The sequence below is a fragment of the Deinococcus sp. KSM4-11 genome (genome assembly GCF_004801415.1).
Taxonomy (GTDB): Bacteria; Deinococcota; Deinococci; order Deinococcales; family Deinococcaceae; genus Deinococcus.
Map to the genome: position 1 here is coordinate 674,210 of NZ_SSNX01000001.1, position 56,315 is coordinate 730,524.

General features: G+C 67.7%; 55 protein-coding genes (2 of these 55 running past the window's edge). 28 read left to right on the plus strand and 27 right to left on the minus strand.

Annotated elements, in window-relative coordinates; genetic code table 11:
• Positions 1-994, minus strand: the 5' portion of a protein-coding gene (locus E7T09_RS03305; protein WP_136387689.1) for an MFS transporter. 254 nt of this gene lie to the left of the window's left edge; only the first 994 of its 1,248 coding nucleotides appear in the window; it begins with the start codon at positions 992-994; its stop codon lies beyond the left edge, outside the window.
• Between the two features lie 286 nt (positions 995-1,280).
• Between E7T09_RS03305 and E7T09_RS03310 the strand changes: the two genes are divergently transcribed.
• The 3 genes from E7T09_RS03310 (at position 1,281) to E7T09_RS03320 (ending at position 5,472) form a co-directional block, all read left to right on the plus strand.
• Positions 1,281-2,462: a maltose ABC transporter substrate-binding protein gene (locus E7T09_RS03310; protein WP_136387690.1), complete on the plus strand. Its 1,182-nt coding sequence runs from the start codon at positions 1,281-1,283 to the stop codon at positions 2,460-2,462.
• A gap of 215 nt (positions 2,463-2,677) precedes the next feature.
• Complete coding sequence (locus tag E7T09_RS03315) at positions 2,678-4,093, plus strand: ABC transporter permease subunit (RefSeq protein WP_370293665.1); 1,416 nt, start codon at positions 2,678-2,680, stop codon at positions 4,091-4,093.
• Positions 4,090-5,472, plus strand: coding sequence for a sugar ABC transporter permease (locus tag E7T09_RS03320; protein ID WP_136387691.1), 1,383 nt, complete (start codon positions 4,090-4,092; stop codon positions 5,470-5,472). The genes E7T09_RS03315 and E7T09_RS03320 overlap by 4 nt, the downstream gene beginning before the upstream one ends.
• 9 nt (positions 5,473-5,481) lie before the next feature.
• On the opposite strand, the gene E7T09_RS03325 is transcribed toward E7T09_RS03320, so the two are convergent.
• The 3 genes from E7T09_RS03325 to E7T09_RS03335 form a co-directional block, all read right to left on the minus strand.
• Positions 5,482-5,733: a hypothetical protein gene (locus tag E7T09_RS03325; protein ID WP_136387692.1), complete on the minus strand. Its 252-nt coding sequence runs from the start codon at positions 5,731-5,733 to the stop codon at positions 5,482-5,484.
• Between the two features lie 140 nt (positions 5,734-5,873).
• On the minus strand, positions 5,874-7,460 hold the full coding sequence (pckA, locus tag E7T09_RS03330) for a phosphoenolpyruvate carboxykinase (ATP) (RefSeq protein ID WP_136387693.1): 1,587 nt from the start codon (positions 7,458-7,460) through the stop codon (positions 5,874-5,876).
• A 375-nt stretch (positions 7,461-7,835) separates the two neighbouring features.
• Complete coding sequence (locus E7T09_RS03335; protein WP_136387694.1) at positions 7,836-8,921, minus strand: hypothetical protein; 1,086 nt, start codon at positions 8,919-8,921, stop codon at positions 7,836-7,838.
• A gap of 214 nt (positions 8,922-9,135) precedes the next feature.
• On the opposite strand from E7T09_RS03335, the gene E7T09_RS03340 reads away from it, so the two are divergent.
• Both E7T09_RS03340 and E7T09_RS03345 read left to right on the plus strand, forming a co-directional pair.
• Positions 9,136-10,806: a DNA repair protein RecN gene (locus tag E7T09_RS03340; RefSeq protein WP_240741592.1), complete on the plus strand. Its 1,671-nt coding sequence runs from the start codon at positions 9,136-9,138 to the stop codon at positions 10,804-10,806.
• A 40-nt stretch (positions 10,807-10,846) separates the two neighbouring features.
• Positions 10,847-11,920: a protease complex subunit PrcB family protein gene (locus E7T09_RS03345; protein ID WP_136387696.1), complete on the plus strand. Its 1,074-nt coding sequence runs from the start codon at positions 10,847-10,849 to the stop codon at positions 11,918-11,920.
• A gap of 14 nt (positions 11,921-11,934) precedes the next feature.
• Here the strand turns inward: E7T09_RS03345 and E7T09_RS03350 are convergent, their stop codons facing one another.
• Together E7T09_RS03350 and E7T09_RS03355 are read right to left on the minus strand one after the other, a co-directional pair.
• A complete protein-coding gene (locus E7T09_RS03350) occupies positions 11,935-12,363 on the minus strand; it encodes a DoxX family membrane protein (RefSeq protein ID WP_136387697.1) in 429 nt (142 codons plus the stop codon).
• Between the two features lie 80 nt (positions 12,364-12,443).
• Positions 12,444-13,541 (minus strand): BMP family protein, encoded by a 1,098-nt coding sequence (locus E7T09_RS03355; RefSeq protein WP_136387698.1) that lies wholly within the window; start codon positions 13,539-13,541, stop codon positions 12,444-12,446.
• 180 nt (positions 13,542-13,721) lie between these two features.
• Between E7T09_RS03355 and ligA the strand changes: the two genes are divergently transcribed.
• Genes ligA through E7T09_RS03380 form a run of 5 tightly spaced genes read left to right on the plus strand, consistent with a single transcriptional unit; the run spans position 13,722 to position 18,016 of the window.
• Positions 13,722-15,797, plus strand: coding sequence for an NAD-dependent DNA ligase LigA (gene ligA, locus E7T09_RS03360; RefSeq protein WP_136387699.1), 2,076 nt, complete (start codon positions 13,722-13,724; stop codon positions 15,795-15,797).
• A gap of 51 nt (positions 15,798-15,848) precedes the next feature.
• The gene (locus E7T09_RS03365; RefSeq protein WP_136387700.1) at positions 15,849-16,199 is read left to right on the plus strand and encodes an Asp23/Gls24 family envelope stress response protein; all 351 of its coding nucleotides are present in this window, start codon (positions 15,849-15,851) and stop codon (positions 16,197-16,199) included.
• A complete protein-coding gene (gene nusB / locus E7T09_RS03370) occupies positions 16,196-16,690 on the plus strand; it encodes a transcription antitermination factor NusB (protein WP_136387701.1) in 495 nt (164 codons plus the stop codon). The genes E7T09_RS03365 and nusB overlap by 4 nt, the downstream gene beginning before the upstream one ends.
• Positions 16,687-17,571 carry a bifunctional methylenetetrahydrofolate dehydrogenase/methenyltetrahydrofolate cyclohydrolase FolD gene (folD, locus tag E7T09_RS03375; protein WP_136387702.1) on the plus strand — a complete coding sequence of 295 codons (885 nt, stop codon included), beginning with the start codon at positions 16,687-16,689 and terminating at the stop codon, positions 17,569-17,571. The genes nusB and folD overlap by 4 nt, the downstream gene beginning before the upstream one ends.
• A 4-nt stretch (positions 17,572-17,575) precedes the next feature.
• Entirely contained in the window at positions 17,576-18,016 is a 441-nt protein-coding gene (locus E7T09_RS03380) for a divergent PAP2 family protein (RefSeq protein ID WP_168734736.1), read from the plus strand.
• Between the two features lie 78 nt (positions 18,017-18,094).
• Here the strand turns inward: E7T09_RS03380 and E7T09_RS03385 are convergent, their stop codons facing one another.
• The 4 genes from E7T09_RS03385 to E7T09_RS03400 form a co-directional block, all read right to left on the minus strand.
• Complete coding sequence (locus tag E7T09_RS03385; protein WP_136387704.1) at positions 18,095-18,475, minus strand: NADH-quinone oxidoreductase subunit 15; 381 nt, start codon at positions 18,473-18,475, stop codon at positions 18,095-18,097.
• A gap of 27 nt (positions 18,476-18,502) precedes the next feature.
• Positions 18,503-20,332, minus strand: a complete 1,830-nt coding sequence (locus E7T09_RS03390; protein WP_136387705.1) for an alpha-amylase family glycosyl hydrolase — start codon at positions 20,330-20,332, stop codon at positions 18,503-18,505.
• A gap of 250 nt (positions 20,333-20,582) precedes the next feature.
• The gene (locus E7T09_RS03395) at positions 20,583-21,323 is read right to left on the minus strand and encodes an MBL fold metallo-hydrolase (RefSeq protein WP_136387706.1); all 741 of its coding nucleotides are present in this window, start codon (positions 21,321-21,323) and stop codon (positions 20,583-20,585) included.
• Positions 21,320-21,664 carry a YrdB family protein gene (locus E7T09_RS03400; protein ID WP_136387707.1) on the minus strand — a complete coding sequence of 115 codons (345 nt, stop codon included), beginning with the start codon at positions 21,662-21,664 and terminating at the stop codon, positions 21,320-21,322. Before E7T09_RS03400 ends, E7T09_RS03395 begins: the two co-directional genes overlap by 4 nt.
• 53 nt (positions 21,665-21,717) lie before the next feature.
• On the opposite strand from E7T09_RS03400, the gene E7T09_RS03405 reads away from it, so the two are divergent.
• From E7T09_RS03405 to E7T09_RS03415, 3 genes are all read left to right on the plus strand, one after another.
• Entirely contained in the window at positions 21,718-22,305 is a 588-nt protein-coding gene (locus E7T09_RS03405; protein ID WP_168734673.1) for a TetR/AcrR family transcriptional regulator, read from the plus strand.
• A gap of 31 nt (positions 22,306-22,336) precedes the next feature.
• The gene (gene ispG / locus E7T09_RS03410; protein ID WP_136387708.1) at positions 22,337-23,566 is read left to right on the plus strand and encodes a flavodoxin-dependent (E)-4-hydroxy-3-methylbut-2-enyl-diphosphate synthase; all 1,230 of its coding nucleotides are present in this window, start codon (positions 22,337-22,339) and stop codon (positions 23,564-23,566) included.
• Between the two features lie 70 nt (positions 23,567-23,636).
• On the plus strand, positions 23,637-24,038 hold the full coding sequence (locus E7T09_RS03415) for a DUF4259 domain-containing protein (RefSeq protein WP_136387709.1): 402 nt from the start codon (positions 23,637-23,639) through the stop codon (positions 24,036-24,038).
• Between the two features lie 344 nt (positions 24,039-24,382).
• Here E7T09_RS03415 and E7T09_RS03420 read toward each other — a convergent pair whose 3' ends face one another.
• From E7T09_RS03420 to E7T09_RS03430, 3 genes are read right to left on the minus strand one after another with little or no spacing between them, the layout of a single operon-like run.
• Positions 24,383-24,643 (minus strand): hypothetical protein, encoded by a 261-nt coding sequence (locus E7T09_RS03420; RefSeq protein ID WP_136387710.1) that lies wholly within the window; start codon positions 24,641-24,643, stop codon positions 24,383-24,385.
• Positions 24,644-24,687: 44 nt separating this feature from the next.
• A complete protein-coding gene (locus E7T09_RS03425) occupies positions 24,688-25,104 on the minus strand; it encodes a hypothetical protein (protein ID WP_136387711.1) in 417 nt (138 codons plus the stop codon).
• A 28-nt stretch (positions 25,105-25,132) separates the two neighbouring features.
• Positions 25,133-25,984 carry a M55 family metallopeptidase gene (locus tag E7T09_RS03430; protein WP_136387712.1) on the minus strand — a complete coding sequence of 284 codons (852 nt, stop codon included), beginning with the start codon at positions 25,982-25,984 and terminating at the stop codon, positions 25,133-25,135.
• Positions 25,985-26,063: 79 nt separating this feature from the next.
• On the opposite strand from E7T09_RS03430, the gene map reads away from it, so the two are divergent.
• The gene (gene map, locus E7T09_RS03435) at positions 26,064-26,825 is read left to right on the plus strand and encodes a type I methionyl aminopeptidase (RefSeq protein ID WP_168734674.1); all 762 of its coding nucleotides are present in this window, start codon (positions 26,064-26,066) and stop codon (positions 26,823-26,825) included.
• A 10-nt stretch (positions 26,826-26,835) separates the two neighbouring features.
• On the plus strand, positions 26,836-27,504 hold the full coding sequence (locus E7T09_RS03440) for a pentapeptide repeat-containing protein (RefSeq protein WP_136387714.1): 669 nt from the start codon (positions 26,836-26,838) through the stop codon (positions 27,502-27,504).
• Here the strand turns inward: E7T09_RS03440 and E7T09_RS03445 are convergent.
• The gene (locus E7T09_RS03445) at positions 27,495-28,037 is read right to left on the minus strand and encodes a hypothetical protein (RefSeq protein WP_136387715.1); all 543 of its coding nucleotides are present in this window, start codon (positions 28,035-28,037) and stop codon (positions 27,495-27,497) included. The genes E7T09_RS03440 and E7T09_RS03445 overlap by 10 nt on opposite strands.
• A gap of 221 nt (positions 28,038-28,258) precedes the next feature.
• On the opposite strand from E7T09_RS03445, the gene E7T09_RS03450 reads away from it, so the two are divergent.
• The 6 genes from E7T09_RS03450 (at position 28,259) to E7T09_RS03475 (ending at position 33,372) form a co-directional block, all read left to right on the plus strand.
• Positions 28,259-29,323, plus strand: coding sequence for an ABC transporter ATP-binding protein (locus E7T09_RS03450; RefSeq protein ID WP_240741593.1), 1,065 nt, complete (start codon positions 28,259-28,261; stop codon positions 29,321-29,323).
• Between the two features lie 34 nt (positions 29,324-29,357).
• Positions 29,358-30,185 (plus strand): ABC transporter permease, encoded by an 828-nt coding sequence (locus E7T09_RS03455; RefSeq protein WP_136387716.1) that lies wholly within the window; start codon positions 29,358-29,360, stop codon positions 30,183-30,185.
• Positions 30,182-30,991, plus strand: coding sequence for an ABC transporter permease (locus tag E7T09_RS03460; protein WP_168734675.1), 810 nt, complete (start codon positions 30,182-30,184; stop codon positions 30,989-30,991). Before E7T09_RS03455 ends, E7T09_RS03460 begins: the two co-directional genes overlap by 4 nt.
• Positions 30,988-32,082, plus strand: coding sequence for a spermidine/putrescine ABC transporter substrate-binding protein (locus E7T09_RS03465; protein ID WP_136387718.1), 1,095 nt, complete (start codon positions 30,988-30,990; stop codon positions 32,080-32,082). Before E7T09_RS03460 ends, E7T09_RS03465 begins: the two co-directional genes overlap by 4 nt.
• 99 nt (positions 32,083-32,181) lie before the next feature.
• Positions 32,182-32,478 (plus strand): stage V sporulation protein S, encoded by a 297-nt coding sequence (locus tag E7T09_RS03470; protein WP_136387719.1) that lies wholly within the window; start codon positions 32,182-32,184, stop codon positions 32,476-32,478.
• Between the two features lie 210 nt (positions 32,479-32,688).
• Positions 32,689-33,372 (plus strand): zinc metallopeptidase, encoded by a 684-nt coding sequence (locus E7T09_RS03475; protein ID WP_136387720.1) that lies wholly within the window; start codon positions 32,689-32,691, stop codon positions 33,370-33,372.
• Positions 33,373-33,427: 55 nt separating this feature from the next.
• On the opposite strand, the gene E7T09_RS03480 is transcribed toward E7T09_RS03475, so the two are convergent.
• A complete protein-coding gene (locus E7T09_RS03480) occupies positions 33,428-33,784 on the minus strand; it encodes a metal-sulfur cluster assembly factor (protein ID WP_168734676.1) in 357 nt (118 codons plus the stop codon).
• On the minus strand, positions 33,784-34,098 hold the full coding sequence (locus E7T09_RS03485; protein WP_168734677.1) for a rhodanese-like domain-containing protein: 315 nt from the start codon (positions 34,096-34,098) through the stop codon (positions 33,784-33,786). The genes E7T09_RS03480 and E7T09_RS03485 overlap by 1 nt, the downstream gene beginning before the upstream one ends.
• 60 nt (positions 34,099-34,158) lie before the next feature.
• Here E7T09_RS03485 and E7T09_RS03490 point away from each other — a divergent pair, with 60 nt between their 5' ends.
• Positions 34,159-34,440, plus strand: a complete 282-nt coding sequence (locus tag E7T09_RS03490; RefSeq protein WP_136387722.1) for a rhodanese-like domain-containing protein — start codon at positions 34,159-34,161, stop codon at positions 34,438-34,440.
• 26 nt (positions 34,441-34,466) lie between these two features.
• On the plus strand, positions 34,467-35,927 hold the full coding sequence (locus tag E7T09_RS03495) for an aspartate aminotransferase family protein (protein ID WP_136387723.1): 1,461 nt from the start codon (positions 34,467-34,469) through the stop codon (positions 35,925-35,927).
• 60 nt (positions 35,928-35,987) lie between these two features.
• Here E7T09_RS03495 and E7T09_RS03500 read toward each other — a convergent pair whose 3' ends face one another.
• Positions 35,988-36,503 carry a hypothetical protein gene (locus E7T09_RS03500; RefSeq protein WP_136387724.1) on the minus strand — a complete coding sequence of 172 codons (516 nt, stop codon included), beginning with the start codon at positions 36,501-36,503 and terminating at the stop codon, positions 35,988-35,990.
• A 90-nt stretch (positions 36,504-36,593) separates the two neighbouring features.
• Here E7T09_RS03500 and E7T09_RS03505 point away from each other — a divergent pair, with 90 nt between their 5' ends.
• On the plus strand, positions 36,594-37,385 hold the full coding sequence (locus E7T09_RS03505) for an alpha/beta hydrolase (protein ID WP_136387725.1): 792 nt from the start codon (positions 36,594-36,596) through the stop codon (positions 37,383-37,385).
• Between the two features lie 135 nt (positions 37,386-37,520).
• Here the strand turns inward: E7T09_RS03505 and E7T09_RS03510 are convergent, their stop codons facing one another.
• The 4 genes from E7T09_RS03510 to E7T09_RS03525 all read right to left on the minus strand — a co-directional run bounded on the left by E7T09_RS03510 (position 37,521) and on the right by E7T09_RS03525 (position 42,922).
• Positions 37,521-38,282 carry a formate dehydrogenase accessory sulfurtransferase FdhD gene (locus E7T09_RS03510; RefSeq protein ID WP_136387726.1) on the minus strand — a complete coding sequence of 254 codons (762 nt, stop codon included), beginning with the start codon at positions 38,280-38,282 and terminating at the stop codon, positions 37,521-37,523.
• Positions 38,283-38,335: 53 nt separating this feature from the next.
• Complete coding sequence (locus E7T09_RS03515; protein WP_136387727.1) at positions 38,336-38,839, minus strand: DUF1641 domain-containing protein; 504 nt, start codon at positions 38,837-38,839, stop codon at positions 38,336-38,338.
• 14 nt (positions 38,840-38,853) lie between these two features.
• On the minus strand, positions 38,854-41,916 hold the full coding sequence (gene fdhF / locus E7T09_RS03520) for a formate dehydrogenase subunit alpha (RefSeq protein ID WP_136387728.1): 3,063 nt from the start codon (positions 41,914-41,916) through the stop codon (positions 38,854-38,856).
• 106 nt (positions 41,917-42,022) lie between these two features.
• A complete protein-coding gene (locus E7T09_RS03525; protein ID WP_168734678.1) occupies positions 42,023-42,922 on the minus strand; it encodes a cation diffusion facilitator family transporter in 900 nt (299 codons plus the stop codon).
• A gap of 100 nt (positions 42,923-43,022) precedes the next feature.
• Here E7T09_RS03525 and E7T09_RS03530 point away from each other — a divergent pair, with 100 nt between their 5' ends.
• Positions 43,023-45,245 carry an ATP-dependent helicase gene (locus tag E7T09_RS03530; protein WP_136387729.1) on the plus strand — a complete coding sequence of 741 codons (2,223 nt, stop codon included), beginning with the start codon at positions 43,023-43,025 and terminating at the stop codon, positions 45,243-45,245.
• Between the two features lie 82 nt (positions 45,246-45,327).
• On the opposite strand, the gene E7T09_RS03535 is transcribed toward E7T09_RS03530, so the two are convergent.
• Genes E7T09_RS03535 through E7T09_RS03555 form a run of 5 tightly spaced genes read right to left on the minus strand, consistent with a single transcriptional unit; the run spans position 45,328 to position 50,174 of the window.
• On the minus strand, positions 45,328-45,789 hold the full coding sequence (locus tag E7T09_RS03535; RefSeq protein ID WP_136387730.1) for an NUDIX domain-containing protein: 462 nt from the start codon (positions 45,787-45,789) through the stop codon (positions 45,328-45,330).
• On the minus strand, positions 45,786-47,183 hold the full coding sequence (locus E7T09_RS03540; protein ID WP_136387731.1) for a hypothetical protein: 1,398 nt from the start codon (positions 47,181-47,183) through the stop codon (positions 45,786-45,788). Before E7T09_RS03540 ends, E7T09_RS03535 begins: the two co-directional genes overlap by 4 nt.
• Positions 47,180-48,019, minus strand: a complete 840-nt coding sequence (gene nudC, locus E7T09_RS03545) for an NAD(+) diphosphatase (RefSeq protein ID WP_205746939.1) — start codon at positions 48,017-48,019, stop codon at positions 47,180-47,182. The genes E7T09_RS03540 and nudC overlap by 4 nt, the downstream gene beginning before the upstream one ends.
• Positions 48,016-49,149, minus strand: a complete 1,134-nt coding sequence (locus tag E7T09_RS03550) for a VWA-like domain-containing protein (RefSeq protein WP_136387732.1) — start codon at positions 49,147-49,149, stop codon at positions 48,016-48,018. Before E7T09_RS03550 ends, nudC begins: the two co-directional genes overlap by 4 nt.
• 2 nt (positions 49,150-49,151) lie before the next feature.
• Entirely contained in the window at positions 49,152-50,174 is a 1,023-nt protein-coding gene (locus E7T09_RS03555) for an AAA family ATPase (RefSeq protein ID WP_136387733.1), read from the minus strand.
• A 251-nt stretch (positions 50,175-50,425) separates the two neighbouring features.
• Here E7T09_RS03555 and E7T09_RS03560 point away from each other — a divergent pair, with 251 nt between their 5' ends.
• The 3 genes from E7T09_RS03560 to E7T09_RS03570 all read left to right on the plus strand — a co-directional run bounded on the left by E7T09_RS03560 (position 50,426) and on the right by E7T09_RS03570 (position 55,725).
• Entirely contained in the window at positions 50,426-53,662 is a 3,237-nt protein-coding gene (locus E7T09_RS03560) for a heterodisulfide reductase-related iron-sulfur binding cluster (RefSeq protein ID WP_136387734.1), read from the plus strand.
• A gap of 52 nt (positions 53,663-53,714) precedes the next feature.
• Positions 53,715-54,560 (plus strand): DegV family protein, encoded by an 846-nt coding sequence (locus E7T09_RS03565; RefSeq protein WP_136387735.1) that lies wholly within the window; start codon positions 53,715-53,717, stop codon positions 54,558-54,560.
• 268 nt (positions 54,561-54,828) lie between these two features.
• The gene (locus E7T09_RS03570) at positions 54,829-55,725 is read left to right on the plus strand and encodes a serine hydrolase (RefSeq protein WP_370293673.1); all 897 of its coding nucleotides are present in this window, start codon (positions 54,829-54,831) and stop codon (positions 55,723-55,725) included.
• A 158-nt stretch (positions 55,726-55,883) separates the two neighbouring features.
• Here the strand turns inward: E7T09_RS03570 and E7T09_RS03575 are convergent, their stop codons facing one another.
• A protein-coding gene (locus E7T09_RS03575; RefSeq protein ID WP_136387736.1) for a bifunctional oligoribonuclease/PAP phosphatase NrnA crosses the window boundary here: on the minus strand, positions 55,884-56,315 show its end. Its footprint extends 579 nt past the window's final position; only the last 432 of its 1,011 coding nucleotides appear in the window; the start codon falls outside the window, past its right edge; it ends in the stop codon at positions 55,884-55,886.

Sequence of the window (56,315 nt, forward strand, 5' to 3'; positions counted from 1 at the left end):
TGGCGCTGCCCACCCCGATCACGGCCAGGGCCAGGGTGATCGGCCAGAACGCGCCCATACCGGCCAGCAGCAGCATGCCGGTTCCCATGACCAGCAGCCCCAGGGCGAGGAGCGGCGTGGGCGGCACCTTCTTCGCCAGGGGCCGGATCGCGCCGCCCTGCACCAGAGCCGCCACCACACCGAACACAGCAAGCATGCCGCCCACCGCCCGCGCCGCTCCCGCCGGAGTGAGGTGCAGGGTGTCCTGGACGAAGAATCCGATGGTCTGCTCCATGCCCACCGAGGCCAGGGTCGTGACGGCGCTCAGTGCGAGGAACAGTCCGATACCGGGGCGGGCGAGCAGGGTGCGGCGGTCGGCACCGACACTTCTGTCCTGCTCGGCCAGCCTCGTCTCGGGCAGCACGCGGGCGGCCACCAGGGCCGTGAGCAGCCCCAGTCCGGCGCTGAAGTACACAGGGGCGGTCAGGCCGAGTCCGCTCAGCAGGGCGCCCAGACCCGGCCCGAAGACCACGCCCAGCCCAAAGGCGGCCCCGATCAGGCCCATGCCGGCGGCACGATCCCCGGCGGCGCTCAGATCGGCCATCATGGCCTGTGCCGTGGGCAGGGTGGCGCTAGACAGCATGCCGCCCAGCACGCGGGCGGCCACGAGCAGGACGAATAGGGGGACGCCGGTCAGGACGCCGTGCAGGCCGAGGTCGGCGAGCATGCCGAACAGTCCGAACGACAGGGCAAAGCCTGTCAGGCCCATCAGCAGCACCGGTTTGCGCCCCAGGCGTTCACTGCGCGTTCCCCAGATCGGGGAGAACACGAACTGCATCAGGCTGTATCCGGTCGAGAACCACGCGGTCTGGGTCTCACTCAGGCCGAGTTCACGGCCGAGCGGCCCGATGATCGGAAAGAGGATGCTCAGGCCGAGCATGGCGCTGAAGATGGTGAGGAAGAGGATGAGTTTGGCGCGGCCCTGGGCGCTGGCACGTGGGGTGGAGCCGGACATGCGCGAACTATACGCCCGCCTGACCGTGCGGTCAGGCGGGCGTATGTCCCGGGACAGTGATTGGTCACGAGTCCACCGGTTCACAATTGCATGTGATGTGACAGAACGGCGACTATAGCGGTAAAATCCGGTTCCCGGATCATTGTCAAGTCAGGAAGGCTTGCCTATAATGGGCCCCGAGCATCCCTCATCGAGCCGCAGTCGCTCAGTTCCGTGCAGCGTCGTCCGCTGTGCTGCGGTCGCTTCCCACTGTGGAAGCGGTTCAACCAGAGTCTCAAGGAGTCCCATGAAAAAAGCCCTGACCATCCTGTCCCTGGCCCTGATCAGCAGCGCCAACGCCGCCACCCTGACCGTCTGGTCCCACTTTGGCGGGCCGGAGCTCACGTGGCTCAAGGATCAGGCCGCCGCCTTCCAGAAAAAGACTGGCAACACGATCAATATCGTCACCGTGCCGCTCGACCAGATGAAGGACAAGTTCATCCAGAGCGCTCCCAAGGGCCAGGGCCCGGATCTGCTGCTGACCCTGCCGCACGACCAGCTGGGCGCCCTTGCGGCCGCCGGCGTGATTGAGCCGATGGACAAATACATCACCAGCAAGACCGACCTGGACAAGACGGCCGTGAACGCCATGACCTACCAGGGCAAGCTGTTCGGCCTCCCCATGTACGCCGAATCCGTCGCGGTCGTCTACAACAAGAAGCTCGTCCCGACGGCCCCCGGCAGCTGGGCGGACTTCCTGAAGGCCGCGCAGGCGAACACCGGCAACGGCAAGTTCGGTTACCTCGCGGATCTGAGCAACGCCTACGCGCAGTACGGCATCATCAGTGCCTACGGCGGGTACGTGTTCAAGAACAACGGTGGCACCCTGAATACCAAGGACGTCGGCCTGGCGAACCCCGGCGCCGATAAGGCCAGCGCCTTCCTGAATGACCTGCGATACAAGTACAACCTGGTGCCCGAAGGGGTGGACGGCGGCGCCGCCAAGAGCGCCTTCGTGGATGGCAAGCTCGCCATGCTGCTCACCGGTCCCTGGGACATGGGCGACATCAAGAAGGCGGGCATCGACTACGGCATCACCACCTTCCCGACACCTCCCGGCGCGACCGGCAAGTGGAGCCCCTTCGTGGGCGTACAGGGCACCATGATCAACGCCTACAGCAAGAACAAGGCCCTGGCTGCGCAGTTCGCCAAGGCCGTCGCCACCACCGATGCGCAGGTCTCGTTCAACACTGCCGGGGGCCGCATTCCGGTCAGCCTCAGCGCCCGCACCAAGCTGAAGGCCGATCCGGTCGTCGTGGGCTTCGGGAAGGCCATCTCGGCCGGCACCCCCATGCCCAACGTGCCCGCCATGGGCGCGGTGTGGGGCCCCTGGAGCGCCGCGATCGCGCAGAGCGTGCAGAAGCCCAACCAGGATTACGGCTCGATCCTGAACAAGGCCGTGACCGAGATCAACAGCAACATCAAGTAAACGCGTTCAATTCGTGACGTTCTGGAGTATTTCTGGGACGACGGACGGAATCCATGCCGAGTGCTGTGCAGGCATGTGATTCCGTCCTCTTGCATGAGCACCGCCGAAAATGTGCCCAGCATGAAGATGGTATTCAACCACCCGCTGCGCTGGTATTGCGGAACAGTCCATTTCAATTCATGATGAAAGAACCAAGTTCATTGGGGAGGAAATCCATGATCGAGACCATGACACCGCCCGTCGCTGCGGCGCACCGGCCGATGGTGCCGCCGCCGGGCACCCGTGGCGTGCTGATCGCCATCGGCATTCTGATGGTCATGCTGGGCATCGCGGCGCTGGCCGGCTGGCTGATCTCCAGCCTCACCAGTCAGGTGTGGGCCTCGGCGCCGCCCTACCTGATCCTCGTCTGGGTGGTGCTGGCGCTGGTCGTGCTGATGCCCGTGGCCTACCGCCTCTTCCCATGGATCACGAATTGGTACTACCTGTTCCCGGCCCTAGTCTTCATCCTGGCGTTCACGGTGCTCCCGGTCGTGCTGACGGTGAATTACGCCTTTACGAACTACAGCGGCGAGAACAGCGGCAATCCGGACAGCGGCGTGCGCACCGCCGCCACCCTCAGCGCCGACCGGCGCGTCGTGACCCTGGCCGATGTGCCCGAAGGACAGGCGCTGGCCACCTATCTCAAATGCCGCACGGCCACCTGTGCAGGCGACACCGTGATCCTCTACGACGCCGACGCCGCCGTCCCCTACCGCTACAAGGTCGCGAGCGTGGCCGGGAAGGCCGTTACCCTGCAGGCCCCGGTTCCGGACACCTTGAAAGTCGCGAACGCCACGCGTCTGAACCGATATGAGCGGGTGGGCCTGAAGAACTTCCAGGACATCTTCGCCCGTGCGTCCCGCGCCCTGTGGCCCGTGTTCGTCTGGACCGTGGTGTTTGCCCTGGGCACGGTCATCCTGAACACGCTCGCCGGGTTGATCCTGGGCATACTGCTGTTCAACAAACGCCTCAAGGGCCGGAACGTCTACCGCACGCTGCTGTTCCTGCCGTGGGCGATTCCGGCGGTCATCAGCGTGCAGATGTGGGTGGCGCTACTGAACCAGCAGTTCGGCATCGTGAACAAGTCGTTGGGGCTGCTCGGCTTCGCGGCCGTGCCGTGGCTCGGCGACCCGCTGTGGGCCAAGGTCAGCATCCTGCTCGTGAACCTGTGGCTGGGCTTTCCCTACATGATGACGGCGACCATCTCGGCCCTGTCGACCATCAACGAGGATCTGTATGAGGCCGCGAGCATCGACGGCGCGAGCCGCTGGCAGCAGATCACCAACATCACGCTGCCCCTGCTGAGGACGTCGTTCACGCCGATCATGCTGTCGGCCTTCGCGTTCAACTTCAACAACTTCGGGATCATCTACCTGCTCACCCAGGGCGGCCCCGCCCAGGAGGGCCGCGAGAGCACCGCGCAGAGCACGGACATCCTGCTGTCGTGGGGATACAACACGGCCTTCGCCAGCAGCGGCGGTCAGAATTACGCCCTGGCCAGCGCCATTGCCCTGATCATCTTCTTCCTGACCCTGGCCATCAGCCTCGTGAACTTCAAGGCGGCGGGCGTGTTTGAGGAGGCCCGCAAGTGACCAGCGTTCCGCAGAAAACCGCGCCGTCCCTGCCGCCCGGCGGGTACGTGCACCACGAGCCCACCGCCCTGCGCCGCGCCCTGCCGTGGATCGTCCTGGCCGCCCTGGTCATCGGCTTCACCGTGCTCGGCCTGGCCCTGTCGCACAACATGCAGGGCCGTCCCAAGAGTTTCACCATCTACTTCATCGACCACGGCTGGGTGCGCTTCCTGCTGTTCCTGCTGGTCGCCAGTGGCGTCCTCGCCCTCACCAGCCTGGCCGGTCAGCGGATCGGGGAGGCGCGCACCGGGCGAAAGATCAGCTACGTCGCCGTGCTCGGCGACCAGCTCACGCACCTGTTCCTGATCCTGGTCGTGCTGGTGGCGGTGTACCCGCTGTTCTACGTGGTGCTCGCCGCCTTCGACCCGCGCAACTCGCTGTTCGCCTTCCCGGACTTCAGCAACCCGAACATCCTGTACCGCAGCGGCCTGCTCCCGAACCTGCAGGTACTCAGCCTGGAGAACTACGGCAAGCTTTTCGACGGCCTGACCATTCCCGGCTGGCAGGTGATGCTGGCCGTGATTGGCGGCGCCGCGCTCGCGGTCGTGCTGATCCTGGCCCTGATGAACCGCCTGGGTCGAGACACGGTCGGCCTGTCCCAGACGCGGACGTGGGCCCTGCGGGTGCTGGTGGCGGCTGTGGCATTGATCGTGCTGTTCATGACGCCCGCGCAGTTCACCGGGCAGGGCAACGAGAGCAAGTTCCTCCTCTCGGTACGCAACACCTTGTTCGTCTCCGGCCTCACCGGCCTGCTGGCCATCCTGCTCTCGACCACCGCCGGGTACGCCATGGCCCGGCTGCGCTTCCCCGGCCGCTTCCAGATGCTGCTGTTCTTCATCTTCATCCAGATGTTCCCGGTGTTCCTGGCGCTGGTGGCCGTGTATACCCTGATGGTCATCCTGGGCCTCACGAACACCTTCACCGGCCTGATTCTCGCGTACTCGGGCGGCGCGATCGCCTTCAACACCTGGATCTTCAAGGGGTACGTGGAGTCCCTGCCGGAATCGCTGGAGGAAGCGGCGATGGTGGACGGCGCGACCCGCTGGCAGACTTTCCTGCGCGTGGTGCTGCCGTTGTCGGGTGGCATCCTGGTGTTCATCTTCCTGAACCAGTTCATCGGCACCTACGCCGAGTTCATATTGGCGAACGTCCTGCTGACCGGCGTGGAGAAATGGACGGTGGGCGTAATGCTGCTGTCGTTCACCAGCGGGCAGTTCAGCACCAAGTGGGGCATTTTCGCGGCGGCGGCGACCCTGGGCGCGCTGCCGATCGTGGGGCTGTTCTACGGCTTCCAGCAGTTCTTCGTGGGCGGCACCGTCTCGGGTGGCGTCAAGGAATAGCCCGCGGATTCACGGCGGGGCGGATGGTCGGTTTGGGCCATCCGCCCCGATCCATGACGGCGGCTGCGATGCGAGCACGATTGTCACACAGGCCGCAACGAGCAGCAGCCCAGCGGCCACGGCCAGATGCCAGAACGCCAGCAGGGCAAGCACGGCGAGCAAGGACACCATGCAGGTAGGGAAACTGGGCGGTTCTCCATCGGCGGTGGTCGGCGGGTCGGTGGATGGGGTCGCGGGTTCCGGGCGGTTCAGGACGGTCATCGTTGCCTCCATGTCTGCTCGTACTTGGTCGTGCCCCAATGCTTTCGTATTGGCGTCAGCACCACGTCAGCCCGACCACAAAGGCAAGGAGCGGGAAGACGTGTCCCCCGCTCCTCGCGTGCCGTGCCCGTACCGCGTCTTCAGGCGTCTGCGGTTGGCATGGACGCGGTGACGGCCGGATCGACGCCGTCCTCGAACCGTCTGAAGTTCTCGCGGAACAGTCCCGCCAGTTTGTGCGCGGTGCGCGCGTAGGCTTGCGGGTCGGCCCAGGCGCGCTGGGGCCGCAGCACCTCGGCGGGTATCCCCGGCACCTCGGTGGGGATCGCGAGGTTGAAGTAAGGCTCGACCTCGAAGGGCACGTCGTCCAGCCGGCCGTTCAGGGCAGCGTCCAGCAGAGCCCGCGTGTGGCGGATGCTCATGCGGTGACCCACGCCGTACATGCCGCCAGTCCAGCCGGTGTTCACCAGCCACACCTGCGCGCCGCTGGCCCGGATTTTCTGCGCCAGGAGCCGGGCGTACTCGCCCGGATGACGGGGCATGAAGGGCGCGCCGAAGCAGGTGCTGAAGGTTGGACTGGGCTCCGTGACGCCCTCCTCGGTGCCGGGAATCTTCGCCGTGAACCCGCTGATGAACTGGTACATGGTCTGCTCCGGCGTCAACCGGCTGATGGGTGGAAGCACACCGAAAGCGTCGGCGGTCAGGAACACCACGTGTTTCGGGTGCCCGCCCCGGCCGCCGGGCTGGTGGTTGGCCACCTCCTCGATCGGGTACGCGGAGCGCGTGTTCTCGGTCAGCGAGCCGTCGGCCAGATCAGGTACGCAGTGTTCGTCCAGCACCACGTTCTCCAGCACGGTGCCGCGCGTGCGGGTGGTGCGGTAGATCACAGGCTCCGCCTCGGCGTTCAGGTTGATCACCTTCGCGTAGCAGCCACCCTCGAAGTTGAAGATGCCATCGTCCGTCCAGCCGTGCTCGTCGTCCCCGATCAGCCGCCGGGTCGGGTCGGCACTCAGGGTGGTCTTGCCGGTGCCACTCAGCCCGAAGAACAGCGCCACGTCACCGGCGGGGCCGATGTTCGCCGAGCAGTGCATGGGCATTACCCCCTGCTTCGGCAACAGGAAGTTCAGGACGCTGAAGATGCCCTTCTTGTTCTCGCCCGCGTACTGCGTGCCGCCGGCGATGATCATGCGGCGCGTGAAATTCACCAGAATGAACGTGTCGCTTCGCACCCCGTCGCGCGCCGGATCGGCCTTGAACGAGGGGATGTTCAGCACCGTCCAGTCCTCCTGGAAGGTTCGCAGCTCATCGGGCGTGGGGCGCACGAACATGTTGTGGACGAACAGGCTGTGGTACGCCATCTCGGTCACCATACGCACGGCGATCCGGTGCTCGGGATCCGTTCCGGCGTACACCTGCTGGACGAACAGCTCCCGGTCATCCGCGTAGGCGGTCATCCGGTTCAGCAGGCGGTCGAAGATGTCCGGCGTGGTGGGCGTGTTGAACCCGCCCCACCACACGGTGTCGCGCGTCAGGTCGTCCTTGACGATGAAGCGGTCTTTGGGACTCCGGCCGCCCTTGTTCGTCCGGACGGTCAGCGGCCCGGTGGCGGCCTCGACGCCCTCGCCGAGTCGGATGGCGTGGGCGTACAGCTCGTCCACGCTGGGATTGAGGTGAACGGTCGCGTGCTCGATACCCAGGTCGGTCAGAGGCGTGGTGGCAGTCAGGCTCATGGGTCTCCTCAGGATGCGTGGAACAGACAGAGCTGGGTGGGCGTGCGTGGACGCATTGTCCACACGGAACCGCTTCCAGCCAAACCATCGTTTGTCACGTCATTGGGAACAGAGCGCCCATTGGAACGGTGTACTTTGAACACAAAGTCCCGTGCTTGGAATGCCGCCATGGTCTGCTGAATACGTCCAGCAGCGAATTTTACTCTGCTAAGCCAGTTGATGAAGAACCTCTTGCCCACACACAAAGTCTGTCCGCCTTTGAGAGACAGTGCCTCCGGCCCGCCGTGCCGCCTCCCAGATTCCACCATTCCGCATACGCACGGCGAAAGAAATGGACGGGCCTCTCGACCCGTCCATCTCACAGGTGCTGGCTGCTCAGTTCTTGCTGGCGTCCGTCTTCGGCTCGCCGGCGGGCGCATCCTTATGGGTGGGCTGATCCGGCGCGGAACCGGCTGCCGTGCCCACTTGGCTGGCGGCGGCTGCGGCGGGCGGAGCCTTGGGTTCCTCCAGCCGCTCCATCCACACGGAGCCCACGATGTTCCGCACGTTCCGGCCCGCCTGGTGCAGGGCGTCGGCCGCTTCCGGGCTGACTCCACCCACTGCGTTCAGGATGCCCTGGCGAGCCACCGGCACGCGGGCCAGCACCACGGCACCGGTCCCCAGCAGCACGGCGGCGGTCAGGGCCGCACCGGGGCGGGCGCCGCGGTCGTCCTTGCGGGCGCGGCGGGCCTGCTTCTCCAGCACCGCCAGTTCACGGGTCAGGGTTTTCTGCACGCCGGCGACCCTGCGATCTACGGCCTTCTGCAGTTTCTTAGGCTTCCACTCCTTGCGGGCGGCACGCAGTTCCTTCTCGGCATCCCTGCGTGCACGGGCGACTGTTTTCTCGAGCTGGCGGCGCTTGCTGCTCACCGTATCCGTTCCCTCGCTGAGCGCGTCATGGACAAGCTCCTGCACCCCGGCGAACAGCCCGAGGCCCGTGTCCTGTGCCTGTGCCAGGGCGGGCTTCACGACATCGTCTAGGGTGCTCGCGGCCGACTTGCGAGCCGACTTCAGCGCTTTGCGGGCCTGTTTGGATCCCTGCTGGCTGGCGGTCTGGGCCGTATCCAGCAGGCTGGAGGCGCTGCCCTGGGCCGTCTGCGCGGCCGAATGCGCCAGGGCACTGGCAGTTTCCCGCGCCGTGTCCAGCAGAGAGTGGGCGCGGGCCGGCGCTTCCTCCCGGAGGGTATCCAGCCCGGCCGCGCTGCGCCGCGCCGCCTCGGCTGCCAGATCCTGGGCCTGGGAGGCCGCCTGGGCCAGGGCGGGCTTCACCTGTTCGTTCAGGGTCGACGTGGCGTCCTGCCACGCCTGGATGGTGTTGCCGACCAGGGCCCGGCGGGTGTCACGGTTGAGGGCCAGGGCCGCGAGGCCGCCCAGCAGAAGAAGGCTGCGCTTGCTGACGCCGCCGGTTGCATCGTTGGTCATGGAACACTCCTTGCCGCCATGGCGGGCCGGACGGCCCTGTGAGGCGGACTTTGCGGGCATTGTCGTCCGCTGACCTCCATGGAATGTGGGGGCAATGTAATGGAGAATTCATACTCCCGTCCGGCCCTGCTGACCATGCAACTCGGAGCACGCAAGCACCCCGATTGCAATGCGGTTCCCGGCGCCACCACCTGCAGGCATTACACTCGTGGGCGTGACCCGCAAGGCCCGCGCCGCACGTCCTGCCGAAGCTGCTCCTCCACCTGCCCCGGTGGCCGGGCCGCAGCTGAGCCGGTTGGAAGTGCGGCACCTAGCGACCATCCGGGATCTCACGCTGGACTTCACCGGCGGCTTCACGGTGTTTACCGGCGAGACCGGTGCGGGCAAGAGCATCATCGTGGACGCGCTGGGCCTGCTGCTCGGCGCGCGGTCGAACACCGACCTGATCCGCAGCGGCGAGGAGCACCTGCTCGTGACGGGTTTCTGGGATGAGGAGGCCGCGAGCCGCAAGGTGAACGCCCAGGGGCGCAGCACGGCCCGGCTGGACGGCGAGGTCGTGAGCGTGCGCGAGTTGCAGGACTGGGCGCAGCAGCGACTCACCATCCACTGGCAGCACAGCGCGGTCAGCCTGCTGAGTCCAGCAAACCAGCGGGCGCTCCTGGACAAGCAACTTCCCGGCGACCTGACCGCCTATGCCACGGCTTATCGGGCGTGGCAGGATGCCCGGACGCGCCTGGAGACCCTGCGGGCCTCGCAGCGTGAGCGGGCCCGGCAACTCGACCTGCTGCAGTTCCAGGCTGATGAGATCGCGGAGGTGAACCCTCAGGCGGGAGAGGAGGAACCCCTGCAGGCAGATCTGGGTCGCCTCGCGAACCTGGATACCATCGCCCAGGGCGCGGCCGGAGCCCTGAACCTGATCACCGATGGCGACGAGAACGCCGTGGGCTTTCTGGCCGAGGCGGTGCGCTCCCTCAACGCGGGAGCCCGCTACGATCCCACGACCGCCGCCCTCCAGAACGAGCTGCGGGCCGCCCTGGAGAGCATCCAGGCCGTCGCCGGTGAGCTGCGGGGTGTCGCCGACGACAACGCCCCCGATCCGGAGGAACTCGCCCGCGTCGAGGCGCGACTGGGTGCCCTCGGGAAGCTGCGGACGAAGTACGGGCCCACGCTGGAAGACGTGATCGACTTCCACGCGCAGGTCGAGCAGGAGCTCGCCGCCCTGACCCGCGACGAGCAGGATGCCGGCACCCTGGATCACGAGGTGGAACGCCTCCATGGTGACGTTCTTTCTGTCGGGCGCTCGCTCGACGCGGCCCGTATCGGGCAGGCCGGGCCCCTGGCCGCGCAGCTGGTGGCCATCATCCGCGAGCTGGGCATGCCGCACGCCCGGCTCGAATTCCGACTGCACCCGGCGCCGGAACCCACGGCGCACGGCCTGAGCGACGTGACCCTGCACTTCACCGCCAACCCCGGCGAAGACCTGGCGCCCCTGGCCGACGTCGCCTCGGGAGGGGAGCTGTCGCGTGTGATGCTCGCCATCAGTACCGTGCTCGGCGCAGACACGCCCGCTGTGGTGTTCGACGAGGTGGATGCCGGGATCGGCGGGTCGGCAGCCATCGCGGTGGCCGAGCAGTTGCGGCGGCTGGCCCGCACGCGGCAGGTCTTCGTCGTGACCCACCTCGCGCAGATCGCGGCCCGCGCCGATCACCATTACCTGGTCACCAAACGCATCGAGGACGGCCGGACCGTGAGTGCCGTGGAGCGCCTGGACGACGCCCAGCGGCTGGACGAGATTGCCCGCATGCTCAGCGGCAACACCTCCGACGCCGCCCGGAGCCACGCGCGGGAATTGCTGCAGGGCTCTGCCGGGGTTCCCTCCACCTGATCCTCAGCTGCCAGTCAGCGCGGCCCGGTAGGGTAGGGGGATGAACCGCACCTTGCAGAGGCTGCTCCTGGTCGCGCCCGCCGCATTGTCCGGGTGCCGTGCGACCGGCTCCGGTTCGCTCGATGTCCACGAGGCGTTGCTGTACGGCGCAGCGCGTGAACACGTGGTCTGGGTGTATGGAACCCTGGCCGGAGAGGATCGGGGGCAGGTGACCCTGAACGGTCAGTCCACTGTTCTGACGGCGGGTGCTCCAGACGGTGCCCTGGTGCCGGGCACACTGAGCGTCAACGGGAAGGCCACCTACCGCTTCGCCTCCCAGCCCCTGAACGCGCCCTTCTCCGCCGCTGAGACGGGAACGGGCACCATCCAGGTCACGCACCGCGATTCCAGCGTGGCCGCCGCGTTCTACACCGACGGCACCCGCTGGACGCGGTTGGAGGGCACCACCGGCACCGTGGGCCTGCGTCAGACGGCCACGCTGCGGGGCGCGGGCAACCTCACCGACGCCGAGGCCGACAGCCTGGGAGCGGCCCTGCTTCACCAGGGGCCATTGGTCGTGGCCGTACTGACGGAGGGCAGTCTGCCGGACGCGGCCCTGAAGGTCGATCCGGCTCCCGCACGCTATCTGCGTACGGGCCTGTACCTCAGTGCACCGACCAGACCGGCCGGTTCCAGCCCCATCACCACTCCCCCCACAACCGGAGGTTCTGTGGAGTTCACGGTTCTTGCCAGCGGCACGAATGCCAGCGTCACCACGGGGGGCGTGGAGATCGCCAGCACCCAGGCCGAGATTGACGCCCTCCTCGCTCGGGTGAATGGTCGGCAGACCAGTGCGGCCACTTCAACCCCCACCGGAGGCACGGTCATCGGCGTGTTCCTCGGGCAGCGGCCCACCGGCGGCTACAGCGTGCGGGTGCTCAGCGTGTCCAAGGCCGACAACGTACTGACCGTTCGCGTGCAGGTGCATGCCCCCGGCCCCGGTGCCATCACCACGCAGGCCCTCACCAGTCCGTGGACGCTGATCCGGGTGCCGGGCACATACGCGCAGGTACGGGTCGTGGACATGCTGGGCCAGCCCCTGCCCACCGGTGGAACCGGCCGCACCGACCGCTGACCACCGGCGCGGCTCTACCGGCCGCGTTTCAGCCGAGCCTGCGGAGGGGCGGCTTTCACCCGGTACTGCTCGACACTAGGTCGTCCGGCGCCGCCGAGCAGGATGGCGGCACTTCCCGCCATCAGGAGCACCGACGTTTCCAGCGCCGGCTCGGAGAGGGCGCCGTGCAGCCAGCGGAACGCGCTCACGACCACGGTCAAGGCGCCCAGCACGCCGGCCAGTCCTCTAGCGCCGAGGCCCAGGAGCAGCAGCAGACCGCCCAGCAGTTCCAGGGTTGCCGTCACGGGCACGACCAGCAGTGGCAGAGGCACGCCGACCGCCGCGTACTGCGCGGCCACGCCCGTGAGTCCAGCCGCGAAGATCTTCTGCCAACCGTGCACGATGAACACGCCACCCGTGGCGATCCTGATGAGGGCCAGGGCCAGATCCGTTTGGTTCGGCACGCCAGGAGTCTACCGGGTCACCTTTCATGGAACGGCGGACGGCGACCCCACGGAGTCGCCGTCCGCCTTGAGCGCTGGACTTACTTGGTGGGCACCTTGATCGCGCCGCTGATGATCTTGGCCTTGGCCGCCTCGACCTTCAGCACCTGCGCGCTGGAGATCAGGGCCTTGTTGTACTGGTCGACGGCGTAGCCCACGCCGCCTTCCTTCAGGCCGAAGACCTTCTGGCCGCCCTTGAACTTGTTGTTCTTGACGTCGCTGATCAGGCTGTACACGGCGTTGTCCACGCGCTTGAGCATGGAGGTCAGGCCGTGGTTCAGGGTGGCGGGGTTCTTGTCGAAGTCGCCCAGGTAGTTCTGGTTGCTGTCCACGCCGATGAAGAACAGCGGGCGGGTGTTGCCGGCGCACGCGCTCTTGTACCCGGCGCTCTTGGGCACCTTGGCGAAGTTGTCGGACATGAACTTCACGCCGGAGGGCAGGTTTGCGGCCTTCACGCACTGCGTCTGCTTCACGTAGTCGATCACGCCGTTGCCGCTGGCCCCGGCGGCGGCGAAGATGATATCCGCGCCCTTGGAGCGCATGCTGCCCGCGATTTCCTTGGCCTTGCCAGGGTTGTTCCAGGCGTCCGGGGTGGTGCCCACGTACTGCGCGATGACCTTCGCGCTGGGGTTCGCGGCCTTCACGCCCGCTGTGTACCCGGCCTCGAACTTGTGGATCAGGGGGATGTCCATGCCGCCCACGAAGCCCACCACGCCGGTGCTGGAGTTCATGGCCGCCAGGTACCCGACCAGGTACGAGCCCTGCTCCTCGCTGAAGGTCAGGCTGGCGACGTTCTTCTCGGGGGAGACGTCATCGACCAGACCGAAGTACAGGTCTGGGTTTTCCTTGGCGACCTGCGAGATGCTGGCGTTGTTGGCGAAGCCCACGCCGATGGTCAGGTCGAAGCCCTCGTTGGCGAAGGAGCGGATGCCCTGGATGACCTGGCTGGGGTCGCTGGGCTCGAAGTCCTTGACCTGGATGCCGAGGCTCTTCACGGCGCGCAGGCTGCCCTCGTAGGCGCTCTGGTTGAAGCTCTTGTCGAATTTGCCGCCGGCGTCGTAGGCCATGCCGACGCGCAGGCTCTGGGCCGAGGCAAGGGTGGCGGTCATGGCGAGGGCCAGGGTCAGGATCTTCTTCATGGTGGTTCCTCCAGGAATGAACTGCGGGGGTCTGCCTGCACAGAGTATAAGAAAACCGCAAGGTGTCTAGACCCAACGGGGCGCCCACGTGTGACAGGGTCTCGGCCGCGTGCATGCTAGTGCGCCCACCTGACCGCGTTTTGATGGGAGCGGAACGGAGCTTGATGCTACGCTCAGGGCATGGATCAGCCCGCGTTGGAGCGGTACCTTGCCCTCAGTCAAGAGGTCGCCCGGCACAACCGCGCGTACCACGAACACGACGCTCCGGAGATCGCCGACAGCGACTACGACGCCCTGGTGCGCGAGTTGAGGGCATTGGAGGCCGCCCACCCGGAGTGGGCCGAGCGGGCGGCCGACGAGGCCGGAACGGGCAGCACACCCGCACAGGCCGTTGGGGGCGCTCCCAGCGTCGCCTTCCAGCCGGTCACGCACCCCACCCCGATGACCAGCCTGGACAATGTCTTCGGTGATGCCGAGCTGGGCGAGTGGCGCGAAAAGCTGGCCCGGGCCCTGAATCTGCCCGCAGACTCGGACGAATTCACCTTCACTGGAGAGCTGAAGATCGATGGGTTGAGCGTGAATATCTATTACCTGGACGGCGAACTGCAGTGGGCCGCCACGCGCGGCAACGGCCGGGTCGGCGAGATCGTGACCGCGCAGGTGCTGACCGTGCCGGGCATTCCCACCACCCTCCCCGGCCTGAAGGGCGAACTGGAGGTGCGCGGCGAGGTGTACATGAGCCGCGCCGATTTTGCCGCGTTCAACGCCCAGGCCGAGGAACTCGGTACGCCGCTGCTGAAGAATCCCCGCAACGGCGCGGCCGGAGCGCTACGGCAGAAGGATCCAGAGGTCACGCGCTCTCGCAACCTAAGGGCGATCTTCTACATGCTCGGCAGGCGTGACGGCGTGCCCGTGACCACCCAGGCTGGCGTCCTGGCGTGGCTGGCCGCCCAGGGCTTTCCGGTCAGCGCGTACACCGAGACCCTGCACGGCATTGCCGCCGCTGCCGACTATCACGCGCGCATGATCGCCCGCCGGCAGAGCTTCGAGTTCGATGCCGACGGCACGGTGCTGAAACTCGACCCGCTGAGGGAACAGGAGGAGGCCGGCTTCACCAGCCGCGCTCCGCGCTGGGCCATCGCGTACAAATTTCCGGTCGAGGAAGTCGAGACGGTGCTGGAGGCCATCACCATCAACGTGGGGCGCACCGGCAAACTCGCGCCGCTGGCCCACCTGAGTCCTCGGCTGATCGAGGGCAGCACCGTCAGCCGGGCCACCCTTCACAACGAGGACTTCATCCGCGACCTCGACCTGCACATCGGGGACACCGTGGTCGTCCGGAAGTCCGGCGGAGTTATTCCGCAGATCATGCGGGTGCTGCCCGAGAAGCGTCCGGAAGGAGCGGTGGCCTACACCTTCCCGACCCACTGCCCGGAGTGCGGGCACGAGGCCGTGCGGGCCGAGGGCGACGCGAACACGTACTGCCCGAACCCGGCGTGTCCCTCGCAGCAGTTCGAGCGGTTGCGGTACTTCGTGGCGCGCGGCGCGATGGACATCCGGGGCATCGGCGAGAAACTGATCGCGCAACTGCTGGAAGGGCAGCTCGTGCGCGACGCGGCCGATTTCTACCACCTGACCGCCGAGCAGCTCTCGGCCCTGGAACGCGGCGGCGGCAAGAAGGCCCAGAATGTCCTGGCGCAACTGGAGGCCAGCAAGACCCGCCCGCTGTGGCGGCTCGTGAATGCCCTCGGGGTGAACCACGTGGGGGAACGGAACGCCCAGGCCCTCGCCAGCGCCTTCGGAACCCTCGACGCGCTGCTGGCTGCGACGGCTGAACAGATCGAGGCGGTTCCCGGCCTGGGCGGCGTCATCGCCGAGAGCGTCGCAGGAGCGCTGGCCGATCCCAGCATGCGCGACCTGATCGCCCGCCTGCGCGCCGCCGGACTGAACCCGCAGGAAGCGGCGGTTCGGCGGGGCGAGCAGCTCAAGGGCCTGAACTTCGTGATCACCGGTACGCTCTCCAGACCCCGAGACAGCATTAAGGCGCAGCTCGAAGGGGCCGGTGGGCGCGTGACCGGCAGCGTGACTGGTAAGACCTCCTACCTAATCGCCGGCGAGGAAGCGGGGAGCAAACTCGACCGGGCGCGTGAACTGGAGGTTGCCGTGCTCGATGAATCCGGCCTGGACGCGCTGCTCCGCGACCGGGGCGTGCCCGGCCCGGACGCGGCCGAACCGGACGGCGCCGCCAGCGTCTAGACTAATGGGCAGTGTCGCGCCGCCCAGTGGCCGCGCCCGGAGGCATCACGCATGGCAACACCCGAAGTGGAGATCAGCAAACACGTGCTGCTGGACATCGCCAGCACCACCCTGGACGGCATCGAGGGCGCGTCCGTCGCGCCCGCCACCCTAAAGGTCGGTGAGGTGCTGCGCCAGCAGCCGAACGCCCGCCGCCCCCGCGCCCTGCGCGTTACCCGTGAGGGCGGCGACGTGACGGTGGATGTCGGCCTGAACGTCGACTACGGGCTGAACTTGGTGGCACTCTCTCAGCAGGCCCAGCGGGCCGTGCGGGAGAACATCGAACTGATGACCGGCCTGAACGTGAAGGCCGTGAACGTCACGGTGCAGAACGTGTGTCTGCCGAAAGGGCCACTCTCTTGACCCGTCGCCGCGACCGGGCCGCGAAACCGGTGGGCACCCGCCGGGCTGCGCGCGAATTCGTGTTCCGCGCGCTGTTCGAGGCGCAGCGGGGCGACCAGACCCTGCGGGCTGCCTTCACCCGTGCCGAGGGAGCCATGCGCGACGGCGACGACACCTTTGTGCCCCTCAGTGACGATGCGCTGGTGTTCGCCAATGAGCTCATGAACGGCCTGCTGGAGCACCAGGACGAGATCGACAGCACCCTGAAGCGCACCATCCGCGGCTGGAGCTTCGAGCAGATGGCGCAGACCGATCTGAACATCCTGCGCCTGGCCACGCTGGAGATGATGTTCCGCCCGGAACCGCACCCCCCTGTGATCGAGAGCGCCGTGCGGATCGCGCGGAAGTTCGGTGGCGAGGACTCGGGCCGCTTCGTGAACGGCGTTCTCGCCGGCCTGAGCCGCAACCTGAGCACGGCCCCGGCGCCACCGGCCGACCGGAGCGACGAGTGACGACGGGCACCGCCATCCGCCTGGCGGGCCCGCCTGCCGCCGAGGCGCTGATCGCCGCCGCTGCTGCCCAGGCGGCCACGCTCGCCACTCCCCCGAACCTCGTGATCGTGCGGGTGGGGGACGATCCGGCCAGCGTCAGCTACGTGCGTGGCAAGGCAAAGAAGGCCGGCGAGTCCGGCCTGCGCAGCACGGTTCATGCCCTGCCCGAGAGCACGTCCCAGGCCGAGGTGCTGGCCCTGATCGCCACCCTGAACGCCGACGCCGACGTGAATGGCATCCTGGTGCAGTTGCCGCTGCCGGCCCACATCCGTGAGGACGTGGTGCTGGAGGCCATCCACCCCGACAAGGACGTGGACGGCCTCCACCCCATGAACGTGGGCCGTCTGTGGTCGGGTCGGCCCAGCCTAGCTCCATGTACGCCCGCCGGGGTCATGGCGCTGCTGGCGCACTACGGCATCCCGGTGGCTGGGCAGCGGGTCGTGATCGTGGGCCGCAGTCTGCTGGTGGGCCGCCCCCTGGCCGGGCTGATGCTCGCTGCCGACGCGACGGTCACCGTGGCACACAGCCGCACCCGCGATCTGGGCCGCGTGACCCGCGAGGCCGACCTGCTGGTGGCCGCCGTGGGCCGCGCACACCTGATCACCCCGGACATGGTGAAGCTCGGCGCGGTCGTCATCGACGTCGGCATCAACCGGGTTCCCGGCGAGGACGGCAAGGCGCACCTGACCGGCGATGTACACCCGGACGTGGCCACTGTCGCCTCTGCGGTCACGCCGGTGCCGGGCGGCATCGGGCCGATGACCGTGGCGCAGCTCATGATGAACACGGTGCTGGCCGCGTCGCGGCAATCCGGTGGAGCGTCGGGTGACCTCGTTCGCTGACCTGATGGGGAACCGCTGGTTGTGGACGGCCGTGCTGTCCTCGACCGGCGCGCAGGTGATCAAGGTGCTGTTGATCCTGCTGTTCGAGCGCCGCTGGCGGCCCACCGCGTTCATGGAGACCGGTGGGATGCCCAGCAGCCACTCCGCGATGGTTGCAGCCCTCACGACCGGCATTGCCCTGACGGAGGGCATGCACAGTCCATTGTTTGCGGCGAGTGCGGTGTTTGCCCTGATCGTCATGTACGACGCGACCGGCGTGAGGCACAGCAGCGGCCAGCAGGCCCGGCTCCTGAACGACCTGGTCGATGAACTGCGCGCCGTCGTGCGCGAGGGCTTCGCGCCCACACCCCTGCGGGTGCTGTTGGGGCACACCTACCTGGAAGTGCTGGCCGGGACGCTGATCGGCATTGCGGCTGGATTCATCGCCTTCCGGCTGCTGCCCTGACCGGGTGGCGGCCTGAATCCAGAACCGGCGTGCCGCCCAGTATCGGGGCGGCACGCCGTAGTTCTCGAGATGCTCAGGTCAGACGGCCACGCTGCGCAGCACGCCGTCCAGCAGGGCGGCCAGGCGGGCCTGCGTGAAGGGACGCTTGCCCTCCAGCAGGCCGCCCTCGCCCGCGTGCAAGTGCCAGTGCTTGCTGCCGCCCATCAGGCGCAGGCTGATGCCCTTGAGATCCACGTGGCGCGGGCTCGCGGCGGCAATCAGCAAGGGCTGCTCACCACTGCCGATCGAGACGCTCATGACCGTGGTGGGAAGGTCGTACGGCCGTTCCATGCGGTAGATGTAGTCCGGAAAGTCCGCGACCTTCGTGAACTCCAGGCCGCGGGTGGCCGCCTCGGCTTCCAGCCAGCCGAGCAGCGCGACCCAGTGCGTGTACAGTGCCGAATCTGGTGCATGTGCCATGTGGAACAAGTGTACGGCACGCGTCCGTCAATCCTGAATCAGCAGCCGTCCACCGTGGGCGTCCAGGCTGACCTGACCGCCCAGACTCACGGTGCCGCTGATCGCGTCCCGCCACGTCCCGGCCGGCAGGGTCACGGTGATCTCGTGCGGCCCGGCCCGGCGGCTCGCCACGGCCAGCACCCGCTCGACGCGACCATCCCCATGCGTATATTCGCGCAGGAACGCCACTGCATCCTCCGTGGCAGGCAGGAACGACAGGGCGCCGCGCTGAAGGGCGAGCTGGTCCTTCCGCACCCGGACGCGCGCCTGAACCTGACTGTGGAGTTCGGTGTTCCACTGCGTTTCGTCCCACAGCATCGATTCCCGGCACCACGGCATGTTTCCCGGCCGGGACTGGCTCAGGCCGATTTCCGAGCCGTAGTACATGCACGGCACGCCGGGGTAGGCGATCAGCAGCGTGAACACGGCCAGGTACCGTGCCGGGTCGTTCCCCAGCCTGGAGTGCGCGCGGCCGATGTCGTGCGATTCCAGCAGGTTGAACATGCTCAGCGCCACCTGCGGCGGCAGCGCATGATAGGCGTCCCACAGGATCTCCACGAGTTCCGCGCTGTCCAGCCGGCTGGGCTCCTGGAAGTACGTGCTGCCCGACGCCCACTGCATGACCGGCAGGCCGAAGCCGTGGTAGTTCATGGAGCTGTCCTCGCCCTGGCCGTCAAGGGCGTGTTCCGGGTCGAAGAAGCGCTCACCGAACACGAAGGCGTCCGGGCGTTCCTCGCGGGCCGCGCGTTTCAGGGTGCGGTGCAGGTGCAGGTTGTCGGCATCGGTGCCGCCCGCGCCGATCATGTGCGCCACGTCCAGCCGCCATCCGGCCGCCCCGCACCGGAGCCAGTGCCGCACCACGCTCTCCTCGCCCGCCAGGAATTCATTCACGGCGAACTCGTTGCGGTAGTCGATCTTCGGCAGGGTCGGCACGTCGAAGAACGAGTGGTACGGAGGTTTGCCCGGCTCGTCCCGCCATGTGAACAGCGCCCGCTGAGGCGCGGCCTCGTCGTCCAGGGCGGCGCGGAACAGTGCGTTCTCGTTGCCCATGTGGTTGAACACGCCGTCCAGCACGATCCGGATGCCCGCGCCGTCTGCTGATCGAACCAGCTCGTCCCACGCGGCCTCGCCGCCCAGGTGCGGGTCGATCCGGCGGTAGTCGGTGATGTCGTAGCGGTGGTTGCTCGGCGATTCGAAGACTGGCGTGAGCCATAAGCCCGTCACGCCCAGGTCTCTCAGGTACGGCAGCGCCTGCGTGATCCCGTTCAGGTCGCCGCCGTAATGGGCGTGTACATCGCCCTCACGCGTGACCGGCGACCCCCACGGTACCTGCTCGACAGGGCGGCCAGCGTAGGTGTATTCACCGGTCTGCACGTCGTTCGAGGGGTCGCCGTTGCGGAACCGGTCGGGAAAGATCTGGTAGAACACCCCCTTCCACGCCCATTCCGGCGCGGCGTACCCGGCGAGGTACTGGAACCAGTCGCGGAACCCACGCCGCACGTGGTGCAGCCCCAGGCGCGTGAGGTTCAGGTGGTCGCCGGGCAGGTTGAGCTGCCACGCATAGCGGATCCTCAGGTCGTGCACCGGCAGGTCTGCCTCAAACCAGCGGCCCTCGCCGTGCGCCACGGCGACCTCACGGGCATGGATGGTCTCGATTTCGCCGACGCGCACGAACTTCAGCTCGACCGAGTCGACCGGCAGTGCCGTGCGCAGCCGGAGGCGCACCACGGAACCCAGTGGAGCGCCGAGTGAGGCGGTATAGCCGGGCGTTTCGTCATGCTGGGCCGGGTGAAGTTGGGGAGTGGGGCTCTCGTCCATGGGACTCCTCGAATGGCAAGACAGAAGGGCGGCACGGCCACCTGATCATCAGGAGGTCGTGCCGCAGGCGGCAAACGTTGCCTTTGAGTTGCTTCGCCAATCAGTCTGCGCTGAACCGACTCAGGGGTCAAGATCACGGCTGGCATTGCCGCGCCGGAGGGTGAAGGAGGGCCTCTCGGTAGCTCAGGCCGGAGAGCTGAGCACACCCATCGCGCCCGTCAGCGTGTTACCCAGATGGCTCCGTCCGCGGTCAGTCGTGCGTGCTCTTGGCGGCCGCGTTCTTTCCGACCACGGCGACCGCACTGCCCATGCCCGTCAGCCGGGCTACGAGTCGGGCAACCGTCCGGGTCATGGGCGCTGGTTCGCGTTCACTCTCGGCCTGCTCGACGGCCCGGCGCATGTGTGCCAGGGGATCAGCAATGGGCCGCCCGTGGCCGACGGCCAAAGTGCGGGCGGGCACGTCCAGCAGGGTTCGGGCGCTGCGGGTTGTCTGGAGCAGGTCGGACGTGCCCAGGGTCGGCAGCGGGAAGACCGCATTGAGGACGCTCGCCACATGCAGATCCGGCACGTTCACGAAGGTGTCCCCGGCATACAGCGTGCCGTCGCGTTCGTCGAGGAAGGCGACGTGCCCTGGCGAGTGGCCGGGCGTGTCGATGACGGTCAGCGAGCCCACCCGGTCGCCGCCGCGCAGGGTGCGGGTGGGCGTCGCCTTGCAGCCGCGCGCGGCCAACAGGGGCACGTCGCCTGCGCCCACCAGCAGTTCCAGGTCGGGCTGCGCGGCCAGCAGGGCGTCCACCGCGCCGATATGGTCGTCGTGCGCGTGCGTGAGCGCAATGCGTTTCAGTGGGCGTCCCGTGGAGCGCACCGTGTTCAGGACGCGGCGTTCCAGACCCGGCAGGCCCGCGTCGATCAGCGTGAAGCCATCGGCTTCCGGCACCAGGTAGGTGTTGACCAGGCCGAACTGCGTGAGGCGGATGGGCGGGCGGGTCACCGCGTACCTCCCAGCATCACGCTGGCCACACACAGGGCCAGGAAGGCGAGGGCCGTCAGGGGGGTGGAGACACTGCTCAGGGAAAGGGCTGAACCGGCGAACACGGCCAGTTTGACCAGCGGCCACGCGACTCCGGTCACGGGCACCGCCGCCTGTGGGGAGAGAAACGTCCCCCACACGCCAGCCAAGGCGACGAACGAGCCTGCGGCGCCCAGCCAGCCGCCGCTGCGCCACCCCCAGGTGGTGATGGCCGCGATGGCGACGAGTTCGACGGCGAAGGCCAGGACATCGGATGCGCTGACCATTCTGGCCCCCCGAAGCTGAACAGTGTTCGCTTTCATGATGAACAGTGTATGCAGCGGTGGAACGGCTGTCAAGACGTACACTGTTCACCATGCCCTATCCGACCAAGCTCACTCCTGCCACGATTGAGAACGCGGCGTGGCAGCTGTTCCAGCAGGGCGGCCCCGACGCCCTGAGCATGCGTCCCCTGGCCGACGTTCTGGGCGTGCGACCCGGCAGTCTGTACCGTCATTTCGACAGCCGCGACGCCCTGCTGGGCGCCCTCGCGGCACGGGCGGCCCACGAACTGCAGCTGGAGCTTCAGACGGCGGCTGAGGATCACCTGCCCCGCAATGCCCTCCAGGCGGCCGCCGGAGCGTACCTTCACTACGCCCGCAGCAACCCGCACGCCTACGCCCTGCTGCTCGTGCCCGCCGAGGCCGATCCCCAGCCCGGCCTGAAGACCACGGCCGGCAAGGCACTGTGGAACACGCTGCTGCGGCTGGTGGGCGACCTCAGCGGCCATCCGGACGACACCGATCACGCCGTGGCCCTCTGGACCTTCCTGCACGGCGCGGCCAGCCTGGAACGGGCCGGCATCTACGGCCCCAGCGGCCCACGCGGCGGAATCGATCTGGGGCTCGCGGCCCTCCTTGATCACATGCAGGAAGCCGGCGCGGGCGGTAATCCACCTTCCTGACCGTCCCGTGCCCCCCGCGTAGACTGACGCCATGACCATCCGCCGCCAGACCGTGACCGTGGACGTGGGCGGCGTGCCCATCGGCAGCGCGCACCCCATCGTCGTACAGAGCATGACCAATACCGACACGGCCGACGCCGAGGGCACAGCCATCCAGGTCGCACAACTGGCCCGCGCGGGCAGCGAGATCGTGCGCGTCACCGTCAACACCCGTGAGGCCGCCGCCGCCATTCCCGAGATCGTCGCGCGCTTGGAGGAGGTCGGCCTGAACGTCCCTATCGTCGGGGACTTCCATTACAACGGCCACATCCTGCTGCGCGAGTTCCCCGACACGGCCCGGCTGCTCGCCAAGTACCGCATCAATCCCGGCAACGTCGGCGCCGGACAGCACCACGACGCGAACTTCGCCACCATGATCGAGGTCGCCCGCGAATACGACAAGCCCGTGCGGATCGGCGTGAACTGGGGCAGCCTGGATCAGCAGGTGCTCGCCCGCCTGATGGACGAGAACACCGCCCAGGGCAGCCCTAAGACCGGAACCGACGTCATGATCGACGCCATGGTCGTCTCCGCGCTGGAATCGGCGGCGTACGCCGAGGAACTCGGCCTCGCGCACGACAAGATCCTCATCTCGGTCAAGGTCAGCAGCGCCCCGGAACTGTGGCAGGTGTACCGGCAACTCGCGCCACTGTGCGACTACCCCCTGCACCTGGGCCTCACCGAGGCGGGCATGGGCATGAAAGGCATCGTGGCCAGCAGCGTCGCCCTGGCCCCGCTGCTCACCGAGGGCATCGGCGACACCATCCGCGTGTCGCTCACCCCGGAACCCGGCGCGAGCCGCAAGCTGGAAGTCGAGGTGGCGCAGCAGATGCTCCAGAGCCTCGGCCTGCGCCAGTTCCTCCCGCAGGTCACAAGCTGCCCCGGCTGTGGCCGCACCACCAGCTCGTTTTTCCAGGAACTTGCGCAGAAGATTCAAGACTACATCCGAGACACCATGCCCGAGTGGAAAGCGAAGTACCCCGGCGTGGAGGACATGCAGGTCGCCGTGATGGGCTGCATCGTGAACGGCCCCGGCGAGAGCAAGCACGCCAACATCGGCATCAGCCTCCCCGGCACCGGCGAGGAACCCCGCGCGCCCGTCTATCAGGACGGCAAACTGCTCACCACCCTGAAAGGCCCCCGGATTGCCGAGGACTTCCAGGCGCTGATGGAAGCGTATGTGGAAAACACGTATGGACGGGTTGCCCACTCCACCAACTGAATAGGGTGTCGTCTGGCCTGTGCAGCTTTGAGTGAAGGCATAAGGGCGTGAATCCCGCTACGCTGAGGGCATGGGGACCTGGGGCACCGGCAGTTTCGAGAACGACAGCGCCGCCGATTTCATCAAGGAAGTCGTCGAGGACGGCGCGGTGGCGCTCCGCGAGGCCCTGGAGGTCGTGCTCGACCCAGAGCTCGATTACATCGAGGTCGAGGAGGGTTCCCGAGCCATCGCGGCGGCCGAGATCATCGCCGCCATCACGTCGGGCGATCACCGCAACATCACGGACGCTGACCTCCTGAGCTGGGTCGAGGAGGCGAATGCCAGCAGCCTGTCGAGTCAGCGCGAGCAGGCGCTCGACGCGGTCGACCGGGTGCTCGGCCCTGACAGCGAACTCCCGGAACTCTGGGAGGATTCTGACGACCAGCGGGACTGGCAGCGGGACGTGCAGCGGCTGCGTTCCAGCCTCGGCTGAGCAGCGTCAGGAGGTGGGTTCGGACACGCCGCACAAGGTGTAGCTACAGCCGTCTTGCGCCTGTGGGCTGAAAGGCGTCAGGGTCACCGTCCGGCCCAACTGGTGACCAGCACGTCCGGTTCCGTGGAGCCAAACAGGCTGTGCGGCACCGCGACCATGCCCTGAAACGATTCCAGCGCAGGTGACTGGGCGGCGTCCCCTTCTGACTTGCTCAACGCCGCCGGATCGAAGCGGGTGGTGCATTCACCCCGGACGAGGCCCAGGTGGGGCGTCCGTTCCAGGTGCAGGAACGAAGTGGGGAACGTCTACATGCTGGCCCGGCAGCACCCGTGGAATGCGGAGCGTTATAGATTCGCCTTGGGGGCGGCCTCGATCAGGCGGAAGCGTCCGCGCTCCACGCGTTCGAGGTCGTGGAACTTCCCGGCGTTCGCGCCGACCGCGTTGCGGCACATCTCGCTGGCGACATGCCGGCGGATCGTCGTATCCAGGTGCGTAGTGCCCCTGGCGCGTAGGGCAGCCACGACTTCCTGGCTGGAAAAGGTGCCATCGGCACTCTGCCGCGCCAGGATGCGGGCCACAGCAAGGATGTCATCACGACAGGTCACGCTCCCATTGTGGCGCAGGAGCGGACTCCGTGTCCGTAATGGACTCAGAAGCGCAGTTCCAGGCCCACGCCCGCTCCGTAATGTCCGGCCGTGCTGGCCCGCACGAAGGCCCGCCAGCCAGCGGGGCCGAGCAGCGGGCCGCGCAGGCCGCCCTCGCCGTACAGCGCAAACGCGTTTGAATATTCCGCTCCGACCGTGGCGAAGGCATCAACCTTCGTGATGGGAATGTTCAGGTCACGCAGGGTCACGCCCGCCGCGTACCGGTTCGCCAGACTGGTGTTCCAGGCCTTCTCCGCGCTGCCCTCGACCCCGATCGCACCGATGATCGGGATGCGGAGCAGAGAAAAGCCGGCGTGCACGCCGAAACCGGAGGTGCCCACGTCGGCGCCCAGCCACGTGGTGGCTCCGGCGGTGGTGGCGGTCACGGCGGCGCTGGCCAGCAGCAGGGAACGGAATCGCATGCTGCACCTTACCGGGCCAGAATGAGAATCATCCGTCCAGGCGCACCTCGGCCACCTTCGCGAGCATCCGGAAGGTTTGGAACAGGTGGTAGGCGTGCTCGCTCTGCCACCCGACCGTCACGGCGTCCACGCGGGTCACGCCGGGCACACGCTCGCAGGCGTCCGCGCGGGCCTGGTGGTTGAAGGACAGTTGCGTGGCCGCGGGCCAGGAGGCGGTGTAGGGCACGGCCGTGGCCGCCGCCCGCACGGCCTGCTGCGCGCCCTCGCGGATCCGCCGCTGCGCCTCGCGCGGGTGAAGGTGCACGGCGGAAAAGCTGCTCAGTCCCTCCTTGACGGGCACCGTGACGACCTGTGGCCCCAGTTCCGCCGTGATCTCGGCCATCGCCACGTCGTCCCCGCAGGCGAAGACCACGGGCACGCCATAGTGTCCGGCCAGCAGGGCGTTCAGGCCGTACTCGCCGGTCGAGGCTCCGTTCACGCGCACATCCCGGATGAAGCCGTTCCAGGTGTGGGCGAGGGGGCCGCGCATGCTGCCGGCCCGCGCGTGGTATCCGACGAACAGCAGGGCCCCCACGCCGTCCTCCTGCACGCCCTGCACCATGCTCAGGGGCTTGTCGTTGCCGCTCGTGAAGCGCACACCGTCCGGCAGGAGTTCCGGGATCAGGTTGCGCATGGTGTCGTGACTGTCGTTCACGAGCACCTCCGTCGCACCGGCGTCCAGCGCGCCCAGCGCGGCGGCGGCGGCCTCCAGCGTCATGCGTTCGCGGGCCCGTTCGTACTCGGCGGCGCTGACCAGCCCACCGAATTCCGGCGGGCTCACCTGCACCCAGCTCGACACCCCGCACACGCCCTCCATGTCCACGCTGATCACGACCTTCATACCGGCAGCGTAGTCCCTTGGCGGGCATGCTGGCGCACGTTCCCATGCCGGGTGGCCGGTCATGTTAGCCTCCTTTGTTATGAGCCGTGTCGCCCTGAAGTCCGCCCGTGAGATCGAGACCATGCGCCGCGCCGGGGCGCTCGTCGCCGAGACCTTCCGTGTGCTCGAACCCTTCGTGAAGCCCGGCGTGACCCTCAAGGAACTCGACACCCTGGCCGAGGAGCACATCCGCAAGGCCGGCGCGGTGCCCGCCTATCTCGGGTACGGGCCGAAGGCCACGCCGTTTCCCGGCACCATCTGCGCGAGCGTGAACGAGGTGATCTGTCACGGCATCCCGGACGGGCGCGTGCTTCAGGACGGCGACATCGTCGGGGTCGATATCGGCGTACTGCTGGACGGCTACTATGGCGACGCGTGCTACACCTACACGGTCGGCACGGTGAGCGAGCAGGTGCAGGGACTGGTGGACACCACCTACGAGTGCCTCCAGGCCGGGCTGGACGTCGTGCGTCCGGGCGCGCGGCTAGGTGACATCGGCTATGCCATCCAGACCCTGGCCGAGGGGCGCGGCTACTCGGTCGTGCAGGAGTACACCGGGCACGGCATCGGCAAGAAGTTGCACGACGAGCCCACCGTGTACCACCACGGCGTGCGCTACACGGGCCTGAAACTCCAGCCGGGCATGGTGTTCACCATCGAGCCGATGATCAACCTGGGCCGCCCGGAAACGCGGCTGCTGAGCGACAAGTGGACGGTTATCACGCAGGACAAGCAGCCCAGCGCGCAGTTCGAGCACACGGTCGCCGTGACCAACAAGGGCCACGAGATCCTGACCCTGTGATGGGGCACCCATGACCGCCCATCCTAATCCCCTGGCGCCCCGCTTTCCCAGGGGCGGGCTGCGTGAGATGGCGGCCGACGCGCTGGAGGACGAAAGCACTTACCGGGGCGTCGTGATCGAGGGCGGCCGGGTGCCCCTGCGCCTGCATGCCGTGGCCTTCGAGGGCTGCGTGCTGCGGGGCGTGGATCTGCGCGACGTGGACTGGACGCTGGTGCGGCTGGCCGATGTCCGGCTGGAAGGCTGTGACCTGAGCGCCGCCCGCCTGGCCGACGCCGCGCTGGAGCGGGCCGAGGTGCTGGGCGGTCGGATGCTGGGTACGCAGCTTCCGCAGGTCACGCTGAGGAACGTTCAGCTGAGGGGCGTGGCCGCTCCGTTCTCCATCTGGAGCGGCGCGCAGGCCACCCGTCTGCGCGTGGACGACTGCGACCTGACCGACGCCGTGTTCACGGGCGCGTCGCTCCCGGCCAGTACCCTGCGCGGCTGCGTGCTGCGCCGGACGGACTTCCACCGGGCGACACTCGCCGAGGCCGACCTGCGCGGTTCAGACCTGCGCGGCATCGCCCTGGGACTTCCGGATCTCGCGGACGTGACCGTCGAGGAGAGCCAGCTACCGGCCCTGGCCCGCTTCCTGGGCGTGACCGTGGCCGACGAGATTGGCGGGGGTCCCGCTCAGGACTGAAGGTACTCGCGGACGCGGGCCGGGCCGTCCTCGAAGCGATCCCGCAGGAACTGGCCCTGCGTGAGCATCCGGTTCGCGGCCGTGTGATCCTGGCGCAGCGCCTCCGTGATGCCGGCCGCGATGGTCTCCAGCTGCTCCTGCAGGTGGCCCTCGGGACTCTGGCCGCGCTCCTGAAGGTGCTGCCGGGCCACCGCTGTGAGGTTCAGGTAGGCGCGGAGCGTGGCGGGCAGGTACTCCAGTCTGGCCTGCCGGAGCAGGAACTGGCTGCGGCTGTCCAGGCGGTCGTAGGGGGCGTCGTGCAGGCGGCACAGCAGCGCCAGCGCGTAGTGCCGGTGCGGTTCCGGCAGCCGCAGGGCCAGGACGGGGGCCTCGTCGGATGGCGCCGGGCGTACGTCCACGGGCGGCGCGGGCGCTGGGCGGTCGGCGCTCAGGCGTTCCATGGCATGACGGTGGATCAGCTGGCGGCGCACCAGCGGAAACGTGAAGATGCTTCCAAAGAACAGCAGGGGCACGAGGGTCGCTTCGGCGTGCATGGTCAACCTCCAGGATGAAAACCGCAGTCGTGCCGGCACCCTACCCTGGGCGTCGGTGCCGCCGCGTCCGACAAAAGGGGGATTCCGGGGCGGGCGTTCCCTACAATTACGGGCATGAACCCAGTCCCTGCCATGGAGTCACGGTCATAACCGGCGCCCCGTTCAAAGGCAAGCGCCTGCGACACCTCTCGCCCGATGCGGCGGTCAGCGTCGTGGACGTGGTGAAGGGCTACAGAGGGTCGGGCGGCACCGAGACGCGCGTCCTCGACGACATCGACCTCGACATCCGCCGGGGAGAGTTCTTCAGCCTGCTGGGCCCCTCCGGCTGCGGCAAGACCACGCTGCTGCGCCTGCTGGCCGGATTCGAGCAGCCCGATGCGGGGCGAATCATCATCGGTGGTCAGGACATGACGGGCGTGCCTCCACACCTCCGCAATGTGAACACGGTCTTCCAGAGTTACGCGCTGTTCCCGCACCTGAACGTGCGGGACAACGTGGCCTTCGGCCTGCGGATGAAGAACGTGCCAGCCGCCGCCCAGCGCGACCGGGTCGCCCGCGCGCTGGAGAGCGTCCGCATCGCGGAGTTCGCGTCCCGCCGTCCCGACCAGCTGTCGGGCGGGCAGCGGCAGCGGGTGGCCCTGGCCCGCGCGATCGTGAACGAACCGCAGGTGCTGCTGCTGGACGAGCCCCTGTCCGCGCTCGACCTGAAACTCCGCAAGGAATTGCAGGTGGAACTGGCCAACCTTCAGGAGACCCTGGGCATCACCTTCGTGTTCGTCACGCACGACCAGGAGGAAGCGCTGGTCATGAGCGACCGGATCGCCGTGATGAACCGGGGGCGGATCGAGCAGCTCGGCCGCGCCGAGGAGCTGTACGAGCGGCCCCGCACGGCCTTCGTCGCGAACTTCCTCGGCAGCAGCAACCTGATTCCCGGCACCGTGCAGGAGCTGGACGGCACCGCCGCCGTGATACGCACGGCGCACGGCCCGCTGCGCACCACCCACGGCGAGGGCCTGCGCGTCGGCCAGGACGTGACCCTGAGCGTGCGGCCCGAGAAACTGCGGATGGAACGCGACGACGAGACCGAGGGCAACGAGATCCGCGCCCGCGTGGACGACATCGTGTACACCGGAGCGGAGAACCAGTACCTGCTGGAGGCCGCCGGGCAGCGCCTCGTGGCCTTCCAGCTGAACTCGGACATCGGCGCGGACGAGGAGTTCGACTATGAGGAGCAGGTGGCCCTCTACCTGCCGCCCGACAACCTGATCGTGCTGGAGGAAACATGAGGCTGCCCGCGCCGCTGCCTGCCGGGACCATTCCATGCTGACCGTCCGGCGTTTTCTGAACACGCTGGGGCCGGGCACGCTGTGGTTGATCGCGTTTCTGGTGCTGCCCTCCCTGGTGATGCTCGCGTATTCGTTCCTCACACGGGTGGATCTGGCACGTGTCGGGCCGCCCTGGACGCTGGAAAGCTGGCAGCGGGTGGTCGGCTACGACGCCCTCTTCCAGGAGTGGGTGGGCGACAACCTGCGGGTACTGTGGCGCTCGGTGTGGGTGGCGGGCCTGAGCACGCTGCTGTGCGTGCTGATGGGCTATCCGCTGGCGTTCTACATCGCCCGGCAGGATGCGCGGCGCAAGAACCTGCTGCTGCTGCTGCTGATCATCCCGTTCTGGACGAACTTCCTGATCCGCGTGTATGCCTGGATCCTGATCCTCAGGCCCTTCGACCTGGTGCCCAGTCTCGCGGCCACGTTCCTGGGCATGGTGTACGCCTTTGTGCCGTTCTTCGTGCTCCCCGTGTACGCCAGCGTCGAGAAGATCGACTGGCGCCTGCTCGAGGCGGCCGAGGATCTGGGAGCGCCGCCCGTGCGAGCCTTCCTGGCGGGCGTGTTCCCGCAGACGCTGCCGGGGCTGGTCGCCGGGATCATCCTGACCTTCATTCCAGCGCTGGGCACCTTCGTGGTGAGCGATATCCTGGGTGGCGCGAAGACAGCCCTGGTCGGGAACCTGATCCAGAACCAGTTCGGGCAGGCCGGTGACTGGCCCTACGGCAGCGCCCTGAGTTTCCTGCTGATGGGCGTGGTGCTGCTCGGCTTGTGGGCCTACGCCCGGACGGCCGGTCAGAAGGGTCTGGAGGAGCTGTTGTGAGGCGTACCCATCCGGCCCTGAGCGCGTGGGCGTGGCTGGTCTACGCGTTCCTGTACCTGCCGATCGTGGTCGTGATCGTGTTCTCGTTCAACGATTCGCGCTTCGGCGCGACCTGGGCGGGCTTTACCACCCGGTGGTACGGCGTGCTGTTCGCCCGGGCGGACGTGCGCGAGGCCGTGGCACATACGCTGGAGATCGCCCTGCTCAGCACCGTAGTGAGTACCATCCTGGGCACCCTGGTCGGCCTGGGCCTGTGGCGCTACACCCTCCGGTTCCGCACGGGCCTGACCTTCTTGCTGGTCATGCCCATCGTGATGCCGGACGTCGTGATGGGCGTAAGCCTGCTGATGTTCTACGCGTTCGTGCGCGGCCTGCTGGAACGCGCCGGTTGGACCTTCGACAACGGGTTCTGGACCGTGCTGCTCGCGCACGTGACCTTCCAGATCAGTTACGTGGCCCTGACTGTCCGGTCGCGCCTCGCCGGGTATGGCCGTGACTTGGAGGAAGCGGCGCGGGATCTGGGCGCCACGGGTCTCCGATCCTTCCTCCACGTAGTCCTGCCGCTGGCGACGCCGGGTGTGCTCGCGGGGGCGCTGCTGGCCTTCACCCTGTCTCTGGATGATTTCGTGGTCACTTACTTCACGAGCGGCTCCGGGTTCCGGACGCTGCCCGTGCTGATCTACACGAACGTGAAACGCGGCGTCACGCCGGACATCAATGCCCTCAGCGCCCTGCTGGTCCTGGTGACGGTCGTGGCCATCATCGCGGCGAACGCCCTGCTGCGGCCCCGCCGGAGCGCGACGTGAAGCGCTCGCTGGTGCTGGGCCTAATCCTGCTGTGCGGCTGTTACCGGGTGGCGAAAGTGCCGACCACGCCGACGGTGAGCGCGCCGACACCTGTTTCCCGTGGCGACGGCAGGACCCTGCGCGTCTTCATCTGGTCCGAGTACATCGACCCGGATATCGTGACGGCCTTCGAGAAGGCGAACGGCGTCAAGGTCATTCTGGACACCTACGAGAGCAACGAGGCCATGCTCGCCAAGTTGCAGGGCGGCGGCTCCGAATACGACATCGCCGTGCCCAGCAACTACGTGATCCAGACCATGGCGCGCGCCGGCCTGCTGCAACCGCTGAACAAAACGTGGCTGCCGAACCTGAAGAACATCGGGGCGGGGTTCCTGAACGCCGCCTACGATCCGGGCAACACGTATTCGGTGCCGTACCAGTACGCCGCCACCGGTCTGGCGTTCAACCGGGCGAGGTACGCCCCTCCCACCGCCACGTGGGATCTGATCTTCGGCCCGCAGGACACCCTGAAGTTCATCCTGCTCGACGATCCGCGCGAGGTGGTGGGCGCGGCCCTGAAGTATCTGGGCTTCAGTGCGAACACGACCGATGTCGCCCAGCTCCGGGCGGCCCGTGACCTGCTGCGCCGCACGGTCGCCAAGCGCGGTTTCGAGGGCTTCGACGGCGGCCCCGGCACGCGCAACAAGCTGCTGGCCAAGCAGATCGACCTGGGGCAGATTTACGTGGGTGACCTGCTGATCGCCACCGAGGAAGACAAGAACGTGCAGGTGGAGCTGCCGCAGGAGGGCACCACCATCTCCATGGATACGCTGGTGGTGCTCCGGCGCAGTCCGAATCCGGAGCTGGCCCACCGCTTCATCAATTACATCCTCAGCGCGGAGGTGGGCGCGGCGATCAGCAACTACACGTACTACGCCACGCCGAATGCCGCGGCCCAACCGCTGCTGGACGACTTCCTGAAGGAGGTTCCTGCCCTGAATCCCCCGGCGGCGTGGCTCACCAATGGAAAACTGGATTTCATCGGGGAACTGCCGGCAGGGCGGCCACAGCGGCTGTACGACCGGATCTGGACTGAACTCAAGAGCCGGTGAGGGGGGTGGGGGGCCCCCAGATTGTGTGTGCTGGCGGGCATTGGCACCGCCGCCGGGGGCATTGTGGGGTCGTCTGGGCCTCCTTACACTGGGTTCAACGTGACGGCCCACTCCACCACCCTCGAAATCCTGCGCGTCTCCGGCACCTCACGCCCGAACGCCATCGCCGGCGCGGTAGCCGCGCTGCTGCGCTCACACGGACAGGTGGACATCCAGGCGATCGGCCCGACGGCCGTGAACCAGACCGTGAAAGCCCTGGCCATAGCGCGCGGGTACCTGCATGGAGACGCGCTGGATCTGTATACCCAGCCGGAGTTCGTGAAGCTCGATGTTCAGCAGGAAGAGCGGACGGCCGTCCGGTTTCACGTGAAGGCCATGCCGCTACTCGACTCCTGAACGGAAGCAACCCCGTGAATGTTGGTCAGACGGCACCCCGGTCGTCGGTGGTACGGGCCTCCCGGCCGTGTGCTCCTTGCCGCATTGGACGTGAATCAGTCTCAAGCTCCTGCGGCGCACTCCTCATTAAACCTGAGTAGGGAACGCTAAGATAAGGGTCGAGGCTGCCAGGCGGCATCCCCATCACCCGCTCCAGGAGGAGTCCTTCGTATGTTCCTTGGTCCCTACACGCCCCTGATCCTGATCGTCTTCGTGGCATCCATGGCCATCCAGGCGTACCTGAGCAGCACCTACAAGAAGTGGGGACAGGTTCGCAATCCCCGCTCCATGACTGGTGCCGACGTGGCCCGGATGATGCTGGACGAGAACGGCCTGCACAACGTGGCAGTCAACGCCGTTCCTGGGAACCTGTCCGATCACTACGACCCCATCCAGAAGACCGTGAACCTCAGCGAGAGCGTGTACGGCGTGCCCAGCGTGGGTGCCATGGCCGTCGCCGCCCACGAGGTCGGGCACGCGATTCAGGACAAGGTGCACATGCCCGCCCTGGTGCTGCGCGGCCAGATGGCCGTTCCGCTGAACCTGGGCATGAACCTCGCGCCGCTGCTCCTGCTGGCGGGGATCTTCCTGCACATCACCGGCCTGCTGTGGGTGGGCGCGATCCTCTTCGGCTTCGCCCTGCTGTTCCACCTCGTCACCCTGCCCGTCGAGTTCGACGCCAGCCGACGGGCCCTGAACTACCTTCAGCAGCGCGGCCTGAGCGGCGGCGGTGAGGGGGGCAACGGAGCGCGCGCCGTGCTGACCGCCGCCGCCCTGACCTACGTGGCCGGATTCGCTATGGCCCTGGCACAGTTCCTGAACATTCTCGGAATTGCCCGCAGCAGCGACGACTGAGTCCACAACCGAACGGGCGGCCCCACTGGGAGGCCGCCCTGTTTCGTTACACCGATCAGACGTTGAAGCCGAACATCCGCATCTGCCGTTTGCCGTCCTCAGTCATCTTGTCCGGGCCCCAGGGCGGCGTCCACACGAATTCCACGTTCACGTCCGTCACGCCATCCAGGCGGCCCACGGCCATCTCCGCGTCAGCCCGGATCAGATCCTGGACGGGGCAGCCCACGCTGGTCAGGGTCATGGTGATGTCTACGGCTCCATTCGCGTCGATGTCCACGCCGTAGATCAGTCCCAGATCCACCACGTTCACGGGAATCTCGGGATCCTTCACGACCTTCAGCGATTCCAAGATCTGGTCGTTGCTGGGCAGACCGGTGGCCGCCGGTGTGGTGGTGGGCGTCGAGTCGTCCATCAGTTCTGCCCCTTCACGCTTGGCAGGCCTGCCTCGACCCAGGCGTTCGTCCCGCCGGTCAGGTTGGCCACGGTGGTGTATCCGTGCTGTGCGAGGAATTCCCCGGCGCGGGCGCTTCGGGCGCCGCTGCGGCAGATCATGACCAGCGGCTTGTCCGTCGGCAGTTCCGCGTACCGCGCCTCGAATTCGCTGAGGGGCACAAGCAGGGCGCCCTCGGCATGAACCTCGTCGTACTCGTTCTGTTCGCGGACATCCACGAGCACGGCGCCGGCCTGCACGCGGCGCTGACCTTCCTGCGGGGTGACTTCTTCCATGCCGAGCAGGATACCTGACTGAACCACTCGGAATGTGCGGGTCCGACCTATGCTCGGACCATGCCTCTGCCAGCGACCGGCACCCTGATCGACCTGCGCCCCGACGATCTCCGCGACGCCCAGCCTCTGACCGGACTGAGCCCCCTGCCCGTGGTGCCGGTCACGCTGGACGCCATCGAGGAGGGTACGCACCGGCTCCGCGACCTGACGCCGCCCCTGACCGTGATCTGCGAGCGCGGCGTGCGATCCGCACTGGCCGCCCGGTACCTGCGGGCCGACGGGCTGGACGCCAGCGCCTACCCCGGCGGAGTACCCGCCCTGCTGCGGGAGATGGAGGGGTGACGCGTGCCCCGGCTAGACTGGCGGGCATGTCCGCCCTCCCCGATGGATTCATTCGCACGCAGGACGTGCTCGCCGAACAGCTCAGCCCCGCCCGCGTGCGGGAACTGGAACTCACCTACGGCAACGAGGAACTCCTGTACGGCCTGGGCCTCATCGGCGTGGACGGTCCGTTCTACCGCGTGACCCCCTGGGAGCTCGAAGACGGCGCCGGGGTGCGCCGCATCAATGCCAGCGGGTACGCCGCGCTGCCGTTTGGGGACATGCCCCCGGCCATCACGTCGTTCATGCAGGAGTTCCTCACGCACAACCGCGCCATGGGCCTGCCGCAGCAGTCCACCAGTCCGTGGCGCGCGGCCCTGGAGGCGAATCTGGTGAAGCTCCTGGCGCGCGATCTGTCCAGTCACGCGACCAGTCAGGTCTTCTTCTGCTCCAGCGGCACCGAGGCCATCGAGGGAGCCCTGAAGTTCGCCAAGGCCTGGCGGCCCAGCGCGAAGTACGCCATCTCGTTCGCCAGCGGCTACCACGGCAAGACCCTGGGCAGCCTGAGCCTCACCCCGAACCCGGAATATCAGGACGTCTTCCGGCCGCTGGTGCCGGGCGCGGTCACCTGCCCCTACGGCGATCTGGAAGCCCTGAAGCGCGTGATCCGGCGGCTCGGCCCGGACAGCATCTACGCGGTGGTCGTCGAACCCATCCAGGGAGAGGGCGGCGTGAACATCCCCCCGGCAGGGTTCCTGTCCGGCCTGGGCGAAGTGTGCCGCCGTCACGGCATCACCGTGATCGCGGACGAGATCCAGACGGGGCTGGGCCGCACCGGCCATTGGTTCGAATCGGCCGCCCAGGGCCTCGACCCGGACATCGTGACGCTCGCCAAGCCGCTCGGCGCAGGCATGACCGCCGTCGGCGCAACCATCGTCCGCGCGCCCATCTACAAGAAGATGCTGGGCGGCCTGAGCAGCAAACGGCACAGCAATACCTTCGGCGGCGGGGCGCTGGCCATGGCGGTCGGCCTGAAATCGCTGGAATACCTGCTGGAGAACGACCTGCCCGCCCGCAGCCTTGAACTGGGGCAGCTCGGACTGGAGCGCCTGAGCGCGCTTCAACGCCGTTTCCCCCAGCTGCTGGAGGCCGTCCGCGGCCAGGGCATGTTGATGGCGATGCAATTCCGCCCGATGGTCGGGGTGCCCCTGCCCGCCATGCTGCGCGAGATCGTGTTCGAGGCCACCGCCATCCTGGCCCTGCGCGAACTGCACCTTGCCGGCGTCATGGCCAACCTCAGCCTGAGCAGCAAGCGTACCGTGCGCCTCACGCCGGCGCTGGACATGCCCATGGACGTGTTCACCACGTTGTTCGACCGGGTGGAGGCCTTCACGCAGACGCACCCGAATTCCCGTAACCTGCTGCTGAAGACGCCGCCACAGATCACGGCGAAGCTGGCCGCCTTCGCCGCCACGAAACCCAAGAAACGTACGCCCAGCGACGGCTGAACCCTCTGACACGACACGGGTTTACAGCCTGGAACGGGCCGTCGAGCGCCGATCGCTCTGTCAGGCCAGGCCGCAGGCCCGCTGTACCAGCAGATGCAGTTCATCGCGGCCCAGGCGGCGGGCATCGAGGGGCAGGTCGTCCGGCAGGTCGCTCAGCCCGCGCACGATCGGCACGAACCGGAACTCGGGACGCATGACCAGATCCCGCCTCGCGGTGAGGGCCAGCACGAAATCCAGCCGCAACTCAAAGTGCGCGTTCACCTCGGCCCGCAGCGGTTCCGCGTCGCCCGCCAGCAGGGCCACCAGCGCCGGGTGCGGCGTGAACGCGTCCTCCAGCTCATTGAGGATGTGCGTCAGATCCAGGAACACGGCCGCGTTCGGCAGGGCCGCGCCCGCGATCCGGCGGCGACAGACGTCCGCGCTGTCCCCCCGCACGAGGCTGACTGTCCGCCCCGCCCGGGCTGCGCTGCCCAGCAGGGTCCACAACCGGCCCAGGCTGGAATACCGGGCCAGTTCCACGTACCCGGCCGGTTTCGAGGCCAGGGGACGGGTGGGACGCTCGGCAGACGCGGTCACACGGGCATGGTAGCGCCCAGGATGGGCAGGAACACCTGTCGGTGTCATCGGGCACCCACCGCCGGTCGATCCTCCGCCATGCTGGGGGCCATGACCCGCCTGCGCGCCGCCCCGTCCCGAGTGTCACCCCGCGTCCGTGCCTGGATCGCGGCCGTCCTGGCCCTGATCTCCGGCTATGTGATCGCCACGGCCCGTCAGGTGATCGTGAGGCCGCCGCTGATGCTCAGTCAGGACAGCGTGCCGCCTGGCGTCTCCGCGCCGGCCCAGGTCTCGCTCGAGAACGTGGGCGGCCCGGTCATCACCATCACGCCCGTCGGGCAGAAGGTGACCACGCTGCTCGTGTTCTATCCGGGCGGCCTGGTCCGTCCCCAGGCCTACGAATGGCTGGGCCGGGCCCTCACCGCACAGGGCGTCCAGACCGTCATTCCCGTGTTCCCGCTCGATCTGGCCGTCACGGGGGTCAACCGTGCCAGCGGCCTCATCGCCACCTACGGCCAGGGCAAGCGCGTCGTGATCGCCGGGCACTCGCTGGGCGGCGCGATGGCCGCGCAGTACGCCTCCGGCCATGCCGATCAACTGGCCGGCATGATCCTGATGGCCGCCTACCCCGCCGGGAATGTGTCGCTGCGGGAAACCACCCTCCCCGTGCTGTCCCTGCTGGCCGAGGAAGATGGGGTCGCCGATCCCCAGGCCGTGCGGGATGGCCTCAAGCGCCTGCCAGAGAATGCTGAACTGACGGTCATCCCCGGAGCGGTACACGCCTTCTTTGGGCGGTATGGCCCACAGAAGGGCGATGGCCGACCCACGGTGACCCGTGCGCACGCTGAGGACGACATCCTGCGTGCCGTGGGTGCGTTCCTGGAGCGGCTACCGAAGCCATGACGGCTCTGGTCGGGCGAGCTGGGTCATCCAACCGATAGCGCCGGTGACCTGCCCTCATCACGGCCGCATCACTCACGGCCGATACTCGAGGACTTCAAAGTCGATGGCCTTTGTTCCAACACAGATCGGATCAGCTCATGAAGAAATCCGGTCAACCTGCGAATAGACCGTCATCCGGCCCTCCCTGGTGAAGCCGCACAGACTCACGCCGAAGGCCGTCGCCGTGTCCACAGCGAGGCTGGTGGCCGCGCCGACGGCCACGACCACGCCAATTCCGGCCGTCACGGCCTTCTGGACAATCTCAAAGCCCGCCCGGCTGCTGACGACCAGGACGTAATTCACCAGGGGCAACCGGTGCGCGGCCCAGCCCACCACCTTGTCGACGGCGTTATGGCGGCCCACGTCCTCCCTGGCACACAGCAACTCGCCCGCCGCTGTAAAGAGGGCCGCACCGTGCAGGCCTCCGGTAGCCGTGAAGCCGGGCTGCGCAGCCAGCAATGTTCTGGGCAGCCCGAGCAGCCACGCCGCCCTGACTGGCTCTGCCGTCCACAGTGGGGGAGGCGCGCGGCCGAGGAGCTGTTCCACATTGCCGCTGCCGCACACGCCGCACGCACTCGACGACACCGTCAGGCGGGCGCCCGCGGCCAGGCGTGCATGCTCCGGCGTGTGCAGGTGCCAGACGTTGGAATTCTCGGGATCGGCCTCCAGGGTGAACCGGGTGGGTAGCAGCCCCTCGGAGATCAGCCACCCCAGCAGCAGTTCCTGATCATGGCCGGGCGTCCTCATCAGTACCCCCAGTGGAAGCAGACCGTCCGGCGTGTGGAGGCGCAGTTCCAGGGGTTCCTCGACGGCCACCGCATCGTGCCGATCCAGCCAGCTTTCAGCGCGGTACAGCATGACGGGCAGGTGAACGATTCCTGCGCCGTCCTCCCGCCCGTCCGTCAGGCCATTCAGCGGTCGACCTCGGCCTGATTCGGCAGCTGTCCCACCTCGCCGTTCGCCTCCCGCAGCGCGCGGCCCGCACCCTTGAGAACGGCGAACACGGCGCCGAGCGCCACCTGCACGTCCCGGTCTTTCAGGAGGCCGAGCAACTCGCCCAGGCCCACGCCCTTGCCCGCCGCCACATGCCGCGCTCCCTGATTCAGGCCGGTGACCACGGCATTCCCCAGCAGGCTGACCTCGCCCGGGTTGAGTGCCGACAGCGTTTTGCCGACTTCCGTGGCGTTGCGCAGCACGGTGGTGCCGCTCTCGCCGCCCGTGATGTGCAGCAGCGAGGCGACCAGTCCCTCGCCACCGCGCACGGTCTTGCCCAGCACGTCCAGCACGCCGTGCTCGTGCAACTGCCGCAGCACGTACAGCCCCTCGAGGAGCGCGTCGGTGGAGTCCTCGACCTCCGAGTGCAGTTGTTCCTGCGGGGTGGGAACGCGGGGGGTGAATTCAAGTGGTTTCGCCATGGGCTCTCCTGGGGTCAGTCGTCCGCGCCGAGGGCATCGGCACGGGCATTCAGACTGTCGCCGTGCAGGGGCAGCGCCCCGCCGGGATACACGTAATCCGGCCGAGCCCACTTGCGCTCGACCTCGACGCCTGACTGCGGGGTCGGGTGGCCCCAGCGGGGATTCGTGGCGGGCAGCGGGTTGGGGCCGACGTCGTGCAGCAGCTCCATGCGGACGCGGGTGTCCTTGTACGCGGGCGTGTTCGTGATCGAGTCCCCGCCACTGCCGGTGAGGCGGTTCACGGCGTCCTCGGCCTTGCGGGCGTTCATCGGCATGAAAACCTCGTGGCCGCTGACCCGGCCGGTGACCAGGGCCTGCAAACGCACCGCGCCGTACTCGCTGACCAGCCGCACCCACTGGCCGCTCTGGATCTGACGTTCGGCGGCGAGTTCCGGACTGACCTCGACGAACGAGTCCGGTGCCTTCTGCGCGATGCCCTCCACGCGGAAAGTCATGTTCCCCTCGTGGAAGTGCTCCAGCATCCGGCCCGAGTTCAGGTGCAGGTCGAACTCCTCGTTCGGGGCGTGGTGGCGGGCGTGGTACGTGCCGGCGTACAGCTGGGCCTTGCCGTCGGGGAAGTGGAAGCGCTCGGTGTACAGCAGCGGCTGATCCGTGCCGTCCTCCGCGACCGGCCAGCACAGGGTGTTGTAGCCCTCCAGCCGTTCATAGGTGACCCCGGCGAAGAACGGCGTGAGGCGCGCGATCTCAGCCATGATCTCGGACGGGTGCGTGTAGCCCCAGCGGTGGCCCATGCGGTCGGCCACGCCCATGTAGATCTGCCAGTCGGGCTTGGTGCCTTTCAGGGGCGGCATGACCTCGTACAGGCGCTGGATGCGGCGCTCGGTGTTCGTGAAGGTGCCCTCCTTCTCCAGCGACGCCGCCGCCGGGAAGATCACGTCCGCGAAGCGCGCGGTATTCGTAAAGTACAGATCCTGGATGACCAGGAATTCCAGCGCCTCGAAGCCCTCCTGAAGGTGGTTGGCGTTCGCGTCGGTCAGGCTCATCTCCTCGCCCGTGATCCACATGGCCCTGAGCTTGCCCTCCAGCGCGGCGTCGATCATCTGGGTGTTGTCCAGCCCCCTTTCGGGGCGGAGCGTGACGCCCCATTCGCGCTCGTGCCGTTGCACGACCAGGTCATCGTCGATCTTCTGGTAGCCGCTGACCGCGTCCGGCTGCGCGCCCATGTCGCTGCAGCCCTGCACGTTGTTATGCCCGCGCAGGGGGTAGCCGCCCGTGCCCAGCTTCCCGTAGTTCCCGGTGATCAGCAGCAGGTTGCTGATCGCGGCGCTGGTGTCCGTGCCACCGCACTGCTGGGTGACCCCCATGGCCCACAGGATGCACACGCGCTCCTCGGCGGCGATCTGGCGGGCCAGGGCCTCCAGCGTTGCGGCACTGAGACCGGTCTCCTGCTCGGCGTACTCCAGCGTGAACGACTGGATGGACTCCCGGAACGCGTCCAGTCCGTTCACGCGCTCCGCGAGGAACGCTTTGTCCTCCAGGCCGTGGTCGAGAATGAATTTGCTCACGGCCGCCAGCCATACGAAGTCCGTGCCGGGCTTGGGCCGCAGGAACTGATCGGCCCGCTTGGCCAGCTCATGCTCGCGGAGGTCGAACACGATGACCTTCAGGGAGCCCAGTTTCTGTGCCCGCTTGATCCGCGTGGCGAGCACCGGGTGGCTCTCGGCAGTGTTGCTGCCCATCGTGATCACCAGCGAGGCGTTCTCGATGTCCCTGATGGTGCCGCTGTCGCCGCCGATGCCCACCGTCAGCGAGAGGCCCTTGCTGGCCGGCGATTGGCAGTACCGTGAGCAGTTGTCCACGTTGTTCGTCCCGATGACCTGCCGGGCGAACTTCTGCACCAGGAACGCTTCCTCGTTGCTGGCCTTGCTGCTCGCCACGAAGGCCAGGGCGTCCGGCCCGTGCTGCGCCTTGATCTCCGCGAAGCGCCACGCGACCAGATCGAGCGCCTCGTCCCAGCTCGCCTCGCGGAAGCGGTCGCCCTCGCGGATCAGGGGCGTGGTCAGGCGGTCGCCGCTGTTCACGTAATCCCAGCCGAACTTGCCCTTCACGCACGTGCTGATACCGTTCGCATGGCCCTGCCCCGGCTCGACCTTCAGGATCTGCCGCTCGTCTGTCCAGACGTCGAAGGAGCAGCCCACGCCGCAGTACGTGCAGACGGTCTTGGTTTTCTTGATGTAACGGTCACGCGCCGCCGACTCGATCTCCGAGACGTTCATGATGGGCTTCAGGCCGGCGCTGGCCTCGACGCCCTTGACCACGTCGATCGCGGCGTTCCACACCGGCAGCGGAATCCCGGTGAACAGCCCCGCCTGGCCCAGCATGGACTTCTCCTGAAGGGCATTGCACGGGCACACGGTGATGCAGTGGCCGCAGCTCACGCAGCTCGACTCGTCGATGGGTTTGCCTCCGTCCCACAGCACGCGCGGCTGTGCGGCTTCCCAGTCGATGCTCAGGGTCTCGTTGACCTGTACGTTCTGGCAGGCCTCCACGCAGCGCCCGCACAGGATGCACTGATCCGGATCGTAGCGGTAAAACGGGTTCGATTCGTCCTTCTCGAACCCCTTCGGCTGGAAGGGCCGCGTCTGGTGGTGGATGCCGAGCAGGCCCAGCGTGTTGTGCACCGTGCAGTTGCCGTTGTTGTTGTCGCAGACCGTGCAGTACAGGTCGTGGTTGCTCACGATCCGGTCGTACGCGTCGCGCTGGGCGGCCCTGGCCGCGATGGTCTGCGTCCGCACGACCAGGCCCGCCGTGATGGGCGTGCCGCAGGCGCGGACGATCTTCCCGTCGATCTCCACCGAGCAGGTGTCGCACGTCTGGATCGGCCCGAGCTGCGGGTGGTAGCACACCTGTGCCAGCTCGATCTGCGCGCGGTTGAGCACGTCAACCAGCGGCTCGCCACTCCATGCGTCCAGTCCAGCGCCATCCACCGTGATCCTCACCTGTTCGCCGCGCGGTGGGCGGGTCGGCCCGACCGTCGAACGGATGTGCGCGTCGTTCGGCACGTCTATTTCGCCCATTGCCTGTCCTCCGTTGCCCGTGATCTGCGGCGAGTATAGGCAGGCACATCACGGCGAAAAGGAACGATCCGTTCCAGTCGCTTTAGGAATGGTTCATGCCACGGTGTTACAGCACCAGCACGCCATGGTGCTTGGCCTTCTCCTGAGGTTCCACGTGAATGGTGATGCTGACGTCCGGCATCTCGGCACGCAGGGCGTCCTCCAGGCGGTCGCAGATCGCGTGGGCCGCCTCCACGGACATGGCGCCGGGCACCACCAGGTGGAATTCGATGAAGGTCATGCGGCCCGCGTGGCGGGTGCGCAGGTCGTGCACCTCCAGCGCCCCCTCGCCGTGCTCGGCCAGCAGCGCGCGAATCCGGCCCTCGGTCTTGCCGTCCACGGCGGCGTCCATCAGGCCGCCCACGCTCTCACGCACCAGGCCCCAGCCGCTCCACAGGATGTTCAGGGCCACCAGCAACGCCAGCAGCGGATCCAGGTAGGAAATCCCGGTCAGCTTGGCCGCCACCACACCGATCAGCACGCCCACGCTGGTGACCACGTCGCTCATGACGTGCCGGCCGTCGGCCAGCAGCGCCGGAGAGCGTGAAGCCCGGCCGGTGCGGAGCAGCAGGGCCGCCCACACGGCGTTGATGGCGCTCGCCCCGAGGTTCACCAGGATGCCCGCATACGGCGCGTCCACGACCTTGGGCGCGAGGAGCACCGGAATTGCCTCGCGCGCGATACTCAGAGCGGCCAGGACGATTAGCACGCCCTCGGCCACGGCGCTGAAATACTCGGCCTTGGTGTGCCCGTATGGGTGGTTCGCGTCGGCCGGGCGGGCTGCGACGTTCAGGGCGATGAAGGCCGCGATCGCCGCCGCCACGTTGATGATGCTCTCCAGGGCGTCGGAGTACAGGGCCACGCTGCCGGTCATGGTGTAGGCGAGAAATTTCAGGCCCAGCACGATCAGCGCCACGAAAATGCTGCCCAGGGCGATGGTGAGGATGTTGGTGGGACGCGGACTCACCCAGCGAGGCTAACAGTGTTAGGCGTACCGAACACCGTGCCCTGCCGGGGAACACCCGCTGTTATGTCCACAGCGTAACCAGGCCTGATACACTCCACAGGTGACCACCGCGCCGGATCTCCTCACCGCCCTGAACCCCACCCAGGCCCAGGCGGCCGACCACTACACTGGCCCGGCCCTGGTCATCGCCGGGGCGGGCAGCGGCAAGACCCGCACCCTGATCTACCGCATCGCCCACCTGATCGGCCATTACGGCGTGCAGCCCGGCGAGATCCTGGCGGTGACCTTCACCAACAAGGCTGCCGCCGAGATGCGCGAACGTGCCAGCCACCTCGTTCCCGGCGTCAGTGACCTGTGGATGAGCACCTTCCACTCGGCCGGTGTCCGCATCCTGCGGGCCTACGGCGAGCACATCGGCCTGAAACGCGGATTCGTCATCTACGACGACGATGACCAGCTCGACATGCTCAAGGAGATCATGGGCAGCATCCCCGGCATCGGGCCGGACACCAGCCCCCGCGTGCTGCGCGGCATCCTCGACCGGGCCAAGAGCAACCTGCTTACGCCGGACGACCTCGACCGGGGCCACGAACCGTACATCAGCGGGGTGCCGCGCGAGGCCGCTGCGGAGGTCTACCGCCGCTACGAACAGCGCAAGAAGGGCCAGAACGCCATCGACTTCGGTGACCTGATCACCGAGACCGTCAGGCTGTTCCGCGAGGTGCCCGGTGTACTGAACGCCGTGCAGAACCGCGCCAAGTTCATCCACGTCGACGAGTACCAGGACACCAACAAGGCCCAGTACGAACTGACCCGGCTGCTGGCGTCCAGGGACCGGAACCTGCTGGTCGTCGGCGACCCCGACCAGTCGATCTACAAGTTCCGGGGCGCGGACATCCAGAACATCCTCGACTTCCAGAAGGACTACCCCGACGCCAAGGTGTACATGCTGGAGCACAACTACCGCTCCAGTGCGCGCGTGCTGGGCATCGCCAACCGCCTGATCGAGAACAATGCCGAGCGCCTCGACAAGACCCTGAAGGCCGTGAAGGAGGACGGGCACCCGGTCGTGTTCCACCGGGCCACGGATCACCGGTCCGAGGGCGATTTCGTGGCCGAATGGCTGACGCGCCTGCACACCCTGGAAGGTCGCAAGTTCAGCGAGATGGCAATCCTGTACCGCACAAACGCGCAGTCCCGCGTGCTGGAGGAGTCGTTGCGCCGCGTGCAGATCCCCGCGAAGATCGTCGGCGGCGTGGGCTTCTACGACCGGCGTGAGATCCGCGACATCCTCGCCTACGCCCGCCTGGCTATCAATCCGGCCGACGATGTGGCCCTGCGCCGGATTATCGGCCGGCCCAAACGCGGCATCGGCGACACCGCCCTGGAGAAACTGCTTGACTGGGCACGCATCAACGACACGAGCCTGCTGACCGCGTGTGCTCGCGCCGTCGACGACCAGATCCTTGACCGGGGCGCGCAGAAACCCGTGGACTTCGCCAAACTCATGGCCGCCATGAGCGAGGCCGCCGAGAACTACGAGCCCGCTCCCTTCCTCCGCTACGTGATCGAAGCCAGCGGCTACCTCGATCTCCTCAAGTCGGAAGGCCAGGAGGGCCAGGTGCGCGTCGAGAACCTCGAAGAACTTGTGAACGCCGCCGAGGAATGGTCGCAGGACAACGAGGGCACCATCCAGGACTTCCTCGACGACGCTGCCCTGCTGAGCAGCGTGGACGACATGCGAACCAAACAGGAGAACAGGAACACGCCCGAGGACGCCGTCACGCTCATGACCATGCACAACGCCAAGGGCCTCGAATTTCCCGTGGTGTTCATCGTCGGCGCGGAGGAGGGTCTGCTGCCCAGCAAGGGGGCCCTCGTCGAGGCGGGCGGCATCGAGGAGGAACGCCGGCTGTTCTACGTGGGCATCACCCGCGCCATGGATCGCCTGTTCCTGACGGCCGCCGAGAACCGCATGCAGTTCGGCAAGACCAATACCGCCGAGGACAGCCGCTTCCTGGAGGAGATCGAGGGCGGTTTCGACACTGTCGACCCCTACGGCCAGGTCATCGAGTACCGTGCCAAGACCTGGAAAACCTACCGGCCCACCGTGCCGATCATGCCCAGTGCCGTGAAGAACACCAGCCCGATGACCGAGGGCATGGCCTACCGGGGCGGTGAGAAGGTCAGCCACCCGAAATTCGGGATCGGACAGGTGCTGGCCGTGGCCGGCCTGGGGGAGCGGCAGGAGGTCACCGTGCACTTTCCCTCGGCCGGGACGAAGAAACTGCTGGTCAAGTTCGCGAATCTCACGGCGGTCTGAGGTGGGTCAACGTTGAGCGCTTCCCAAGCGTTTCGGCCGGGTTCCCTGGAAGGCCCAGAGGATTGGCCTTGCACCGGGCGGCTCATTCCCGATTGACGATGTGCCGAACCTCTCCCTCGGGCACGTTCAGGAGGGTCGCGGCGACCAGCGGGTAGACCGGCGTGTGGTCGATCTCGTCGAACGGAACCCGCCGGCACGTCACCTCGGCGTTGTCCACCACTGAGAAGGTCCGGTCGGGCAATTCCGCGGGCGCGTCCATCCGGTAATAGAAGCCGATCTCGTGCTGCCGCTTCTGGGGAGGGCCGAAGAAGTTCTCAATCACGCCGACCAGCCGCAGCGGGCCGGGCGGGGTGCCCGTTTCCTCCTCCCATTCACGGCGGGCACAGTCCAGGGTGTCTTCGTCGGTACTGAGCGCGCCGCCTGGCAGGAAGTTGAAGGACAGGCCGTCCGCACAGTTCGTGAGCAGCCGGTCGCCGCGCGTGCAGAGGATGGCGACCCGAACGCTGAACTTCAGTCCGCCCAGCGGCAGGCGAATATCACTCACTGGCTCGTGGCCTCTGCCCGCACGCTGGCATCCGCATCCTCTTGCAGGCGGGATCGGACGTCGGGAGTCAGGTCACTCCGGCTGGCGAGCGACAGGCGCACGCCGTCGTCTGGATCGACGGCCAGCGTGTCCTGCATCTCCGTGGGCAGGTGGGCATGCACGGTCGCGGCGCGGCGCACGCCGGCATTTGCGTCTGCGGCCAGACGGGTGAGGGTGGCGCGTCCCGTGGCGGGGGCGTAGGCGACCGCACGCCGGACTTCCGGATTCGGGTCGCGGGCCAGCTGTTCGAGCCGGTCTTCGCCCAGATCCGGTCTCACGGCCAGCACGGTGCGGATGGTGGCGTCCGGATCGGTCACCAGCACGTCCAGCACGGCTGCGCTCAGGCCCTCGGCGCTGGCCACGTGCAGGCGGATGTCCTGTTCCGGCGAGCGGGCCAGGGCGAGCACCGCTCCGTCCGGAAGGTCGCTGCGTTCCAGCACAGCGCGCCGCACGCCCTCGGCATCGTCGGTGGCGAGCGCGGTCAGCATATCGGGCGTGGTGTCCGGTCGGTGGGCGAGCGCGGCGCGCACATCCGGGTCGGCGTCCAGCGCGGCGCGGCTTAGCCAGGCCAGCGGCACCGTCCAGCCCTGGAGGGCCGCGGCGCGCACCCCCGCCTGCTCGTGGGTGGCCAGCCACTCGCGCACGCCGCGCGGCAGATCCACCCGCCGGGCCAGGGTGGCCAGCACGTCCGCGTCACCATCGGTGGCCAGCGAGATCATGCAGTCCAGCGGCAGGTCGAGGCGTCTGGCCACGCTGGCCCGCACCAACCCGTGCCCGTCGGTGATGAAGGTGCGGAGCACGTCTCCGGGCAGGTCAGGCCGTGCGGCGATGGCCTTGCGGACGTCGTAGTCGTCATCGGCGGCCAGTTGCCGCACCAGATTGTCCGGCAGCGCGTCGCGCCGGGCGACCGCCTCGCGGATCTGCCAGCCGGCGTCCTGCGCGAGGGCCGTGACCCGTTCGGCACTCAGGCCGGGCCGGGAGGCCAGGGCCGTCCGCACGGAATAGTCCTCGTGGCGCAGGGCGGCGTCCACCACCCACGCGGGCGTGTGCTCGGCGTTCAGCAGCGCGATCACGCTGTCGGCGGGAAACGCGGCAAGCAGGTTGGGCCGCGCCAGCCGGATCAGGGGCAGGCCGGGGTTGGCGAGCACGTCAGCCGGATACGCGGCGGCCAGCGTGCCCAGCACCTCGACCGGCGTGTTCGGGTGCCGGGCGACCAGGGCGCGCACGCGCGCGTCCGGGTGCGCGCTCAGGCCGGCGAGCGTGTCGGCGGTGGCGCGGGGCAGGCTGGCCGCCTCCAGGGCCCCCTCCACGCCCAGGAGGGTCAGCGTGCGGGGATCGAGCTCGGAGGACGTCATGGGCCCGATGATGCCATGTCCTCGCCGTGCAGGGCGCGTTCCACCGCCCGGTCGATCAGCTGCCGAGCAATCGAGAAGGGCCCTGGCAGGCCCGGCAGGCCCGCGACCGGAAACCACTGGGCATCCTCGATCTCGCCCGGCTGCGGCACGATGTCGCCGCCCGCATACCGGGCGTCGAACCCCACCATCAGCGAGTGCGGGAAGGGCCACGGCTGGCTCATCACGTAGGTCATTTCAGTGACTGTCACGCCGACCTCCTCCAGCACCTCCCGGTGGGCCGCCATCTCCAGGGTCTCGGAGGGCTCCACAAACCCGGCCAGGGCGGAGTACACACCCGGCGCGAAGTGCGGCCCGCGCGCCAGGAGCAGTTCCGTGGCGGCACCCTCCCCCCGGCGGATCAGCACCATCGCCACCGGGGCCACGCGTGGGTACACGGTCAGGCCACAGTTCGGGCAGGTGCGCGACCGCTCGTGTCCGGACTCCACCAGCGGCGTCGCGCAGCGGCCACAGTAGCGGTGGGTTCGCACGAAGTCCACGAGTTGCGCCCCATACCCGGCCACGCCCATCTGCGCCTCGCTGAGCTTCCCGAACGCGGCGCGCAGGGGCACGGACGTGAACCCGTCGAGTACGGCTCCATCCAGTCCGGCCGCCACGTAGGTTCGGCCGTCCAATGTGCCCAGGGCAGTCACATCCACGGCGGGCAGGGGAGACGTGGGCAGCGTTCCCGCGTCCGTCAGCACCAGCTTCGGGCCGTCGAACACGAACCAGACGGCCGTGTCGTCCGGCACCACGGTGCGATCCGACTGGAAGCCGCCCGGCAGGCTGGTGGCGTTCACGTATGTTCCTCCAAGCGCAGCACCTCACCGAACGGGAAGCCCTCGTCCTCCAGGCCGCCGGGCGGCACGACCCACAGGGTGGGCGTTCTGGGGGCGGTTGGCGGGAACTCGCCGTAGCCGTCGGTCAGGTAGATCAGCACGTCGGGCTCGTGCGCGTCCAGCAGCGCGAAGATGGGCCGGAAATCCGTGCCGCCGCCGCCCTGCGGTGGTGGGATCGTCCCGCCGGGCGAGAGGTCGTGTGGGCCGTAGGCTTCGGTATCGGCGTAATAGAGGGTGGCACGCACATGAGGGTACGCGCCCAGCACGCCCTGCACCTCGCCGACCAGGGCCTTGACCGCCGCGTCGTCCACACTGCCCGACGTGTCCACAGCGATCAGTGCTGTCAGCGACTCGTCGTCCAGCGCTTCCAGGTACAGGCCGCGCCCCACGAAGCGTCGGTCGAAGCCGCCGAAATCCACGGGCGTGCGCGCCAGGAACCGCCAAAGGTGGGCGCGCCAGTCCAGCCGGGCCGGGGCCAGCCGCATCAGCTCGCGGTGCAGGCCCAGCGGATCGTCGCCCTGGCCCCCGCTCATGGCGTCCACGCTGCGCGCCTGGGCCAGGGCCTGCTGCCACTGCTTCTCGGCACTCTGGCCGTTCTTGCCCGGCCGGGGAGGCGCGTCGCTGGGCGGCCCGTCCATCAGGTCGTCGCCCTCGTCGTCCCCCTCGCTCTCGGCCTCACCTTCCAGCGCGGTGTAGACCTCCTCAACGCTCAGCTTCTCCAGGTGCTCGTCCCGGCGGGACTGGGGCGGGGTGGGCAACCCGGCCGAGTCCACCATGCCGTTGACGATCAGATCCGCCGATTTGTTCCAGCGTTTCTTCGCCCGGGGACCCCGCCGCTCCACATGCGACAGGGCCGCGTGCAGCACCTCGTGCAGCAGCAGGCCATCCAGCACGTCCGGCGGCAGGCTGGCGGCGACCTCCGGGTTCACGTAGACCCGCTCACCGTCCGTCCCGGCCGCCGCGACCTCATGGGACGGTACGAACTCGGCGTGCAGCAGCAGTGTGGCGAAGAACGCTGACTTCCCGCGCAGCCGCAGCCGCGACCCGGAGATCAGCCGCTGGAAGTCCGGCGTGACCGGCACGGGGGCCATGCTCAGCCCTCCGAGAGTTCCAGCGTGCCCTGCACCAGCGTCGCCAGCCGCTCGTCGCGCCCGATCAGGCCCGCCAGGTCGGCCAGTTGCCCGATGGCCTGGAATTTGCTCACCAGCGTCGCCACATACAGTTGCAGCCATTCCGGCCCGGCGGCATCCGCCAGCCACGTGAAGGCGTGGTAGGCCTGGTCGGCGGTGGCAGCGCGGGCGGCGAGCCCGACCACGGCGGCATACCGGACGCTCGGCTCGTCCGGCAGACGCAGGCCACCGCCCCGGCCCTCGAGTACGATCCCCAGATCCGGGAGCTGCTCGTACAGCCGCACGAAGGCGCTGAACTCGGCTCCGGCCGCCTCCCCGATGGCGGGCGCGGCGTCCAGCCCGGCGCGGTGCAGGCGCGAGGCCATCTCCCACGCGCGCGGACTGGGCCACGCGGGCTGTTGCGGATCGAGCCGGTGCAGTAGTTCCGGCCGGAAGGTCAGGAACGCGATGACGTGTTCATGCAGGTGCCGCCCCAGCGCATACGAGCGCCACGAGTCGAAGTCCGGGCGCACGGTGAGGTGCAGGAAGCGGTTGGCGAGCGGCGCAGGCATGTCGAAGACGCTGGCACGGTCTTCCTTGCGGTTCCCGGCGGCCCACACGAACCAGCCGTCCGGCAGGACGTAGCTGCCCACCTTGCGGTCCAGAATGAGTTGCTGGGCCATGCCCTGCATGGTGGGCGGGGCCATGTTCACTTCATCGAGAAACAGGATGCCGTGCCCGCCGCGCGGCAGGAATTCCGGCGGGTACCACCGGCTGGTGCCGCCGCCCTGCCCATCGGCCTCGGGCACCGGTAGTCCGCGCAGATCGGTGGGGGCCAGCTGAGATAGGCGGACATCCACGAAGTCCAGGTCGTACTTCTCGGCGACCTGGGCCACGACGCTGCTCTTGCCGACGCCGGGCGGGCCCCAGATCATGGTGGAGAGTTTCAGGTCGCCCGTGACGAGGGCGGCCAGGTAGGTCTGCAGTTCGGCGGCGGTGAGGCTCAAGGTGCGGTCTCCTTCAGGGTGGGGCGGCGGGGGTCTTCCGCGCTGACGGGTACGAGCCTAGCGCGGACCGGTTCCACTCCGCTGCCACGCCCAGCGGCGGGGCGAGGGGCCGCGCGCGTATGCTGGGCACACTTCCCGCTGTCCTGCACGGGGGACATGGTGCCGTCCCCTCGGCGTGCCGGCCCAGCTATACTTGAACTCAGTCCAAGTTTTGCCCGCCTGTTTTCCCCGCTTTCCCAAGGAGACGCCCCTTGCTGCCCCTGCCCCACAAGATCCTGTTCTTCGTGTTTGCCCTCGCCGCCGCCGCCTTCGGTCTATGGGGCTTTTACCGGCTCTACCGCCGCGTCGCCCGCGGGGCCGCCGCCAGCGAGGCCCGCTTCGAGGCTCCGGTGGCCCGCGTGCTTTCGGCTCTGCGCGTCACCCTCACTCAGGAACGCACCTTCCGGCGGCGCACGGCGATCAGCATCCTGCACGCCTTCATCTTCTACGGCTTCGTGTACTACCTGCTGGTGAACGTCGTGGACGGCCTCGAAGGGTATCTGAACTTCCACATCGACAGCGCGGCCAACCCGCTGTTCGCGCTGTACAACGTGCTGGCCGATGTCCTCAGTTTCCTGGTGCTGGTGGGCGTGCTTTCGCTGGTCGTGCGTCGCCTGTTCCTGCCCAGCAAGCGGGACTTCCGCTTCACCGAGAAGACGCTGCTCCATCCGCTGCTCAAGGCGAATTATATCCTGCGCGATTCGCTGATCGTGTCGGCCTTCATCACCTTCCACGTGGGTAGCCGCGTGATTGGCAACGCCGCGAAGGTCATGCAGGAGGGCGGCGACGCCTTCCAGCCGTTCAGCACCTTCATGGGCCATCTGCTGTACGGCGGCCTGGGCGCACAGGCCCTTCAGGGCTGGCGGCTGTTCGGGTACTGGGGTGCCCTGGGCAGCGTGCTGGCGTTCCTGGCGTACTTCCCATACACCAAGCACATCCACATCTTCATGGCGCCCCTGAACTATGCCCTGAAACGTCCCGTGGGCAGCGGTGTCCTGCCCCCCATGAAGGGGCTGGCCGAGGCGATGGAGGCCGAAGAACCGAAGCTGGGCGTGGAGAAACTGGAGGATCTGGAATGGCCGCGCCTGCTCGACGCCTACTCGTGTATCCAGTGCAACCGCTGCCAGGACGTGTGTCCGGCCAACGCGACCGGCAAGGCGCTCTCGCCCGCCGCGCTGGAGATCAACAAGCGCATGGAACTGAACGTGATCGCGGCGCACCCCAGCCCCTTCACGCTCCGGCCCGCGCCCTTCGAATCCGGCGCCAGCACGGCGCACCCGCTGCTGGAATTCGCGATCAACGAGGAATCCGTGTGGGCCTGCACCACCTGCGGCGCGTGCATGCAGGTCTGCCCCGTGCAGGACGAACAGATGCTCGATATCATCGACATCCGACGCCATCAGGTCATGGTGGCCGGCGACTTCCCCCCGCAGCTCCAGACGGCGTTCCGGGGCATGGAGCGGGCCAGCAACCCCTGGGGCATCAGCCGCGACAAGCGCCTGGAGTGGGCCGAAGGGCTACGCGTGCCGACCATCGACGAGAACCCGGAACCGGACGTCGTCTACTGGGTCGGCTGCGCGGCCAGTTACGATCCCGGCGCACAGAAGGTCGCCCGCGCGTTCGTCCAGCTGCTCGACAAGGCGGGTGTGAACTACGCCGTGCTGGGCAAGAAGGAAGCGTGTACCGGCGACAGCGCCCGCCGCTCCGGCAACGAGTTCCTGTATCAGACGCTGGCCCAGGAGAACGTCGAGACCCTGAACGCGGTCGCTCCGAAGCTGATCGTCGCGACCTGCCCGCACTGCATGAACGCCATCGGGAACGAGTACCGGCAGCTCGGCGGCGACTACCGCACCATCCACCACACCGAGTACCTGGAAACGCTCGTGGCCGCCGGGAAGTTGCCGCTTGCACAGCTCACAGACCACGTCACCTACCACGACCCGTGCTACCTGGGCCGCCACAACGGCGTGTTCGACGCACCTCGCACCCTGATCACGAAGATGGCGGGCGAGGTGCTGGAACTGGAACGCAGCCGCGAGAACTCGTTTTGCTGTGGAGCGGGCGGCGCGCAGTTCTGGAAGGAAGAGGAGGAAGGCCGCGAGCGTGTCTCCGACAACCGTTTCCGCGAGATCCAGGCCCGACTGGACGGTGCGAAGGTTGCCAGCGACGCCTTCGAGCAGACGGGCAAGGTGCTGGCGGTCGGCTGTCCCTTCTGCAAGGCCATGATCAACTCCAGCCCCGAGAAACAGAAGCGGGACGACATCGTGGTCAAGGACGTCGCGGAACTTCTTCTTGAAAGCGTGCAGCGCGCCGACGGCACCTACGCCCAACCCACGGGCCCCGTGCCCGACGCCACGCCCCTTCAACAGCCCGAGGTCGCCAGCGCCCCCAATGCCCAGCTGCCCATGAACCGAACAGGTGATACGCCCGCGGCGGATGCTCCGAATCCCGTGGTCGGCGAGACAGCGGCGGACGTGATCAATGCGCAACCCGGCAGCCCGACTCAGAATGCCGACACCCAACCCGAAGTGCAGGCCGCCCACCCGGAAACCACGGCGCGCAAAAGCTGGAAGCCGAAAGCCACAGGTGACGATGTTCAGTCCGTGCCCGCCGCCCCCCCTGCTCCTGGTGCCGATGTGGCGCCAACGCGCAAGGCTTGGAAGCCGAAGCCCAGCGATGACGTGAACCCGGCGGCCGTGGCGCCACAGGAATCGGCACTGGAACCGGAAGCGTCCGCCCCTTCAGACACGCCCACCGCCCGCAAGGCGTGGTCGCCTGGAGCGAAGTCCGGTGCCGCTCCCGTGAGCCCAGAAGCGGTCGCGCCGACCTTGCCTCCCGCCCGACCGGCGGCTGAGGTGCCAGCGGTGTCCGGCGATTCGAGGGAAGCCGCAACTGATGGGCTGGCCTCGGCGACGGATCGCAAGAAATGGGTGCCCGGTGGTGCGAAGGCCACCCCCGCAGAGGCCACGGCACTGCCAGTGCGTGATGTGCCAACAGCCGAACTTCCACAGGACGCCACGAGGACGCCTCCACCGTCATTGGAATCTCCTCCCGCCACAGGTGAGCGGAAGAAATGGTCGCCAGGGAGAGGGTCTGCTCCTACTGCATCACAGAGCGTCTCGGCTACGGCGCCTGAGGAACCACTCCACGACAGCCCAGCACCAGCTCAGTCGGGATCAGAGGTGGAAGGCGGTTCAGACACTGATTCATTGGTAGGCCCGTCGACCGGCGCCCGGAGGAAATGGACTCCGAAGGCCACGACCTCTCCCGCCCCTAACGTCACGCCGGATGCCGAACCGCTTCGAGCCGCACGCCCCACACCGGTGACTGAGCCCATCACCGAACACGTGCACCTCGATCATGTTGGGGAAAATGCGCTGGAGGACGGTGAGGCAGCCACGCATGCTCCTGCCGGGAGTGGTCGCAAGAAGTGGAACCCGAAGAAGTGAGACGGAGGATTTCGCAGCCGGATACGGCATCCGGGCGGGGTAGTATCGGAGAATGACCATCGCAATCGTCACCGATTCGACGAGTGACCTGAGCCCGGAGCTGTGCTCGCAGTACGGCATCGAGAGCGTTCCGCTGTACGTCCTGTTCGACGGCAAGATGCACAAGGACGGCCTGGAGATCACGCCCTCGGTGATCTTCAGCGGTCTGAAATCGGGAAAGAAGACGCCGAGCACGTCCCAGCCGAGCCCGGCGGAGTTCGCCGCCGCCTACGCCAGGGCCCTCCAGTCGGCCGATCAGGTGCTGAGCATCCACATCAGCGGGCAGCTTTCCGGCACCGTGGGCAGTGCCCGGCTCGCCGCGCAGGAATTCGATGGGCGGGTGACCGTCGTGGACACCCAGTCGGTCAGCATGGGCCTCGGGATGCGCGTGATCCGGGCTGTGGAACTGGCCCGCGCGGGCCGCTCCGTGCCGGACATCGTGGCCGAACTGGATCGTGCCGCTCCGAAAGCCGACCTGCGGTTCACGGTGGATACCCTGGACTTTCTGCGGATCAACGGCCGCATCGGTGGGGCGCAGGCCCTGCTGGGTAGTCTGCTGAACATCAAGCCGATCCTGGTCGTGCGTGGGGGCCGCGTGGAGTCGGGCGGGCGGGTGCGGGGACACAAGAAGGCCGTGCAGGACATGGTGGATCATGTCCGGGCGTACACCTCGAAATATGGGGCCGTGCGCGCTGCCTTCCTCTACACGGTGGGGGGCGAGGGGTTCCTGCATGAAGTCCGGGCGGGCCTGGGCGGCGTGTCCTTCGAGGATCTGGGCGAGCATGCCATCGGGGCGGTCGTGGCCACGCACGCGGGACCTGGAGCGATGGGCATTGCCCTTGAGCCCGTCAAGCCCTGACCGGGTGTTCCGGAGTCGTGACCGCCAGCATGTCTTGAGCCGACTGGCGGTCGCATTGGTCATGCTGCTGGTCGGTTGCCGGAAACCGGCGGTGGATACAAGACCACCCGATCTCGTCCTCCCGCCGGTGGCGTCTCCATCGGCGCAGTCAGGGCAGCGGATGCCGGTGCGCCGGGGGGCGGACGGGTGCCTTGAGGCCGCGCCGCCCGTTGCCAAGGCGCCTCCCCCTCCGCATGCCCTCGGCGGTCAGCTTGGCTTGTGGGTGGCCGTGGTTGATCCGGTGACCCTCGAACCCGTCCGGGCCGTGGGCACCAACCCCGACAGCGTGTTCCCCCTCGCGAGTTCCTACAAGCAGGCCGTGCTGTGGGCGCTGCTGCGCGCCTTCGACACGGGCCGGATCAGCCCGACGCAGCGCTTCGACGTGACCCGCGAGAACCAGTCCCTGGGTGCCTATCCCTTCGACGGCACCAACGTCAAGGACCTGTCGATCCGGATGATCCACAACAGCGACAACACTGCCACGGACATCCTGCACCGCCTGGTGGGCCTACAGGCGGTGCAGGATGTGGCCGATGGCCTGGGCCTGTGCCACACCCGCCTGATCCTGCCCACCCGTGACTGGTGGGTGGCCGAGGCGGGGCTGTCCTCGACCTTCAACGGCACGGATCGCTGGGCCGCAGCACGGGGGGGCGAACGCTCCCGACTGGCTGCGCTGATCGACACCGACTCGCGGCAGTACCGCGCCGACTACGTTCAGCGGCACCTCGATGATTACTTCGACCACCGCTACGATCCGGCGCTCAGTGTCCGCACCATGAACATCTCCACGCCATACGAGTTCGGAACGCTGATCGCGGCCGAGTTCCTGAAATCTGGACTGTCCGCGCGCGCCTCGGCGTGGCAGCATGACGTCATGGCGCTCGGCTACGGGCGTTCCGCACTCCAGGTGCAACGTGAGGGGAAGGTCGCCTGGTTCGCGGGCAAGGGCGGCAACGGCTGGCGCATCCTGACGTATACCGGCTTTATTGCACTCAAGGACGGCCGGCGCGTGGTCTACGCCTTCATGCAGAACGGCTCGGATCAGACCTACACCCTGCCGCAGACCCGACGCGCATTCGCCTGGATCAACGCTGGCATCGCCGCCGTCCTGTCACCGTCGCCTTGAAGGCAAAGGTTTGAAAGGGCACCGGATGCCTGCTTAAGATCCGGGTGGTGGCAATCCCTAATGCTGGTCTCAGTGCCGCGATAGCTGTGCCACTACATCGGCGCTGATCGATGGTGCTCAACATTCAGGAGACTGAGATGGACTTCCTCCTGGCTTGGTCAGAGGGGCGCTGCGTCGAACCGATCCAGTTCGCTCTGGATGGCCTGCTCCAACTGTGTCCGCACGACCGGGTACGGCTCGTTCACCGTGGCCCCGGCGGCCGACACGTGCCCGCCCCCGCCCAGCGCGACCGCCACGTTCTGGGCACTCAGCCCCCGTCTGGAGCGCAGCGAGAGCTTCACGCGATCGCCGAAGTCCTTCACCATCACGGCGAGCTGTGCGCCCTCGGCATTCCTGAACAGGCTGACGTACGACTCCACATCTTCCCAGGTCGCCCCGGTTCGCGTGAGCATGCCGTCGTCAACGCGGGCCAGGACGACCCGACCCTCATGCTGGAATTCCAGGGTGTTCAGCACCTCGCGGAGCAGCGTGTAGTACGTGTGGGGGTGTTGTCCAAGTTCGTCGTTCAGCCAGGCCAGCCGCGCGCCGTG

Bases quoted from the DNA above. Each gene is read 5' to 3' on its own strand.
- E7T09_RS03310 (WP_136387690.1), top strand. From the start codon at position 1,281: ATGAAAAAAGCCCTGACCATCCTGTCCCTGGCCCTGATCAGCAGCGCC.
- E7T09_RS03315 (WP_370293665.1), top strand. From the start codon at position 2,678: ATGATCGAGACCATGACACCGCCCGTCGCTGCGGCGCACCGGCCGATG.
- E7T09_RS03325 (WP_136387692.1), bottom strand. From the start codon at position 5,733: ATGACCGTCCTGAACCGCCCGGAACCCGCGACCCCATCCACCGACCCG.
- pckA (WP_136387693.1), bottom strand. From the start codon at position 7,460: ATGAGCCTGACTGCCACCACGCCTCTGACCGACCTGGGTATCGAGCAC.
- E7T09_RS03335 (WP_136387694.1), bottom strand. From the start codon at position 8,921: ATGACCAACGATGCAACCGGCGGCGTCAGCAAGCGCAGCCTTCTTCTG.
- E7T09_RS03345 (WP_136387696.1), top strand. From the start codon at position 10,847: ATGAACCGCACCTTGCAGAGGCTGCTCCTGGTCGCGCCCGCCGCATTG.
- E7T09_RS03355 (WP_136387698.1), bottom strand. From the start codon at position 13,541: ATGAAGAAGATCCTGACCCTGGCCCTCGCCATGACCGCCACCCTTGCC.
- ligA (WP_136387699.1), top strand. From the start codon at position 13,722: ATGGATCAGCCCGCGTTGGAGCGGTACCTTGCCCTCAGTCAAGAGGTC.
- E7T09_RS03365 (WP_136387700.1), top strand. From the start codon at position 15,849: ATGGCAACACCCGAAGTGGAGATCAGCAAACACGTGCTGCTGGACATC.
- E7T09_RS03380 (WP_168734736.1), top strand. From the start codon at position 17,576: ATGGGGAACCGCTGGTTGTGGACGGCCGTGCTGTCCTCGACCGGCGCG.
- E7T09_RS03385 (WP_136387704.1), bottom strand. From the start codon at position 18,475: ATGGCACATGCACCAGATTCGGCACTGTACACGCACTGGGTCGCGCTG.
- E7T09_RS03390 (WP_136387705.1), bottom strand. From the start codon at position 20,332: ATGGACGAGAGCCCCACTCCCCAACTTCACCCGGCCCAGCATGACGAA.
- E7T09_RS03400 (WP_136387707.1), bottom strand. From the start codon at position 21,664: ATGAAAGCGAACACTGTTCAGCTTCGGGGGGCCAGAATGGTCAGCGCA.
- E7T09_RS03405 (WP_168734673.1), top strand. From the start codon at position 21,718: ATGCCCTATCCGACCAAGCTCACTCCTGCCACGATTGAGAACGCGGCG.
- ispG (WP_136387708.1), top strand. From the start codon at position 22,337: ATGACCATCCGCCGCCAGACCGTGACCGTGGACGTGGGCGGCGTGCCC.
- E7T09_RS03415 (WP_136387709.1), top strand. From the start codon at position 23,637: ATGGGGACCTGGGGCACCGGCAGTTTCGAGAACGACAGCGCCGCCGAT.
- E7T09_RS03425 (WP_136387711.1), bottom strand. From the start codon at position 25,104: ATGCGATTCCGTTCCCTGCTGCTGGCCAGCGCCGCCGTGACCGCCACC.
- E7T09_RS03430 (WP_136387712.1), bottom strand. From the start codon at position 25,984: ATGAAGGTCGTGATCAGCGTGGACATGGAGGGCGTGTGCGGGGTGTCG.
- map (WP_168734674.1), top strand. From the start codon at position 26,064: ATGAGCCGTGTCGCCCTGAAGTCCGCCCGTGAGATCGAGACCATGCGC.
- E7T09_RS03440 (WP_136387714.1), top strand. From the start codon at position 26,836: ATGACCGCCCATCCTAATCCCCTGGCGCCCCGCTTTCCCAGGGGCGGG.
- E7T09_RS03445 (WP_136387715.1), bottom strand. From the start codon at position 28,037: ATGCACGCCGAAGCGACCCTCGTGCCCCTGCTGTTCTTTGGAAGCATC.
- E7T09_RS03455 (WP_136387716.1), top strand. From the start codon at position 29,358: ATGCTGACCGTCCGGCGTTTTCTGAACACGCTGGGGCCGGGCACGCTG.
- E7T09_RS03475 (WP_136387720.1), top strand. From the start codon at position 32,689: ATGTTCCTTGGTCCCTACACGCCCCTGATCCTGATCGTCTTCGTGGCA.
- E7T09_RS03480 (WP_168734676.1), bottom strand. From the start codon at position 33,784: ATGGACGACTCGACGCCCACCACCACACCGGCGGCCACCGGTCTGCCC.
- E7T09_RS03485 (WP_168734677.1), bottom strand. From the start codon at position 34,098: ATGGAAGAAGTCACCCCGCAGGAAGGTCAGCGCCGCGTGCAGGCCGGC.
- E7T09_RS03490 (WP_136387722.1), top strand. From the start codon at position 34,159: ATGCCTCTGCCAGCGACCGGCACCCTGATCGACCTGCGCCCCGACGAT.
- E7T09_RS03495 (WP_136387723.1), top strand. From the start codon at position 34,467: ATGTCCGCCCTCCCCGATGGATTCATTCGCACGCAGGACGTGCTCGCC.
- E7T09_RS03505 (WP_136387725.1), top strand. From the start codon at position 36,594: ATGACCCGCCTGCGCGCCGCCCCGTCCCGAGTGTCACCCCGCGTCCGT.
- E7T09_RS03510 (WP_136387726.1), bottom strand. From the start codon at position 38,282: ATGCTGTACCGCGCTGAAAGCTGGCTGGATCGGCACGATGCGGTGGCC.
- E7T09_RS03515 (WP_136387727.1), bottom strand. From the start codon at position 38,839: ATGGCGAAACCACTTGAATTCACCCCCCGCGTTCCCACCCCGCAGGAA.
- fdhF (WP_136387728.1), bottom strand. From the start codon at position 41,916: ATGGGCGAAATAGACGTGCCGAACGACGCGCACATCCGTTCGACGGTC.
- E7T09_RS03540 (WP_136387731.1), bottom strand. From the start codon at position 47,183: ATGACGTCCTCCGAGCTCGATCCCCGCACGCTGACCCTCCTGGGCGTG.
- E7T09_RS03550 (WP_136387732.1), bottom strand. From the start codon at position 49,149: ATGGCCCCCGTGCCGGTCACGCCGGACTTCCAGCGGCTGATCTCCGGG.
- E7T09_RS03565 (WP_136387735.1), top strand. From the start codon at position 53,715: ATGACCATCGCAATCGTCACCGATTCGACGAGTGACCTGAGCCCGGAG.